Annotated in this window: 51 protein-coding genes (1 of these 51 running past the window's edge); 9 read left to right on the top strand and 42 right to left on the bottom strand. The window is 67.7% G+C overall.

The annotated features are described in order from the left end of the window. Together metH and IEY07_RS04750 are read left to right on the top strand one after the other, a co-directional pair. A protein-coding gene (gene metH / locus IEY07_RS04755; protein ID WP_188894033.1) for a methionine synthase crosses the window boundary here: on the top strand, nucleotides 1–1,730 show its end. Its footprint begins 2,077 nt before the window's first position; only the last 1,730 of its 3,807 coding nucleotides appear in the window; its start codon lies beyond the left edge, outside the window; its stop codon occupies nucleotides 1,728–1,730. Nucleotides 1,731–1,769: 39 nt separating this feature from the next. Continuing rightward, nucleotides 1,770–3,143 carry an MFS transporter gene (locus tag IEY07_RS04750; RefSeq protein ID WP_188894032.1) on the top strand — a complete coding sequence of 458 codons (1,374 nt, stop codon included), beginning with the start codon at nucleotides 1,770–1,772 and terminating at the stop codon, nucleotides 3,141–3,143. Between the two features lie 187 nt (nucleotides 3,144–3,330). Here IEY07_RS04750 and IEY07_RS04745 read toward each other — a convergent pair whose 3' ends face one another. After that, the gene (locus tag IEY07_RS04745; protein ID WP_188894031.1) at nucleotides 3,331–4,311 is read right to left on the bottom strand and encodes a 2-hydroxyacid dehydrogenase; all 981 of its coding nucleotides are present in this window, start codon (nucleotides 4,309–4,311) and stop codon (nucleotides 3,331–3,333) included. Nucleotides 4,312–4,351: 40 nt separating this feature from the next. Between IEY07_RS04745 and IEY07_RS04740 the strand changes: the two genes are divergently transcribed. Beyond that, nucleotides 4,352–5,206 (top strand): PAC2 family protein, encoded by an 855-nt coding sequence (locus tag IEY07_RS04740; protein ID WP_188894030.1) that lies wholly within the window; start codon nucleotides 4,352–4,354, stop codon nucleotides 5,204–5,206. A gap of 1 nt (nucleotide 5,207) precedes the next feature. Here IEY07_RS04740 and IEY07_RS04735 read toward each other — a convergent pair whose 3' ends face one another. The 11 genes from IEY07_RS04735 to IEY07_RS04685 form a co-directional block, all read right to left on the bottom strand. Then, complete coding sequence (locus IEY07_RS04735; RefSeq protein WP_188894029.1) at nucleotides 5,208–5,594, bottom strand: DUF1304 domain-containing protein; 387 nt, start codon at nucleotides 5,592–5,594, stop codon at nucleotides 5,208–5,210. A gap of 81 nt (nucleotides 5,595–5,675) precedes the next feature. Then, the gene (locus tag IEY07_RS04730) at nucleotides 5,676–6,794 is read right to left on the bottom strand and encodes an MFS transporter (protein WP_188894028.1); all 1,119 of its coding nucleotides are present in this window, start codon (nucleotides 6,792–6,794) and stop codon (nucleotides 5,676–5,678) included. A gap of 26 nt (nucleotides 6,795–6,820) precedes the next feature. After that, nucleotides 6,821–7,018 (bottom strand): hypothetical protein, encoded by a 198-nt coding sequence (locus IEY07_RS04725; RefSeq protein WP_188894027.1) that lies wholly within the window; start codon nucleotides 7,016–7,018, stop codon nucleotides 6,821–6,823. Then, on the bottom strand, nucleotides 7,015–8,814 hold the full coding sequence (locus IEY07_RS04720; protein ID WP_188894026.1) for a sulfatase: 1,800 nt from the start codon (nucleotides 8,812–8,814) through the stop codon (nucleotides 7,015–7,017). Before IEY07_RS04720 ends, IEY07_RS04725 begins: the two co-directional genes overlap by 4 nt. Then, nucleotides 8,811–9,104 carry a hypothetical protein gene (locus tag IEY07_RS04715; RefSeq protein WP_188894025.1) on the bottom strand — a complete coding sequence of 98 codons (294 nt, stop codon included), beginning with the start codon at nucleotides 9,102–9,104 and terminating at the stop codon, nucleotides 8,811–8,813. Before IEY07_RS04715 ends, IEY07_RS04720 begins: the two co-directional genes overlap by 4 nt. 33 nt (nucleotides 9,105–9,137) lie before the next feature. Further along, a complete protein-coding gene (locus IEY07_RS04710; RefSeq protein WP_188894024.1) occupies nucleotides 9,138–9,401 on the bottom strand; it encodes a PadR family transcriptional regulator in 264 nt (87 codons plus the stop codon). A gap of 138 nt (nucleotides 9,402–9,539) precedes the next feature. Beyond that, the gene (rpe, locus tag IEY07_RS04705; RefSeq protein ID WP_268239187.1) at nucleotides 9,540–10,214 is read right to left on the bottom strand and encodes a ribulose-phosphate 3-epimerase; all 675 of its coding nucleotides are present in this window, start codon (nucleotides 10,212–10,214) and stop codon (nucleotides 9,540–9,542) included. A 9-nt stretch (nucleotides 10,215–10,223) separates the two neighbouring features. After that, a complete protein-coding gene (locus IEY07_RS04700) occupies nucleotides 10,224–11,144 on the bottom strand; it encodes a diacylglycerol/lipid kinase family protein (protein ID WP_188894022.1) in 921 nt (306 codons plus the stop codon). 111 nt (nucleotides 11,145–11,255) lie between these two features. After that, a complete protein-coding gene (locus IEY07_RS04695) occupies nucleotides 11,256–12,614 on the bottom strand; it encodes an RsmB/NOP family class I SAM-dependent RNA methyltransferase (protein WP_188894021.1) in 1,359 nt (452 codons plus the stop codon). After that, nucleotides 12,611–13,537 carry a methionyl-tRNA formyltransferase gene (fmt, locus tag IEY07_RS04690; protein ID WP_188894020.1) on the bottom strand — a complete coding sequence of 309 codons (927 nt, stop codon included), beginning with the start codon at nucleotides 13,535–13,537 and terminating at the stop codon, nucleotides 12,611–12,613. The genes IEY07_RS04695 and fmt overlap by 4 nt, the downstream gene beginning before the upstream one ends. Nucleotides 13,538–13,591: 54 nt before the next feature. After that, nucleotides 13,592–15,604 carry a primosomal protein N' gene (locus IEY07_RS04685; RefSeq protein WP_188894019.1) on the bottom strand — a complete coding sequence of 671 codons (2,013 nt, stop codon included), beginning with the start codon at nucleotides 15,602–15,604 and terminating at the stop codon, nucleotides 13,592–13,594. Between the two features lie 94 nt (nucleotides 15,605–15,698). Between IEY07_RS04685 and IEY07_RS04680 the strand changes: the two genes are divergently transcribed. Then, nucleotides 15,699–17,015, top strand: coding sequence for a tetratricopeptide repeat protein (locus IEY07_RS04680; protein WP_188894018.1), 1,317 nt, complete (start codon nucleotides 15,699–15,701; stop codon nucleotides 17,013–17,015). A gap of 43 nt (nucleotides 17,016–17,058) precedes the next feature. On the opposite strand, the gene metK is transcribed toward IEY07_RS04680, so the two are convergent. The 6 genes from metK to IEY07_RS04650 all read right to left on the bottom strand — a co-directional run bounded on the left by metK (nucleotide 17,059) and on the right by IEY07_RS04650 (nucleotide 21,474). After that, a complete protein-coding gene (metK, locus tag IEY07_RS04675) occupies nucleotides 17,059–18,252 on the bottom strand; it encodes a methionine adenosyltransferase (RefSeq protein WP_188894017.1) in 1,194 nt (397 codons plus the stop codon). Nucleotides 18,253–18,314: 62 nt separating this feature from the next. Continuing rightward, nucleotides 18,315–19,685: a bifunctional phosphopantothenoylcysteine decarboxylase/phosphopantothenate--cysteine ligase CoaBC gene (coaBC, locus tag IEY07_RS04670; RefSeq protein ID WP_505745399.1), complete on the bottom strand. Its 1,371-nt coding sequence runs from the start codon at nucleotides 19,683–19,685 to the stop codon at nucleotides 18,315–18,317. Continuing rightward, nucleotides 19,633–19,983, bottom strand: coding sequence for a DNA-directed RNA polymerase subunit omega (gene rpoZ / locus IEY07_RS04665; protein WP_229669718.1), 351 nt, complete (start codon nucleotides 19,981–19,983; stop codon nucleotides 19,633–19,635). Before rpoZ ends, coaBC begins: the two co-directional genes overlap by 53 nt. Before the next feature lie 83 nt (nucleotides 19,984–20,066). Next, the gene (gmk, locus tag IEY07_RS04660) at nucleotides 20,067–20,627 is read right to left on the bottom strand and encodes a guanylate kinase (RefSeq protein WP_188894015.1); all 561 of its coding nucleotides are present in this window, start codon (nucleotides 20,625–20,627) and stop codon (nucleotides 20,067–20,069) included. Between the two features lie 3 nt (nucleotides 20,628–20,630). Then, a complete protein-coding gene (mihF, locus tag IEY07_RS04655; RefSeq protein WP_188894014.1) occupies nucleotides 20,631–20,954 on the bottom strand; it encodes an integration host factor, actinobacterial type in 324 nt (107 codons plus the stop codon). A gap of 136 nt (nucleotides 20,955–21,090) precedes the next feature. Then, nucleotides 21,091–21,474, bottom strand: a complete 384-nt coding sequence (locus tag IEY07_RS04650) for a VOC family protein (protein ID WP_188894013.1) — start codon at nucleotides 21,472–21,474, stop codon at nucleotides 21,091–21,093. Between the two features lie 1,317 nt (nucleotides 21,475–22,791). Here IEY07_RS04650 and IEY07_RS04645 point away from each other — a divergent pair. After that, complete coding sequence (locus IEY07_RS04645) at nucleotides 22,792–23,838, top strand: DUF4037 domain-containing protein (protein ID WP_188894012.1); 1,047 nt, start codon at nucleotides 22,792–22,794, stop codon at nucleotides 23,836–23,838. On the opposite strand, the gene pyrF is transcribed toward IEY07_RS04645, so the two are convergent. The 4 genes from pyrF to carA are packed head-to-tail and all read right to left on the bottom strand — an operon-like array spanning nucleotide 23,839 to nucleotide 30,303. Then, complete coding sequence (gene pyrF, locus IEY07_RS04640) at nucleotides 23,839–24,672, bottom strand: orotidine-5'-phosphate decarboxylase (RefSeq protein WP_188894011.1); 834 nt, start codon at nucleotides 24,670–24,672, stop codon at nucleotides 23,839–23,841. Next, nucleotides 24,669–25,727, bottom strand: coding sequence for a quinone-dependent dihydroorotate dehydrogenase (locus tag IEY07_RS04635; protein WP_188894010.1), 1,059 nt, complete (start codon nucleotides 25,725–25,727; stop codon nucleotides 24,669–24,671). The genes pyrF and IEY07_RS04635 overlap by 4 nt, the downstream gene beginning before the upstream one ends. Before the next feature lie 26 nt (nucleotides 25,728–25,753). Further along, nucleotides 25,754–29,080, bottom strand: coding sequence for a carbamoyl-phosphate synthase large subunit (gene carB, locus IEY07_RS04630; RefSeq protein ID WP_188894009.1), 3,327 nt, complete (start codon nucleotides 29,078–29,080; stop codon nucleotides 25,754–25,756). After that, nucleotides 29,080–30,303: a glutamine-hydrolyzing carbamoyl-phosphate synthase small subunit gene (carA, locus tag IEY07_RS04625; RefSeq protein WP_188894008.1), complete on the bottom strand. Its 1,224-nt coding sequence runs from the start codon at nucleotides 30,301–30,303 to the stop codon at nucleotides 29,080–29,082. Before carA ends, carB begins: the two co-directional genes overlap by 1 nt. A gap of 151 nt (nucleotides 30,304–30,454) precedes the next feature. Here carA and IEY07_RS04620 point away from each other — a divergent pair, with 151 nt between their 5' ends. The 3 genes from IEY07_RS04620 (at nucleotide 30,455) to IEY07_RS04610 (ending at nucleotide 34,153) form a co-directional block, all read left to right on the top strand. Further along, entirely contained in the window at nucleotides 30,455–30,937 is a 483-nt protein-coding gene (locus tag IEY07_RS04620) for a MarR family winged helix-turn-helix transcriptional regulator (protein WP_188894007.1), read from the top strand. A gap of 328 nt (nucleotides 30,938–31,265) precedes the next feature. Continuing rightward, the gene (locus IEY07_RS04615; protein WP_188894006.1) at nucleotides 31,266–31,832 is read left to right on the top strand and encodes a MarR family winged helix-turn-helix transcriptional regulator; all 567 of its coding nucleotides are present in this window, start codon (nucleotides 31,266–31,268) and stop codon (nucleotides 31,830–31,832) included. Further along, the gene (locus tag IEY07_RS04610; protein WP_188894005.1) at nucleotides 31,829–34,153 is read left to right on the top strand and encodes an MDR family MFS transporter; all 2,325 of its coding nucleotides are present in this window, start codon (nucleotides 31,829–31,831) and stop codon (nucleotides 34,151–34,153) included. Before IEY07_RS04615 ends, IEY07_RS04610 begins: the two co-directional genes overlap by 4 nt. A 98-nt stretch (nucleotides 34,154–34,251) precedes the next feature. Here the strand turns inward: IEY07_RS04610 and nusB are convergent, their stop codons facing one another. Beyond that, nucleotides 34,252–34,668: a transcription antitermination factor NusB gene (gene nusB / locus IEY07_RS04605; RefSeq protein WP_188894004.1), complete on the bottom strand. Its 417-nt coding sequence runs from the start codon at nucleotides 34,666–34,668 to the stop codon at nucleotides 34,252–34,254. Between the two features lie 5 nt (nucleotides 34,669–34,673). After that, nucleotides 34,674–35,237: an elongation factor P gene (gene efp / locus IEY07_RS04600; protein ID WP_188894003.1), complete on the bottom strand. Its 564-nt coding sequence runs from the start codon at nucleotides 35,235–35,237 to the stop codon at nucleotides 34,674–34,676. A gap of 202 nt (nucleotides 35,238–35,439) precedes the next feature. On the opposite strand from efp, the gene IEY07_RS04595 reads away from it, so the two are divergent. Continuing rightward, complete coding sequence (locus tag IEY07_RS04595; protein ID WP_229669717.1) at nucleotides 35,440–36,063, top strand: GNAT family N-acetyltransferase; 624 nt, start codon at nucleotides 35,440–35,442, stop codon at nucleotides 36,061–36,063. Here IEY07_RS04595 and IEY07_RS04590 read toward each other — a convergent pair. The 18 genes from IEY07_RS04590 to aspS form a co-directional block, all read right to left on the bottom strand. Next, nucleotides 36,024–37,703, bottom strand: a complete 1,680-nt coding sequence (locus IEY07_RS04590) for a hypothetical protein (protein ID WP_188894001.1) — start codon at nucleotides 37,701–37,703, stop codon at nucleotides 36,024–36,026. The two genes, IEY07_RS04595 and IEY07_RS04590, sit on opposite strands and share 40 nt — an antisense overlap. 238 nt (nucleotides 37,704–37,941) lie before the next feature. Next, complete coding sequence (gene aroB, locus IEY07_RS04585; protein WP_188894000.1) at nucleotides 37,942–39,057, bottom strand: 3-dehydroquinate synthase; 1,116 nt, start codon at nucleotides 39,055–39,057, stop codon at nucleotides 37,942–37,944. 83 nt (nucleotides 39,058–39,140) lie between these two features. Continuing rightward, nucleotides 39,141–39,716: a shikimate kinase gene (locus IEY07_RS04580; protein WP_229669716.1), complete on the bottom strand. Its 576-nt coding sequence runs from the start codon at nucleotides 39,714–39,716 to the stop codon at nucleotides 39,141–39,143. Then, nucleotides 39,709–40,905 (bottom strand): chorismate synthase, encoded by a 1,197-nt coding sequence (gene aroC / locus IEY07_RS04575; RefSeq protein WP_188893999.1) that lies wholly within the window; start codon nucleotides 40,903–40,905, stop codon nucleotides 39,709–39,711. The genes IEY07_RS04580 and aroC overlap by 8 nt, the downstream gene beginning before the upstream one ends. A gap of 4 nt (nucleotides 40,906–40,909) precedes the next feature. Then, nucleotides 40,910–41,725, bottom strand: coding sequence for a shikimate dehydrogenase (locus IEY07_RS04570; protein ID WP_229669715.1), 816 nt, complete (start codon nucleotides 41,723–41,725; stop codon nucleotides 40,910–40,912). Between the two features lie 21 nt (nucleotides 41,726–41,746). Continuing rightward, entirely contained in the window at nucleotides 41,747–42,934 is a 1,188-nt protein-coding gene (gene mltG, locus IEY07_RS04565) for an endolytic transglycosylase MltG (protein WP_188893998.1), read from the bottom strand. Next, nucleotides 42,931–43,434 carry a Holliday junction resolvase RuvX gene (ruvX, locus tag IEY07_RS04560; protein ID WP_308422908.1) on the bottom strand — a complete coding sequence of 168 codons (504 nt, stop codon included), beginning with the start codon at nucleotides 43,432–43,434 and terminating at the stop codon, nucleotides 42,931–42,933. The genes mltG and ruvX overlap by 4 nt, the downstream gene beginning before the upstream one ends. 13 nt (nucleotides 43,435–43,447) lie before the next feature. Beyond that, the gene (gene alaS, locus IEY07_RS04555) at nucleotides 43,448–46,120 is read right to left on the bottom strand and encodes an alanine--tRNA ligase (RefSeq protein WP_188893996.1); all 2,673 of its coding nucleotides are present in this window, start codon (nucleotides 46,118–46,120) and stop codon (nucleotides 43,448–43,450) included. A gap of 108 nt (nucleotides 46,121–46,228) precedes the next feature. Continuing rightward, entirely contained in the window at nucleotides 46,229–46,492 is a 264-nt protein-coding gene (locus tag IEY07_RS04550) for a hypothetical protein (RefSeq protein ID WP_188893995.1), read from the bottom strand. A gap of 4 nt (nucleotides 46,493–46,496) precedes the next feature. Continuing rightward, entirely contained in the window at nucleotides 46,497–46,895 is a 399-nt protein-coding gene (locus tag IEY07_RS04545) for a DUF948 domain-containing protein (RefSeq protein WP_188893994.1), read from the bottom strand. Nucleotides 46,896–46,997: 102 nt separating this feature from the next. Continuing rightward, a complete protein-coding gene (locus IEY07_RS04540; protein WP_188893993.1) occupies nucleotides 46,998–48,410 on the bottom strand; it encodes a PQQ-binding-like beta-propeller repeat protein in 1,413 nt (470 codons plus the stop codon). A 44-nt stretch (nucleotides 48,411–48,454) separates the two neighbouring features. After that, nucleotides 48,455–49,450: an ABC transporter ATP-binding protein gene (locus IEY07_RS04535; protein ID WP_188893992.1), complete on the bottom strand. Its 996-nt coding sequence runs from the start codon at nucleotides 49,448–49,450 to the stop codon at nucleotides 48,455–48,457. Continuing rightward, nucleotides 49,447–50,406 (bottom strand): ABC transporter ATP-binding protein, encoded by a 960-nt coding sequence (locus IEY07_RS04530; RefSeq protein WP_188893991.1) that lies wholly within the window; start codon nucleotides 50,404–50,406, stop codon nucleotides 49,447–49,449. Before IEY07_RS04530 ends, IEY07_RS04535 begins: the two co-directional genes overlap by 4 nt. Further along, nucleotides 50,403–51,323 carry an ABC transporter permease gene (locus IEY07_RS04525; protein WP_229669714.1) on the bottom strand — a complete coding sequence of 307 codons (921 nt, stop codon included), beginning with the start codon at nucleotides 51,321–51,323 and terminating at the stop codon, nucleotides 50,403–50,405. Before IEY07_RS04525 ends, IEY07_RS04530 begins: the two co-directional genes overlap by 4 nt. After that, nucleotides 51,320–52,387, bottom strand: coding sequence for an ABC transporter permease (locus IEY07_RS04520; protein WP_188893990.1), 1,068 nt, complete (start codon nucleotides 52,385–52,387; stop codon nucleotides 51,320–51,322). Before IEY07_RS04520 ends, IEY07_RS04525 begins: the two co-directional genes overlap by 4 nt. A gap of 19 nt (nucleotides 52,388–52,406) precedes the next feature. Then, nucleotides 52,407–54,242 carry an ABC transporter substrate-binding protein gene (locus IEY07_RS04515; protein WP_188893989.1) on the bottom strand — a complete coding sequence of 612 codons (1,836 nt, stop codon included), beginning with the start codon at nucleotides 54,240–54,242 and terminating at the stop codon, nucleotides 52,407–52,409. A 93-nt stretch (nucleotides 54,243–54,335) separates the two neighbouring features. Further along, nucleotides 54,336–55,715 (bottom strand): replication-associated recombination protein A, encoded by a 1,380-nt coding sequence (locus IEY07_RS04510; protein ID WP_188893988.1) that lies wholly within the window; start codon nucleotides 55,713–55,715, stop codon nucleotides 54,336–54,338. Between the two features lie 136 nt (nucleotides 55,716–55,851). Further along, a complete protein-coding gene (aspS, locus tag IEY07_RS04505; RefSeq protein WP_188893987.1) occupies nucleotides 55,852–57,621 on the bottom strand; it encodes an aspartate--tRNA ligase in 1,770 nt (589 codons plus the stop codon). Nucleotides 57,622–57,671 lie beyond the last annotated feature (50 nt).

The following is a 57,671-nucleotide window of genomic DNA, read 5'->3' as shown; positions in this document are numbered from 1 at the left end:
AACTGCGCGCCGAGATCGCCGACCGCGGCGGTCGTCCGCTCGAGGTCATCGAGGGCCCGCTGATGGACGGCATGAACGTCGTCGGCGAACTCTTCGGCTCCGGCAAGATGTTCCTGCCCCAGGTGGTGAAATCGGCACGGGTGATGAAGAAGGCGGTCGCCTACCTGATCCCCTACATCGAGGCCGAGAAGTCCGACGACGACAAGGGCACCAACGGCACCGTCGTGATGGCCACGGTGAAGGGCGATGTGCACGACATCGGCAAGAACATCGTCGGCGTGGTGCTGCAGTGCAACAACTACGAGGTCATCGACCTCGGCGTGATGGTGCCGGCACAGAAGATCCTGGACGCCGCCAAGCAGTACGACGCCGACATCATCGGCCTGTCGGGGCTGATCACGCCGTCGCTGGACGAGATGTCGAACTTCGCGGCCGAGATGGAACGTCAGGGACTTGACATCCCGTTGCTGATCGGCGGCGCGACCACGTCCCGAGCCCATACCGCGGTCAAGATCGATCCGGCCTACCACGGGCCGGTCATCTGGGTGAAGGACGCATCCCGGTCCGTCCCGGTCGTCTCCCGGCTACTCTCCGACGAACGCCGCCCCGGCCTGCTCACCGAGCTCAAGACCGACTACGACTCGCTGCGCGAGCGGCATGCCGGCCGCAACAACGAGCGGACCCTGCTCCCGCTCGAAAAGGCCCGCGCCGACCGGACGCCGATCGACTGGTCCGACTACCGTCCGCCGCGCCCGCATCTGCTGCTGCAGCAGGCCCGCGACGGGCACACCGACGACTATCACGCGCCGGAGCAGCCGACCCAGTATGTGAAGACGTTCGAGAGCTATTCGGTGGCGGAGTTGCGTGACTACATCGACTGGCAGCCGTTCTTCAATGCTTGGGAGTTGAAGGGCAAGTTCCCCGACATCCTCAACAACCCGGCCTCCGGCGAGGCCGCCCGCAAGCTCTGGGACGACGCCCAGCAGATGCTCGACAAGATCATCGAGGAACGCTGGCTGACCGCCTCGGCGGTGATCGGCCTGTTCCCGGCGAACGCGGTCGGCGACGACATCGAGGTGTACGCCGACGAGCGACGGGCGAGCGTACGGGCGACGTTGCGGCAGCTGCGCCAGCAGTCGGAGCATCGCGACGGCGTACCGCACCGGTCGTTGGCGGATTTCGTTGCTCCCAAGGAAACCGGGCTGCGCGACTATGTCGGCGGCTTCGCGGTGACGGCGGGGATCGGGATCGAGACCAAGATCGCCGAATTCAAGGCGGCGCTGGACGACTACAGCGCGATCCTGCTGGAATCCTTGGCCGACCGGCTGGCCGAGGCGTTCGCGGAGCGGATGCACCAGCGCGTTCGGATGGAGTTCTGGGGCTACGCGCCGGACGAGCAGTTGTCCAACACGGAGTTGATCAAGGAGCAGTACGCCGGCATCCGCCCCGCGCCCGGCTATCCGGCCTGCCCGGAACACACCGAGAAGCAGACCCTGTGGGGGCTACTGGACGTCGAGGCGCATGTCGGCATCAAGCTGACCGACTCGATGGCGATGTGGCCCGGCGCCTCGGTCAGCGGCCTGTATTTCAGCCATCCGCAGTCGCAGTACTTCGTGATCGGCCGGATCGGCAAGGACCAGGTCGCCGACTACGCGGATCGCAAGGGGTGGACCCTGGCGGAGGCCGAGAAGTGGCTCTCCCCTAATCTCGGGTATTCGCCGGGCAACTGACCGTCCGGCTCTTCGGGGGCAACCGAAGAGGAGACGACGATGTCTGAAGACCTGAGTGCGGGCGATTCGATCAGTGAATCGCTCACCGTGGACCGATCGACCCTGCGCCGAGCGTCACTGGCGGGCATGATCGGCACCACGCTGGAGAACTACGACTTCGTGATCTACGGCACCGCCGCCGCACTGGTGTTCAACAAGCTGTTCTTTCCCAACCTCAACCCGGCGATCGGCATCCTGGCGTCGTTCGCGACGTACGGCGTCGGTTTCGTCGCGCGGCCGTTGGGCGGGCTGTTCTTCTCCCACTTCGGTGACCGGATCGGCCGTAAGTGGGTGCTGATCGGGACGTTGTTCCTGATGGGCACCGCGACCTTCGTGATCGGGCTGCTGCCGACCTACGGGACCGTCGGCGTGCTCGCGCCGATCCTGCTGACGTTGTGCCGGCTGCTGCAGGGTTTCGGCTCCGGTGCCGAGCAGGCCGGTGGCATCGTGCTGTTGACCGAGACCGCGCCTCGAACGAAGCGCGGCCGGTACGCGTCGCTGGTCTACGTCGGCGCCGCGCTCGGATCGGTGCTCGGTGCCCTGGTCTGGATCCTCGTCCAGCTGATGCCCGACGACCGGGTCCAGTCGATCGGCTGGCGGATCGTCTTCCTGTCCTCGATCCTGGTCACGATCGCGGCGTACATCTTCCGCCGCCGACTCCGCGAATCACCGGTCTTCGAGGAGGCCAAGTCGCGCGGCAAGATCGTCGAGCGGGAGCGGACGCCGCTCGGGCTGGCCTTCCGCAACGGCTGGCGCGGGATCGTCCGGGTGTTCGGCATCAACATCGGCGCTATCGCGCATTCGTACTTCTACCAGGTGTTCGTCGGCAGCTACATCGAGAACGATCTGCACATGCCCTCCGACGTGGTGCCGCCGATGCTGTTGATCGGCGGCATCTTCGCGATGATCTCGGCCTTCACCGGTGGCGTGCTCAGTGACCGGTTCGGGCGCCGGCCGCTCTACATCGTCATCTGCGCGATGCTGATGGTGATGCCGTATCCGGCGTTCCTGCTCCTGCATACCCGCAGCGTCCTGATCGTCGGTCTCGTCGTCGTGGTCGGCTTCATTGTCGCGGTCGAGGGCACCGTCGGCGTGCAGTCGGCCTTCCTGCCCGAACTCTTCGGCAGCCGCTATCGCTACACCGGTGTCGCGATCGGCCGCGAGACCTCGGCCGCGGTCGGCGGCTTCGGCCCCTTCATCGCCCAGGGCCTGCTGGCGGCGACCGGTAGCTTCATCCCGGTGGTGGTCTACCTGATGGTCCTGGCCGCGATCGGACTCGTCACTGCCGTCTGGGCTCCCGAGACCCGCGGCCGCGATCTGCTCGCCGAGGCGGATGCGCGACACGGGGACCCGATGCCGGCCGCTGCCGATTGACCGGGACGGGTTGTCGGGTCGCGCCTCGATTCGGCGCGGCGTCGGTGGTTCTCGCTTCCCGCTGATCCCGACTGCAAGCTCCCCGCTTCAGCTCCATGCGCCCGCTTCCCGGGCAACGGAAGCGCGCGCATGATGGGGAAGCGAGGACTGTACGAAGCGAAGCGAACGTCGCCGCGTGGAGCCCGACCTAGGTCGTCAGGTTGATCAGCGGCCTCCCGGCCCGCAACGCCAGCAGGTTGGCGGCGATGTCGCTGATCCTGCCTTCGAAGGTGGCCCGAGCCACCCCGGAGATGTGCGGGGTCATGAGAATGTTGTCGAGGTCGGCGAAGGGCAGACTCGCCGGCGCTCCGGACCGGGTCCCCGGCGGCGGGTAGTTGTACCAGACATCGATCGCGGCCGCACCGAGCCGGTGGTCGCGCAAGGCCTCGTACAAGGCCCGATCGTCGACGACCGGCCCGCGGGCGACGTTGATCAGGATGCCGTCGGGACCGAGCACATCGATCTCGGCGGCACCGACCGCTCCCCTGGTCTCGGCGGTCAGCGGAGGCGAGACCAGCAGGATGTCCGATTCCGCGCAGAGCCGTAGCAACTCGTCCGGTCCGCCGGCCCACTGCAGTCCGTGCTCAGCGGCATCGACGCTGCCGCGCCCGGTCACGGCGGCCCCCAGGGAGCCGAAGGATGCGAACGCTCGCCAGGCCCGCTCGCCGACGTGACCGAAGCCGTACAGACCGACGCGAGCGCCCGCCAGGCTGAGCGGCAGCGGCAGGCCTGGATCCTGGGCCGGCGAGGTCCACCGCTGCTCTCGGAGCTGGGCGTCCGCGGTCGGCAGCCCGCGGCGCAATCCGATGGCCGCCCAGATGGCGTACTCGGCCATGGCGTCCTCGTGGTGATAGGTGTTCGCCAGCACGACATCGGGTCCGAGCGCCGTACGATCGACGCCGTCGGTCCCGGCACCGGACACCTGGACCAGCCGCAACCGGGGCGCGACACAGGCCAGTTCGGCATCGAACCGCCCGCCGACGATCGCATCGGCATCGGCCAGCGCGGCGCGCGTCTGCTCCAGCCCGGACGGCCACCGCAACTCGACCTCTTCACCGACCAGCGTCTGCAGCTCATCGGCCAGCCCGCGCAGATTGCCATCGGTGATCACGGCCACCAGCTTGTCCATCGACGCATCCTAGGGATCCGGGGACTACGCTGGAAGCACTATGGCCGACGAAAACCCTTCGCAGATCAGCGGCTTGCGGGGTCTGACCGATCCCGTGGCGTTCGTGGCGTTCGGCGGTTGGAACGATGCCGGCAGCGCCGCTTCCCAGACCGTCGAACATCTCGCCGAGACCTGCGACACCTCGCAGGCATTCTCACTCGATCCCGACGACTTCTACGACTACCAGGTCAACCGGCCCGAGGTCCGCGGCAGCGGCGAGACCCGGCGGATCGCCTGGCCGACCACCGAGATCCGGGTCGGCAAACTGCCCAACGGGAGGGACCTGGTGATCATCCAGGGCCTGGAGCCCAACTTCCGGTGGCGACAGTTCTGCCAGCTGCTCACCTCTGCGCTGCGCTCGGCAGGCGTCCAGCGCGTCTACCTGGTCGGCGCCCTGCTCGCCGACCATCCGCACACCCGGCCGATCCCGGTCTCGGCCAGTTCCGGTGATCCGACCGTCGCCGAGGAGCTCGGCCTGGAGGCCAACACCTACGAGGGTCCGACGGGGATCCTGGGCATTCTCAACGATCACCTGGACAAGGTCGGCATCGAGACGATCAGCCTCTGGGCCGCGATCCCGCACTACGTTTCATCGCCGCCCTCGCCCAAGGGCACCCTGGCGCTGCTGAACCGGTTGGAGGACCTGCTTGACCTGTCGCTGGATCTCGGCGATCTGCCGGAGCTGGCTCGGGCCTGGGAACGGGGAGTGAACGAGCTGGCCGCCGATGACACCGAGGTGGCCGAATACGTCGAGGCCCTCGAGCAGCAGCGCGACGAGAGCGAGTTGCCCGAGGCCAGTGGCGATGCGATCGCGGCCGAGTTCGAACGCTATCTGCGCCGGCGGCGCCAGCAGTAGCTCAGCCGGCCAGGTGGATCAGGAGCAGTACGACCGCGATCAGCGGAAATGCGCCTTGCACCGCGGCCGCCCGCGCCTTCGTAGGATCCGAGCCGGCCAGCACGATCGCTGCGGCCAGCATCGATCCGGTGGCCAGCAGCACCAGGCCGGAACCGACCGGTTCGGACGCCGCCGCGATGACCACGATGCCGATCACCGTGCCGATCGCCAGAAACAGGTTGTAGAAGCCCTGGTTGAAGGCCAGCGGCCTGGTCGTCACCGCCTCCTGCTCGCTGGTGCCGAAGGTCGACCGCGTCCTCGGTCGGGTCCAGGCGAACGCCTCCAGATAGAAGATGTAGACGTGCACCGCGGCGGCCAGGCCTGCCGCGATCAGCCCCGCCACGAGCACGCTGCCCCCTGAGATCGGTCTCGGCGTCCCACCTAGTCAATCCCAGCCTAGTCAATCCGAGCCTTGGGTGCCGCTGGGCGGTCAGTGCTGCCGGGCGCGCTGGGCAAGCAGGTCGCGTACCGCTGCACTGTCACGGGCGTACGGCCGGTACAACAGCGTCACAAAGGCGGCGTTGACGATCATCAGGATCACCAGGATCCACAAGAACGTGTGTTGAAGACCGATCGAGTCCCCCAGCCTGCCGCCGAGGTAGTTGAAGACCGCCCAGCCGGCTGTTTCGAAGATCGACAACATGATGGCGAACGCGGCGCCCCGCAACTCGGGAGAGACCACCGACATGACGATCGGCCTGTTGAGGCTGGGATTGATGCCCTGCAGACCGCCCATCAGGAACCAGAATCCGATGTAGATCGTGATCGTCGAGCCCCAGTCGAACTGAGTGGCGGCGAAGGCCACCACGGCGAAGCCGAACTGGGCGACCTGCAGGCTCCCGATCCGACCGAAGCGCGGGTGCCGCAGGTGGATCCGATCGGTCAGCCGGCTGACGAATACGGCGGCGCAGAAGTAGCCGAAGCCGAACGGCAGCGTCACCAGGGCAGCCGTCGCGTTGTCGAAGTGCCGCACCTGGACCAGGAAGGTGACGCCGAAGGTCTGGATCAGCAGATGCCCGGACAGCAGTCGCTGGATCATCATCAGGACGAAGCTGCGCGTCCTGGCCAGCCGCGCCACCCTGCTCCAGGTGATCTTGCCCTCGGCATCCCGCTGACTGCGGCTCAGGTGGCTCAGCTCGGGCTCGGCCGCCCCGACTCCCGGATCCCTGAAGAAGATCAGGATCGCGACACCGAAAACCATCGCCAGTCCACCGGCACCTGCCAGGCCGTACCGCCAGCCGTTCTCTACTTTGGAAAGCTGCCCGATCGCTGCCCCGACCCCGGAGCCCACGAGCGAGGTGATCCCGTAGAAGTATCCGGCGACCCGGCCGCGCCGTCGATCACCGAAGAGATCGGAGAAGAGTTCGTTGGTGATCGGTGCGGCTCCGGCATAGCCGGCCATTGCGATCAACAACATGATCAACAGCTGGGTGTAGTTCTGCGAGAGTGCCGCCAGGATCGACCAGCCGCCCCACAACCCGGAGAAGATCGCGAGTACGACCTTACGGTTGGTGCGGCGGGCGAGGTAGACGATGGACGGGCCCGACACGACACCGACGATCTTGCCCAGCGCTGTCAGATTCCCAACGCGCTCAGCTGGACGTGCAGCACGTTCTGCAGGGTCGGGAACAGCGTGGGCACGATCGAGGTATCGCCGCTGTCGATCACGGACCCGCCGGTGATCAGGCCCAGATTGCGCCACCGGTGCGGCACCCGCACTTCCGGCTCGGCAGCCGATGTCGGTGCCACGGGCGTGGCCTCGTTCATGGTCATCTGCGATCAGCCTTCTCCGCCGGCACCGTCAGTGCAGCGAGATCGTCGGACAGGGATGTCAACACTGGAATCGGCAGCAGTCCGATCGCGAACGCCGCGATCTGGATCAGTGAGAGGTCCCGGCCGATCGACGCCAATGGCTCGCCGGCTGCCTGGGGCAGGTGCCGGATCACGACAGCTCGGGCGTCGGGATCGGCGAGCAGCTGATGCAGCGGAGTGTGAGCGCTCAGCGGCCCGGACGGATACTCGGACGGATCCGGCGGTCCAGCCAGCGACGCGTCGACCTGGGGCCACTGCCGTTCGACCAACAGATGTTCGCGCCCGACAGGTCCCTCGGCTGGCAGGCCCAGGCGCTCGTACTGCTCGGCCGGTGCCTCGTTGATCCGCATCAGGCCCACCAGGTGATCGATCATCGTCAGTTCGAGTTCGTCGTCCCGCAGCGGATGTTCCTGCCCGGGATCCGACTGCAGGTCGAACAGCAGGGTGCCGAAGGCGTACGGGCTCGACATCGCCTGCCCCGGGACCTTCAGCAGCGGGACGCCTTTGGTGAATCCGAACGGCGGCACGAGTTCGGCATCGCGAAGCTCGGCCGGTGTGAAGCGGCCACGCATGTGGGTCGGCATCAGGGTGTGTTCGACCAGCGGGGTGTTGTCCGCGCGAACCGGGGCGCGCATGTAGACATAGCGACCATCGGTGACGCTGACGTGGCCGCCGAATCCGCCGAACAGGCCGGCCGCCCGCACCGGCTGGTCGGAGGCGACAACGTCTCGCAGCGGTACGCCCAGCATGTCCGGGGTGCGGTCGATGCCGAAGTACTCCAGCAGCGTCGGCGCGAAGTCGATCGTCTGCACCATGGCGGCGCGGCGTTCGCCCTGCACACGTGATCGCGGATCCCAGATGAACAGCGGCGTGTGGATCGTCTCGTCATACCAGGGCTGGACGTTCTTGCCCCACCAGCCGTGCTCGCCGAGCAGGAATCCGTGATCAGTGCAGACGATCAGCATCGTGTCCTCCCACAGGTCAAGATCATCCATCGTGTCCAGTACCCGGCCCAGCGACTCGTCGCACATCGACAACAGCGAGGCGTACTCGTAGCGCAGGTGCTCGGTCTGCTCCGGGGATTCCAGCACCTGCTTGTAATCGGGCCAGTCGAAGTCCGGACCGTCGTAGTCGTGCGGGTAATGCGACTTGTGCTGGGCGAAGCTGTAGAACGGCTCGTGCGGATCGAAGGTCTCGATCTGGCAGAACCAGTCGTCCTGATCATGATTGGTACGGATGAAGTGCAGACCGGCGTCGAAGGTCCTGGTCTGCGGATGATCATCGACCCCGGTCAGATACTGCCGGTTGATCACATCCTGCCGGAACATCGAGGGACGTATCGCCTTCAGGTTCGGGCGGATCTCCGGGTCCGCTACGTGCCCCTTCCAGGCATCGCCCTCCTGGCCGCGGAAGAATTCGTAACTGCGGAAGCGATTGTGGTAGGTCGCACCGCCGTCCTCCCAGTAGTGCTGGTGATCGGTCACCAGGTGCGTGTAGATCCCGTTGTCCTTCAGAATCTCCGGCATCGAGTCGTCATACGGCTCCAGCGGGCCCCAGCCGCGATGCAGGAAGTTGTGCCGACCCGAGTGCATCTCCCGCCGGGCCGGCATGCACGGCATGCTGCCCGCATAGCACGTGTCGAAGGTCGCCGTCCGCTCAGCCAGCCGCCGGAAGTTCGGCGCATGGACCCAGTCGTTGCCGTAGGGAGGCAGGAACCTGCGATTCAGGGTGTCGAACATGACCATGATGGCCTTCACGCGCTGTGCTCCTTGGTCCGATTCAGATGATGATCTTGCTCGAGTTCGTCCAGCACCCGTTGCAACCAGGCGATCCAGTGATCGATCGCCGAGGCACCGTGCTCATGCCCCAGGTCACTGAGCCGCTGCACCAGATGGATGTCCACGCCGTCGATCGGCCTCAGATCCTTGATGCTGCGATCCCGGGTGCGGAATCTCGCCACCTGGTTGCGACGGGTCTCCAACTCGACTCGCACCAGACTGATCAAGGCGTCCCTGTCCAACGGGCCACCGAAGTTGAACCGCACCATGAACTCCGGGTCCTGAAAGCGTGTGGAGGGCTCTTACGGGCTGCGCACCCAATCGGTCAGGGTGGCGACTCCGAGATCGGTCAGCCGGTAGATCTTGGAGTCCGGTCGACCGTCGTTGACCACGACCTCGTACTGCACCCAACCGGAATCGACCATCCGTGCCAGCAGCCGGTAGACCTGACTCAGGTGCACCTTGTTCTTCAGGAACCGGCCTTCGACCTCGAGGTGTTTGGCCAGGTCGTAGCCGCTGAAGGGCCGCCAGGACAGCAATCCCAAGATCACGTATTCGAACTTCATCGTCCCTGTTCGCAGTTCTGCATCAGTTCATATGTGAGAACTCACATATGAAGAGTGTTATATGCGACCACGGCATACGTTGTCAATAATCCCGCCCTGAGCAGCAGGGAATACCGGGCTTATTTTCAGACTTCGGTTTCAAGCTTTGTCGGCCAGCGACCGCAGTGAGCTGATCATGGAGTCCGGGTCGTCGGCGCCGAAGACCGCCGAGCCGGCGACGAACGCGTCCGCACCGGCGCCGGCGGCGCGCTCGATGGTCTCGGCCGAGACTCCCCCGTCGACCTGGAGCCAGATGTCGCCGCCGCGCCCGTTGATCAACTCCCGGGCCTTGGTGATCTTGGGCAACGTGAGGTCCAGGAACTTCTGGCCGCCGAAGCCTGGCTCGACAGTCATGATCAGGATCATGTCGATCTCGGCCAGCAGTTCGGCGTACGGCTCGACCGGGGTCGCCGGTTTCAGCGCCATCCCGACTCTGGCGCCCTTCGACCGCAGCTCACGAGCCAACCGGACCGGCGCCTTGGCTGCCTCGAGGTGGAAGGTCACCGACTCCGCTCCGGCCTCCGCATAGGCCGGTGCCCAGACATCGGGGTCCTCGATCATCAGATGGATGTCGAGGAACTTGTCGGTGATCGTGCGGATCGCCTCCACCACCGGCAGGCCGAGCGTCAGATTCGGGACGAAATGGTTGTCCATCACGTCGATGTGCAACGCGTCGGCGCCGGGCACCCGCTCGATCTCGCGTTGCAGGTTGGCGAAATCGGCCGACAGGATGCTCGGCATGATCTTGTTCCTACGATTGCTGGCTTCCGGCACGCGGTAAGTCTATCGGGCCGCCCGCCCCGACTCCGTGGCCGCGACGCAGACCTGCAGCGCTCCGGGCTCGACCTCGGCCACCAGCCGGCGGCAGCTGCCCATCGTGTCGCCGTCGAGCTCGTACTCGTCCGGCTCGTCCATCAGCACCTCGACCCGACGCCCGATCAGTTGGTCCACCCGATCTCCGGATCGCTGTCTGCGGGTGATCAGTCGGATCGCGACCCGGATCCAGTGCCGGAGCCGGGTCGGGCTGGCTACCACAACGTCGATCAGCCCGTCGTCGGGCTTGGCGTTCGGGATCAGCTCGATCTGGCCCTGGATCGCTCCGACGTTGCCGACCAGGCAGATCATCGCCCGGCGCCGCAGCACCGGGCCGTTGTCAACCCTGATCCGCATCGTCCGCGGCTCCCGGCCCAGCTCCCGGGCGGCTGCGACCACATAGGCCAGTGAACCGGTCTTGTCCTTGAGCACAGAGTCACTGCTGCTCATGATCGCGGCGTCCAGCCCGATGCCGGCCATCACCGCGAACCGGTCGGACACCCCGTCGTCGGTGGTGATCCGGACCAGGTCGAGACTGCGCGTCCGCTGGCCGAGGGCGACGTCCACTGCCTCGGGCTCGGTCAGCGGGATGCCGAGATTGCGCGCCAGCAGATTGGCGGTCCCGGCGGGAATGATGCCGAGCGACGCGTCGGAGTCGGCCAGCCCGGAGGCGACCGCCCGGACGGTGCCGTCGCCGCCCGCCGCCAGCACCCGCCGGGCCCCGTCGGAGACCGCCTGTCGGGCCACTGCACGCCCGGGGTCATCCGTACTGGTCTCGAGCCATACCGGATCGGCCCAGCCGGCCCTCCGGGCACGCTCGGTGAGCAGTTCGGCGAACCGATCGCTGATCTTGGCCGGATTGGAGATGACGGCCAGCCGCCGATCGGTCATCTGCGACCGGCCTGGGTGCAGCCGTCCTCGGGAGTCACGGGCGAAGCCGCAGTGGGGATCGTCGTGTCGGTCACCACCGCTCAGTACCCACACTGCGCCGTGGCTCGCGGATCACAGCCGGCGAACGAGCGCCAGGAACATCGCATCGGTGCCGTGGCGGTGCGGCCACAGCTGGAGGAACGCTCCCAACGCAGCGTCCGGTACCTCGGGGACCAGCGCGGGGGCGTCGAGCAACTCCAGGTCCTCGCGTCCGGCCAACGCCTCCTCGACGACGACCGCTGTCTCGTCGTGATGCGGCGAACAGGTGACATAGGCGACCACTCCACCGGGCCGCACGGACTGTAGTGCCGACCCGAGCAGTGCGCGCTGCAGCGGATGCAGCTCGGTGACCGCCTCGGGCGGCCGCCGCCAGCGGGACTCCGGTCTGCGCCGCAGCGCGCCCAGGCCGGTACAGGGGACGTCGGCCAGCACCCGGGCGAACGAGTCCGGTTTCCACGGCGGGCAGGTGCCGTCGGCGGCGAGCACGACGCGACCGCCGTCGGCGGGATAGCCCCGGAGAGCGGACTGCACCAGTGCGGCCCGGTGCCGGGCCGGCTCGCTCGCGACGAAGAGAGCGCCTTGGGCGCCGGCCAGCCCGGCGAGCAGGGCCGACTTGCCACCCGGCCCGGCACACAGGTCCAGCCACGGGCCGGGCCCGGCTGCGGCCCGCGCCAAGGCCAGGGCGACCAGCTGCGAGCCCTCGTCCTGGACGCCGGCCCGCCCTTCCCGGACAGCCGGCAGTCGACCGGGATCCCCGGTGATCGTCGCGGCGTACGGGGACCACCGCCCGGCTTCGGCACCATCGGCCTCCAACTCCTCGACCGAGGCGAGCCCGGGGCGTACGGCCAGGGTGGTGACCGGCTGGGTGTTGTTGGCCAGCAGCGCGGTCTCGACCTCCTCGGCGGGCAGCAGGTCGGCGTAGCAGTCGACGATCCACCGTGGATGCGCCGTTCGCAGCGCCAGGGCGTCCCGGTCGTCGAGACCGGCGGACAGCTCGGCCACCCAGTCGTCGTAGGAGCGCACGGTGATCCTGCGCAACACGGCGTTGACCAGCCCGGTCACCCGACGGCCCACCGTCGCCGCCGCTAGTTCCACCGTGGCCGAGACTGCGGCGCGGTCCGGCAGCCGCATCGACAGCACCTGGTGCGCGCCGAGCCGAAGCAGATCGACCACGGCCGGCTGCAGCGACGACAGTCCGCGGCCTGATGCCGCTTCGATGATCACGTCGTAGCTGCCCTGCAGCCGGCAAGTGCCGGACAGGAGTTCCGTGGCGAAGGCAGCGTCGCGTACCGACAATCTGCGTTCCCGCAGCAACCGAGCCAGCACGAGGTTGGCGTACGCGTCCTGGCTGTGCACCTCGCGCAACGCGTCGAAGGCCAGCGTGCGTGCCGGATCGCTGGCACCGGAGCGGGCCTGGTTCCGTGGACTCATTCGCCCAGTGACTCATCGGGGACGAATTGCACCCCGCGGGCCCAATCCGCCGCCTGCATGGGCTTCTTGCCTTGTGCCTGGACCCGTCCGAGCAGCAGACTCCCCCGACCGGTACCGACCCGGACCGATCGCTTCGTGACCTCGAGGACCCCCGGACCAAGATCATCACGATCATCGGGAGTAGCAGAGTTGATCTTGAAACGCTCGTTGCGGAAAGTGCTCCAGGCCCCGGGCGCCGGGTAGCAGCCGCGGATCAGCCGGTCGACCGTCAACGCGCTGTCGGCCCAGTTGATCTTGGCGTCCTCGACGGTGATCTTGGGCGCCGGACTGATCCCCTCGGTCGGCTGCGGTACCGGCTCGAGATCGCCGGCGGCGATGCCGTCCAGGGTTTCCACCAGCAGCCGCGCTCCCGAGACCGACAATCGTTGCAGCAGGTCGCCGGCGGTGTCCGTGGGGCCGATCGGTTCGGTGATCGTCCGGTAGACCGGCCCGGCGTCGAGCTCCCTGACCAGCGAGAAGGTCGCGGCCCCGGTGACCGGGTCGCCGTTGATCACCGCATGTTGCACCGGGGCGGCCCCGCGCCAGGCCGGCAACAACGAGAAGTGCAAGTTCACCCACCCGTGGGCCGGGATGTCGATCACCTGTTGCGGGATCAACGCCCCGTACGCGACCACCGGGCAGCAGTCCGGGGCCAGTTCGGTCAGCCGGGCGATGAAGTCGGGGTCCCGGGGACGTTCCGGTCTCAGGATCTCCAGTCCTTCGCGGGCGGCCCGCTCGGCGACCGGACTCGCCTGCAACCGGCGGCCGCGGCCACTGGGGGCATCCGGCCGGGTGACGACCGCGACCACCTCGTGGTCGGATTCCAGCAATGCCTGCAGCGACGGCACGGCCACGTCCGGGGTTCCGGCGAAGACAAGTCTCACGCCGGCCGAGTCTAGAGGGATCATGCTGCAAGCAGGCCGTGATCGGCGGCTCGCTCAGCCGATCTCCACCGGATCAACCTGGATCCGCAACGCTCCCTCGGCCTTCTTCGCCGAGCGTGTGGCACTGACCGCCTTCACGGCAGCCGTCAGCCGGTTCCCCACGGTCAGCGGCGAGCGCAGGGTGAGTCTGTTGATCATGACGTCGCCGGTGGCGTTCGGGCCGAGTTCGACCGGCCCGAGGATCTCGGTCGGCTCCGGTGGTTCGAGCAGCCCGGTGAAGTCGGCCAGTGACTCCGTCCTGCCGTCCACGGTGATCAGCTTCACCGCCGGCGGAAACCGCGCCTCGGCGCGCTCGGCCAGCTCCCGCGCGGCGAATCCGGCTGGATCCGTACGCACCAAAGCCTGCAGCGGGCGGGACCCGGTGTCCCCCACGGCGATCACGGTCCCGCCCTGTTCACCCGGGCGGACCAGCGCCGTGACGTTGAGCCACCGCCGCAGCCCCTCCTCCGACGCCCGCAGGTCGGCACGCAGCAGCATCAGCCCGGTGTCGAGCAGGACAGCGGCCGCATAGCCGTCGTCGGCCGGGGGTTCGGCACCCGGCGTGGCCACGACCAGGGCCGGGGTCGACGGCACCCGGTCCAGCACGCTGCCGCCCATCGACTGGCGCACCGTCGTCGACGGGAACGCGCGGCCCAGCTCCTCGGCGGTCCGGGCGGCGCCGACGACCGGCGCCCGCCAACGCCGGAATCCACAGGTCGGGCACTGCCATTGCGGCAGCATCCGCCCGCACCACCGGCAGGACAGCATGACCGTACGGCCGTAGTCGTCCGCACCGTGGTCGGCGCGGCCCGCCCGGACCGGGCCGTGACAGTGGCCACAGCGCACCGGCTCCCGGCAGTCCTGACAGACCAGGCTGGTCAGGTAGCCCGCCCGGGGCACTTGCACCAGGACCGGCCCGGCCGCCAGCCCGACCCGGATGGTCTCGAAGACATCGTGCGGCAGCCGCGCTGCCCGAGCCGCGGGGTCCCGCGCCAGCGCCTGGTCGGTGTCGGCGGCGATCCGGGTCCGCGGCGCGGTCCGGCGCAGCTGACCGCGCTCCGCGACCAGCGGGATCAACCACTGCCGGTTGACCATTCGCTGCACCTCGCAGCTGCGGCTGTAGCCGGCGATCAGGACCGCAGCCCCGACGTCGGCGGCCCGGATCGCCAGCACCTCCCGGGCATGCGGATACGGCGCCCGCTGCTCGGCCAGCAGGTCGTCGCCGTCGTCGTACAGGGCCACCAGGCTGAGATCGCGGACCGGTGCGAAGGCGGCCGCACGCGTCCCGATCACCACCCGGACATCGCCGCGGACTGCTGCCAGGAAGGCCCGGTAGCGGGCCGCGGGTCCCAGATCCGCGGTGAGCGCGACGAATCCCTGCTCGCCGAGCAACTCCCGGCATGCGACCCGGAGCCGGTCGAGATCACGCAGGTCCGGGACGATCAGCAGACTCCCCCGGCCTGCTTCCAGGGTCGCGGCCGCTGCGGTAGCGAGTCCGGCGGCCCAGTCGCCGACCGGGTCGGCCGCCGGCATCAGCTGCCAGGCAGCCCGCGGACTGTCGCCCCGGCGCAGTGCCGCCAGGAACGCCGGTCCGGTCGGGTACCCGGCGAACGGCCCGTCGCCCGGCTGCGGCGCCACCGGGGGCCGCTGCGGCCTGGTCGCCTTCTCAGTTGCCGCGTGGCGAGGTGGCACCGCAAGCCGCAGCACATCGGCGTACGAGCCGGCGTAGTGATCGGCCACCGAACGGACCAGGCGGTCGACCTCGGGAGTCAGCACCGGTTCGGCGGACACGACCTTGTACAGCGGCGCCAGGGTGCCGGCATGGTCGGTGTCGGCCGCCCGTTCGAGGATGAAACCGTCCCGCAACTTGCCGGCGAACCGCACCCGGACCCGGGCACCGGGCACCGCGTCGAGATCCTGGGCGGCCGTCACCGCGTAATCGAAGGGCCGGTCCAGGTGCGGCAGCGATACATCGACCACGACCCGCGCGACCGGATTCTCCGGCGGCTCGACGGGAGTAGGCGACACAGCGGACAGGCTCTCATATCTCGCCCACGTTTCAGTCCGGTGCCGACGGAGCCGGTTTCCCGGCGCAACGGTAGGGATGTCGTACCCTACGAGGATGATGCGCGACCTGTACGGCCTCCGGCTCACCACCGGTGAGCAGGCCGGCCGCGCCTACAACGAGGCGATCGCGGCCGTGCTGCGGCTGCACCCGGGAGCCATCGGCGGCGCTTCCCGCGCGATCGCTCTCGATCCGACCTTCGCCCTCGGTCATGCGGCTGTGGCCCTGCTCGGCTACGAGTTCGGTGAGCGGGTCGACATCTCGGCCCGGCTGGCCGCAGCGCGCCGCCACGCAGTGGGAGCCACCGAGCGTGAACGCAGTCACGTGCACGCCGTCGAGCGCCATGTCGGCGGTGACTCCGGCCCGCTGCTGCGGCACCTGGAGCAGTGGCCGGCCGACTCCCTGTTGCTGTCCGTTGCCGTTCCGACCATCGCCTTCACCGGTGCACCGATCCTGCCCGGTCAGGCCTGGGACCTGGTCGAGAGCTGCCGGCCGGCCTACGGCGACGACTGGTGGTTCACCGGATTGCTGGCCTTCATGCGGCAGGAACAGCACCGGTTCGACGAGGCCATGGACCTCGCCTGCCGATCGCTGGACGCCGAGCCTGCCGGCGGCCACGCGGCTCACGCCCGCGCGCACGCCCATTACGAGACCGGCGACCACGTCAGCGGGTTGGCCTGGATGGACGACTGGATCACCCACGACGGCCGGACCGTTGAACGGCTGGCGCACTTCTCCTGGCATGCCGCGATGCACGAGCTGTCCCTGGGCGACCTCGACGCGGTTGCCCGGCGCTACGACGACCAGCTGCAGCCCACCCCCGCGCTGGGCTGCCGGGCCCTGGTCGATTCCGGCTCGCTGCTGTGGCGCTGGTCGATCACACCGGGTGCCGACGGCGTGCCACCGATCGACGACGTGCTGGCGATCGCGCCGGACGTGGTGGCCGCACCCCCGACGGCGTTCATGGCGATGCATGTGGCCGTGGCGCACTGCGCGGCCGGTGACACCGCTGCGCTCGTCTCGCTCGAATCATGGTGTGCCCGCAGCGACAACCGCTGCATCCGCGAGGTCTGTACGCCGCTGACCCAGGCGCTGCGCCGGCTGGCGTCCGGCGATCCCGGCAAGGCGGCCGATGACCTGGCCGCGATCGAGTCCCAGCTGTGGCGGGTCGGTGGCAGCGAGGCGCAGCGGGAGATCGTCGAGGAGACCCGGATCGCCGCACTGCTCCGCGCCGGGCGCTACCTCGAGGCCCGGGACGTACTGGATACACGGCTCGACCGTCGGCATTCGCCGCGGGACCGCCGCTGGCGGGATGAGGCCGCCAGTTCGCTGCCTGCGTCCTCGGCACCACGGATCCGCAAGCTCAGACTTTGATCTTGCGGAAGCCCCGGAGGCGGGCGTACGGAACTGAGGTCGGTCAGCCCTTGACGGCGGCGGCCAGCGCATTAGCGCGGTCGGTCGCCTCCCAGGTGAATTCCGGCAGCTCGCGACCGAAGTGCCCGTATGCCGCGGTCGCGGCGAAGATCGGACGCTTCAGCTGCAGATCGTGCACGATGGCACCCGGACGCAGGTCGAAGACCTCGAGGACCGCGGCCTGGATCTGCTCGACCGGTACCTTCTCGGTGCCGAAGGTGTCGACGTAGAAGCCGACCGGGTGGGCCTTGCCGATCGCGTACGCGACCTGGCACTCGCATCTCTCGGCCAGACCCGCCTTGACGACGTTCTTGGCGACCCAGCGCATCGCGTACGCCGCTGACCGGTCGACCTTGGACGGATCCTTGCCGGAGAATGCGCCGCCCCCGTGCCGGGCGTAGCCGCCGTAGGTGTCGACGATGATCTTGCGACCGGTCAGACCGGCATCACCCATCGGGCCGCCGATCTCGAACCGGCCGGTCGGGTTGACCAGCAGCTTGTAGTCGCTGGCGTCGATCTCGTACTTCTCGAGCACCGGCGCAACGACGTGCTTGCGGACGTCGGGGCTCAGCACCGCGTCGAGGTCGATGTCGGCGGCATGCTGGCTGGAGACGACGACGGTGTCCAGCCGGACCGGCGTGTCGCCCTCGTACTCGATGGTGACCTGGGTCTTGCCGTCGGGCCGCAGGTAGGCCATCTCACCGTTCTTGCGCACCGCGCTCAGCTGCTCGGCCAGCCGGTGGGCCAGATCGATCGGCAGCGGCATCAGGGTCGGCGTCTCGCTGCAGGCGAAGCCGAACATCAGGCCCTGGTCGCCGGCGCCCTGGAAGTCGAAGTCATCGGCCGTCTCGCCGGACCGGCCCTCGAAGGACTTGTCCACGCCCTGGGCGATATCCGGAGACTGCTGACCGATGGCGACCTGGACACCGCAGGAGGCACCGTCGAAGCCCTTGGTCGAGGAGTCGTAGCCGATCTTGAGGATCCGGTCCCGGACAATCCGCGGGATCTCGACGTAGGCCTTGGTCGACACCTCGCCGGCCACCACCACCAGCCCGGTCGTGTTCAGGGTCTCGACCGCGACACGGCTCTCGGGGTCCTGCTCCAGGAGCGCGTCCAGCACGGAGTCGCTGATCTGGTCGGAAATCTTGTCGGGGTGCCCCTCCGTCACAGACTCCGAGGTGAAAAGTCGAGTCGCCATCCGCGATTGCCTCTCCTAGATACGCCGCAGAACCGCCGCGGTCACTACATGTCCGCGCCAGCTTAACGGCGCGACCGGATTTTTCCGGCTGCATCCCAGATGTGGTGGGCCAACAAGTCCTTGGATCCGGCGACCGCGTGCGGCTGGCTGGCAGCTCCATCGTCGGGTGCGTCGTCAGCACCGCTGTCGGTGTCGGCGACCAGCAGCCGGATCTCGGAGTCGGACCGTCCGAAGACCCGCCCGCCGCCGACCGCGTTGAGCACCAGCAGGTCGCAGCCCTTGCGAGCGAGCTTGGCTCGTCCCAGCTCGATCAGCTGCTCGGGATCGGGCGCCGTCTCCGCCGCGAATCCGACGATGACCTGATCTGGATCGGTGCGCTCGGTGACCAGCCGCAGGAGGATGTCGGGATTCTGCACCAGGTGCAGATCAAGTTCCTGTTCGGCGGAGGTCTTCTTGATCTTCTGGCCGGCGGCAGTCTCCGGGCGGAAGTCGGCGGGCGCGGCGCTCATCACGATGATGTCCGCCTCGGCTGCGTACTTGAGCATCTGCTCCTGCAGCTCGGCCGTCGTCCCGACAACGGACACAGCGGCTGCGGCGGGGTCTGGCAGCTCGACATTCGCTGCAACCAGCTGGACCTTGGCACCGCGCAGCACGGCAGCGCGTGCGAGGGCGTACCCCATCAGTCCGGAGGACGCGTTGCCGATGAACCGCACCGGGTCGATCGGCTCCCGGGTCCCCCCGGCGCTGATCAGGACCCGCAGCCCGGCGAGATCGCGGGCCGACGCGGGTGCCGCGAGTTCGGGTCGGTCCAGCAGCACCTGGGCGATGGCGGCCAGCTCGGCGGCTTCGGGGAGCCGGCCGGGGCCGCTGTCGGCCCCGGTCAGCCGGCCGGAGGCCGGATCGACGACGATTGCGCCGCGCTGCCGCAACGTGGCGACATTGGCCTGGGTCGCCGGGTGGCGCCACATCTCGGTGTGCATGGCCGGCGCGTACAGCACCGGGCAGGTGGCGGTCAGTAGGCAGTTGGTGAGCAGGTCATCGGCCCGGCCGGCTGCCGCACGGGCCAGCAGGTCGGCCGTCGCCGGGGCGACCACGACCAGATCGGCCTGCCGCCCGAGCCTCACGTGCGGGACCGACGCCGGGTCGTCGAAGACCTGGGTCGTGACCGGGTTTCCGGACAGTGCCGCCCAGGTTGCCGCGCCGACGAATTTCAGTGCAGCCTCGGTGGGCACGACCGTGACCTCGTGGCCGGACTCCTTGAGCCTGCGCAGCAGCTCCGCAGCCTTGTACGCCGCGATGCCACCGGCGACGCCCAACAGGATCCGGCTCATCGTGTCGGCGTGCTTTTCTGCAGTCGGATGCCTGGCCCGATGCGGCGGGTCAGGCGCTCGGCTCGGTGTCGTCGAAGCCGGCCGGGATGTCCTCGACAGCACTCAGCCCGAGATTCTCCTCGCCGGGCACGTTGCCCTCGTCGTCGGTCTCGGTGCACTGCAGGACTCCGGCGTTCACCTCGCGCAGCGCGATGGACAGCGGCTTCTCCTGGACGCCGGTCTCGACCAGCGGGCCGACGTGCTCCAACAGCCCTTCACCGAGCTGGCTGTAGTAGGAGTTGATCTGCCGGGCGCGCTTGGCGGCGAACAGCACCAGCCGATACTTCGAGTCGGTCTTGGTCAGCAGTTCGTCGATCGGCGGGTTGTTGATGCCCTGGAACGCGGTCTGGTTGTCGGTCAAGATGCCCCTTAAAAGCGGGATGGAGTGTGGCTCTGGGACCCGATCACGGAGGTGATCTGATGGCACGCCAAAGACGCACGGAGTCACAGGTGTAGCAAGTCTACCAACTCCTGGACCGCCTGCTCGACATCACGATTGACGATCGTGTGGTCGAATTCGCCCTGCGCTGCCATCTCCTGCTGGGCGGTCTGCATCCGTCGCTGCTGTTCGGCCACGTCCTCGGTGCCGCGGACCTGCTGGCGCCGGAGCAACTCCTCCCAGGTCGGCGGTGCCAGGAAGACGAAGCGTGCCTCCGGCCAACTGGCGCGGACCTGCCGCGCGCCCTGCAGGTCCACCTCGAGGATCGCGGGCCGCCCGGCCTCCAACGCGTCCAGCAGCGGTTGCCGCGGGGTGCCGTACCGATGTGCGCCGTGCACGATGGCCCACTCCAGCAGGGCGCCGGAGGCGATCAACTCGTCGAATTCGGCCTCAGAGACGAAGAGATAGTGCACACCGTCCTGCTCGCCGGGCCGTGGCCGGCGCGTCGTGGCGGAGACCGAGATGAAGACCTCCGGATGGACCTCGCGCAACCGGTTCATCACCGTGCCCTTGCCGACCGCCGAGGGACCGGAGAGAACGACCAGACGGCTGGTGTCGATGCCCACGCCCTAGGCCTCGTCGGTGCCGAATTCGGCGATCAGGCCATCGATCTGGTGTTTACCCAGTCCACGCAACCGGCGGTTGGAGGCAATCTTCAACCGCTCCATCACCTTGGTGGCACGGACCTCGCCGACCCGCGGTTGCGACTTGAGGACATCCACAACCTTGGTGTGCGCGATCACCTCGTCCGTACCTGCCAGGCGCAACACGTCCTGGATCGTCAGCTCGCCGGTACGCAGCCGGTCTTTGACCTCTGCCCGGCGCCGACGCGCTTGCGTCGCAGCGTCGCGTGCCTGCTGGCGCTGTTCCTCGCTCAGGTGTGGGATCGGCACAAGAACAACTCCATCAACTGATCACGGCTACTCGGGTGAAAACCTACCGTGACCTGCGCCGATGGTCGATCCCGGCCCGGTCGCACGATCCCGCCGTCAATCCCACCGTCAATCCCACCGTCGATCCCGCCGGCGATCAGTCGGTTGCTTGCACGATCCAGATCCAGTTCCCGTCGGGATCGGTGACCGAGAACATCTTCGGCACCGGGCCCTCACCGCCCAGCGGTTGGCCGACCTCGATGCCGGCGGTGGCCGTGAGACGCTCGTACTCCGCGTTCACATCGGACGCGACGACGCCGATGGAGCCGCCACCCGGCGCACCGCCCATCGGCAGGTTCAGTGCGAGCACGGCTTCCGAGCCCGGTGGGGCGACCTCGACCCAGCGGCCGGCGTCGTCGCCTTCGGTGAACCTGGTCTCCGATCGAAGCTCCCAGCCCAGCCTCTGGGTGTAGAACGCGATCGCGACGTCCTGGTCCGCGACGGCGAACATCGCGGTGCTGATGCCGGTGACAGTGGTCATGCCATGAGCCTCCCACCGGGTGCCGATGTCAACAAGGCCTGCCCGGAAGCGCCGTCAGGGAGGGACCGTGCTGTTCGATTGGTGTCGGTTCCGCTGGTCCAGCATCGAGCGCAGCCAATTTCCTCCAGGCAAGGGATCCTGGATTGCTGATGGTGAATCGCAGGTCACTCCGCGCGCGGTCGATCCATCTATGCCTCCACGACAAGCCGGATGATCAGACCATGATCAACTCAACTTCCGGGACAGCTTCAGCCCCGTGACCTTGCGAGGGCGGGGTAAGCCTGCCTCGCCGCCGTTTCCGGCGTCGATTCGTAACCGGCATCCCGGTAACGGTCGTTTCCGTTACGACGAACCTGTTGCGTATGACACACCCTTGCAGACATCGGAGCCGGACGGGTCTCGCGGCATCGGTAACTCCGCTGGTCACCGGGCGCGGCCCCCGGGTAGAACGTCTTGCAGAGCCGCTGGTTTTGTGACCGAGGATGGTCTGCCCCCGGGGCGACACGCCGTGGCGGCTCGATCGTCGGCGACAGAATCAGCGAAGATAGAAACAGCGATCTTGTCCGGCCAAGGATCGTTGCCGGCACCCGATCGTTTTGGGACGGTGCGCCCGCCCCTGTGGATTCCTAGCCTGATGGGCGTGGCTGCGAATTACCGCGTGAAGATTGCCCTGCCGCCGGCGGTCCGCAATCGGGTCAACGTCAACATGTCCAAGGAGCTGGCTGTCGGCGTGGGCAGCGGTCCGCGGGGCGCGAATGGGCCGAGCACGAAGTCGCCGGGTGGGAGAACCTCGACCCCGATGTCGCGGCTCACCTCGACGTGGCGACGACGGCGGTCGAACGCATCGGCGCGACGATTCCGGAGGGCGCGACCCGGGCAGTGCTGTACCAGCCGCCCTACGACAACCCGAGCGTGATCGACTTCAGCTGCTCCGCCGTCGATGAGCCGACGCCGGCGAGTGCGCCGCTACGGGAGCAGCGCGCGGACGGCGGCTGGGTGTTGCGCAGCCCTGGGCCGCATCACGAGCTGCAGGCGACTCCGTCGGGGGCCACCGCGCCTGCGAAGGAAGCTCGGCGTTCTGTTCAGGCGTGCTGTGCTGACCGAGCAGGTGTTCGGGTTCTTCCGGCAGCTGTTGGACTTCATCGACTTCTGGTCAGTAGACGGCCGAGTCTGGAGATCGTTATCGGGAAAGGGACCTTCGGCTCGACGTCTGGCGAACCAGCTGCATGCCGCGCGGGGCTCCGAAACCAGCGACAACCTGTTCCGACCGATCCAAACCGGTTGCGGCCGGTCCGCACAAGTCTCCACCATGGCGGGGTGCCGACCCCGCCGTTCGTTCCCGCGCTCGACCTCAGCCGCGACTTCTACCGCGAGGTGGTCGCCCGGCTTCTTCGCGATCACCGGCACAGCGCCGCATTGTTCGGCACCGGCTCCGAAGTACTCGGTTACGACACAGACCGGTCGACCGACCACGACTGGGGTCCGCGGTTGCAGATCTTCGTCGAACCGGACGCCGTCGAGACAGCCAGGGCGGCGCTGGCGGGCCGGCTGCCGGATCGCTTCCGTGATCGGCCGACGCGCATCGGTTCGGACGAGCGGGCACCCGCCCACCGGGTCGACGTGCAGCCGTTGGGGTCGTGGCTGGTAGGACAGCTCGGTGTCGATCCCAGAGGTGGTCTGGACAATCTGGACTGGCTGGCGATCCCGCAACAGCAACTGCTCGGGGTGACGCGTGGCGCCGTCTACGCCGATCCCGATCGCGAACTCCAGTCCGTACGCGATCGGCTGGCCTGGTATCCGCACGACGTCTGGCTCTGGCTGCTGGCCTGCCAGTGGACCCGGATCTTCCAGGAGATCGCCTTCGTCGGACGAGCCGCCGAGGTCGGTGACGATCTCGGGTCGAAGATCATCGCCGCCCGGTTGGCGCGCGAGGTGATGCGGCTACGCCTCTTGCAGCACCGGAACTACTGGCCCTACACCAAATGGTTCGGATCGGCCTTCGCCGGGCTGCCGGACAGCGACGGGCTGGCAGCCGCACTCGGGCAAGCGGTCGATGCTGTCGACTACCCCACCCGGGAAGCCGGCCTGGTCCGGGCGTACAAGATCATCGCGACCGCGCACGATGATCTTGGGATCACCGATCGGATCGACTGGTCGATCGGATGCTATTTCACCCGGCCGTATGCGGTATTGCACGGAGAATTCGCCACGGCCTGTCGTGCCGCGATCGCCGATGATCAACTTCGCCGGCTGCCCCTGGTCGGCTCGGTCGACCAGTTCGTTGACTCCACCGACGTGCTGTCCTCAGCAGCCCGGTCCCGACTGCTGCGCGACTACTGGGACCGGCTTGGGCGCTCGGAATGATCAGCCGAGAGACTGCTGGGTCTCCTCGACAGCGGCGCGGATCCCCGCGACCCCGGGACCGGCATTGAGGATGCCGCGACTGTTGGAAGGGATGACCAGTGGGTAGGCGTCACCGAAGATCTTCCGCAGGTCGTCCGCGGTCCCGCCCTGGGTGCCCAGACCGGGTGCCAGGATGCTGCCGTTGAGTGCGGCGAAGTCCAACCCGGTACCGGGATCGATGGTGGCGCCGACGACGACGCCGACGCTCCCCCACTCGCCTCTCACCGCGGCGTCGGCATTGTGACCGGCGGCGAAGTCGATCATGGCCTGGCTGATCGTGCCGCCCTCGGGGCTGGCCGCCTGCTGGACCGTCACACCTTCGGGATTGCTGGTGGCCGCCAGCACGTAGACGCCCCGCCCGGACCGCTCAGCCTGTGCGATCGCCCCGTCCAGCGACCCCGGACCGAGGAACGGACTGGCCGTCATCGCATCAACAGCCAGCGACGAGCCGTCGGTCAGATAGGCGGCAGTGTAGGCGTCCATCGTCGACCCGATGTCGCCACGCTTGACGTCCAGCAGCACCAGGACGCCGGCCTCGCGGGCATCGGAGATCAGCAGCTCGAGCACCGCGATCCCCGCCGAACCGTACGCCTCGAAGAACGCCGACTGCGGCTTGACGATCGCGACCCGGCCGGCGACGGCTTCGATCATGGTCCGTGCGCAGCGCTCCAGGCCGTAGGCATCCCGCGGGAGGTCCCAGCGATCGAGGACGCCCGGATGCGGGTCGATGCCGACACACAGCGGGCCGTAGCGGGCAACAGCCGTACGCAGCCGTTCGCCGTAGGAGCCAGTCATAGCGAGACCTCCTGATTGATGCGGTCGATCAGACCGGGACCGTGATAGATGAAGCCGGTCAGCACTTGCAGCAGCCGGGCACCGGCGTCGAGCATCGCCCGGGCGTCGGCCGCCGACTCGATCCCGCCGACGCCGATGATCGGCAGGTCGGTCCGGGCCGCGAGATGGGCGACAACCTGCCGAGCCCGCCGGGTCAGCGGTGCACCGGACAGCCCACCCGCCTCGGCCGCGAGCTCAAGATCAGCAGGGCCGATGCCGTCACGCGACAGCGTGGTGTTCGTCGCAATCAGTCCTTGGACGCCGGTGCTACCGCACACCTCGAGCACCTCGTCCAGCGCCGACTCGCTCAGGTCCGGGGCGATCTTGACGAAGATCGGCACCGGGCCCGATTTGTCGATTGTGATCGCCTCCGCTGTCAGGGCCGTCAGCAGATCGGTCAGGGATTCCTTGTCCTGCAGGGATCGCAGGCCGGGCGTGTTCGGGCTGGAGACGTTGACCGCGACGTAATCGGCGCGGTCGGCCAGCAGTCGGAAGGACGTCAGGTAGTCATCGACGGCGTGCTCCAGCGGCGTGATCTTGGTCTTGCCGATCGAGACCCCGACCGGAATGCCGAGCGCGTTGTTGCCCCGTCGTACGCCGGCGGCGGCCAGCGTGCGTGCCAGAGCCGCTGCTCCGAGGTTGTTGAAGCCCATTCTGTTGATCACCGCCCGGCTCTGGGCGAGCCGCCACAGTCTGGGCTGCGGGTTGCCCGGTTGTGCCTGGGAGGTGACGGTGCCGAGCTCGGCGAAACCGAATCCGAGACTTCCCCACATCCGCGCCGCAACGCCGTTCTTGTCCAGACCCCCCGCCAGGCCGACGATCCCCGGGAACTCGATGCCGGCAACCCGGACCGGACGCCGGTGCCGGTTGAACAACCCGGCAGCTGCTACCCGCGCCGGCCCGAGCCGTCCCGCGACTGCGAGTGCACGGAGCGTCACCTCATGGGCCCGCTCGGCGTCCATCCGGAAGATCAACGGCCGGGCAATGCCGCGGTAGGCCCGCTCGATGCCGCTCATCAGCTCAACTCCGCCGCCGGTCCCGTTCACTGCGCGTCGCCGACCGCCTGCTCCCAGTCCTGCAAGGATCTGACCCCGACCTTGGCCGACCGGATCGCCTCGATTCCCTGCACAGCGGCGGTCAACCCCTGCACGGTGGTCATGCACGGGATGTTGCGCGCGACCGCCGCGGTCCGGATCTCGTAGCCGTCGAAGCGTGGCCGCCCGTCGGTGCTCTGGCCCTGCGGGGTGTTGAAGATCAGATCGACCTCACCGTCGGTGATCGCCTGGACGATCGTCTTCTCGCCGTTGGGTCCGGGGCCCTGGCTGTGTTTGCGCATCCGCTTGACCGGGATGCCGTTGCGCTCCAGCACCGACGCGGTGCCGGCGGTGGCCAACACCTCGAAACCAAGATCAGACAGCAGCTTCACCGGCAGGATGATGTGTCGTTTGTCCCGGTTGGCTGCCGAGACGAAGATCCGGCCCCGCTCCGGCAGCGGTCCGGAGGCCCCGGCCTGGCTCTTGGCGAAGGCGGTGCCGAAGCTGGTGTCCAGGCCCATCACCTCGCCGGTGGACTTCATCTCCGGTCCGAGGATTGTATCGACGCTGGCGCCCTCGATGGTCCGGAACCGGTTGAACGGCATCACCGCTTCCTTCACCGCCACCGGCGTTCCGAGCGGCTCGTCGGCCCCGTCGCCCTCGGCTTTCAGGATGCCTTCGGCGCGCAGCTGCGGAATCGTCGCGCCCAGCATCACCCGAGCCGCAGCTTTGGCCAGCGGCGTCCAGGTTGCCTTGGAAACAAAGGGAACCGTACGCGACGCCCGAGGGTTGGCCTCCAGCACGTAGAGCACGTCGCCGGCCAGGGCGTACTGGATGTTGATCAGGCCTCGCACTCCGACGCCGCGGGCGATGGCCTCGGTCGAGACCCGGATGCGGCTGATCACCTCGGCACCGAGGGTGATCGGCGGCAGCGCACAGGCGGAGTCGCCGGAATGCACGCCGGCCTCCTCGATGTGCTCCATCACGCCGCCGAGATACAGGTCGGTGCCGTCGTAGAGAGCGTCGACGTCGATCTCGATCGCATCGTCGAGGAACCGGTCGACCAGCACCGGATGCTCCGGCGAGACCTCGGTCGCCCGACGGATGTAGGAGGACAGGGTGCTGTCGTCGTACACGATCTCCATGCCGCGACCGCCGAGCACGTACGAGGGACGCACCAGCACCGGATAGCCGATCTCCTCGGCGATGTCCCGGGCTTCCTCGAAGGAGCTGGCCATCCCGTGCTTGGGTGACAGCAGTCCGGCCTCGTCCAGCACCCGGGCGAACGCCCCGCGTTCCTCGGCCAGGTTGATCGCCTCCGGGCTGGTGCCGACAATCGGCACCCCGGCGGCCTTGAGCGATTGGGCCAGCCGCAACGGCGTTTGACCGCCGAGTTGCACGATCACCCCGGCGACCGGACCGGCGGCCTGTTCGGCGTGCACGACCTCCAGGACGTCCTCGAGTGTCAGCGGCTCGAAATACAACCGGTCGGAGGTGTCGTAGTCGGTGGACACCGTCTCCGGGTTGCAGTTGATCATGATCGTCTCGTAACCGGTGGCGCTGAGCTCCATCGCCGCATGCACGCAGGAGTAGTCGAATTCGATCCCCTGCCCGATCCGATTCGGGCCGCTGCCGAGGATGATCACCGCCGGCTTGGTTCTCGGCTCGACCTCGCTCTCCAGATCGTAGGAGCTGTAGTGGTACGGCGTGCTGGCGGCGAATTCGGCCGCGCAGGTGTCAACGGTCTTGTAGACCGGCCGCAGTCCGAGTGCCCACCGCACGCCTCGTACGACCCGTTCGTCCAGATGCCGCAGGGCGCCGATCTGGGAGTCGGACAGCCCGTGCATCTTGCCCAGCTTGATCAACTCGGCGGTCAGCTCCGGGGCGGTCCTGATCTCTGTGACCACCTCGTTGACCAGCACCAGTTGATCGACGAACCAGGGGTCGATGCCGGTTGCCTCATGCACCTGCTCGACCGTGGCGCCCTGCCGGATCGCCTTGTAGACAACGCCGAGCCGACCGTCGTGCGGGCGGGACGCCTGGTCGAGGAGTTCCTGCACCGTCTCGGTGATCTCGCCGGCGACGTCGAACGGCGCCTTCGGATCCTCAAGGCTGCGCAGCGCCTTCCCGAGGGCCTCGGTGAAGTTGCGACCGATCGCCATCGCCTCACCGACGCTCTTCATGTGGGTCGTCAGCGTGCTGTCGGCGGCCGGGAACTTCTCGAACGCGAACCGGGGCACCTTGACCACGACATAGTCCAGGGTCGGCTCGAAGCTGGCCGGAGTCTGCCGGGTGATGTCGTTGGGAATCTCGTCCAGGGTGTAGCCGACGGCCAGCTTGGCGGCGATCTTGGCGATCGGGAAGCCGGTCGCCTTGCTTGCCAGCGCACTGGACCGGGACACCCGCGGATTCATCTCGATCACGATCATCCGCCCGTCCTCGGGGTTGATCGCGAACTGGATGTTGCAGCCGCCCGTCTCCACACCGACCGAGCGGATGATGCCGATCGCGACGTCACGCATCCGCTGGTACTCGCGGTCGGTCAGCGTCATCGCCGGAGCGACGGTGATCGAGTCGCCGGTGTGCACGCCCATCGGATCGAGATTCTCGATCGAGCAAACGATCACGACGTTGTCAGCCTTGTCGCGCATCACCTCCAGTTCGTACTCCTTCCAGCCGAGGATCGATTCCTCGATCAGCACCTCGGTGGTGGGGCTGGCGGCAAGTCCTGCGCCCGCGATCCGGCGCAGGTCGGATTCGTTGTGGGCGAAGCCGGAACCGACGCCGCCCATGGTGAAGCTGGGGCGCACGACCAAGGGGTAGCCGAGAACCCCGGCGGCGGCCAGCACATCGTCCATCGAATGGCAGATCTGGCTGCGCGCGACCTCGGCCTGGACCTCACCGTCGCGGCCCGGCGGGAGTTCGGTGACGATCCGCTTGAAGGACTCGCGATCCTCGCCGCGCTGGATCGCGTCCACCGACGCGCCGATCAGCTCGACACCGTACTTGGCCAGGATTCCCTGGTCCCACAGGGAAACAGCCGTGTTCAACGCGGTCTGGCCACCCAACGTCGCCAGCAGCGCGTCTGGCCGCTCCTTCTCGATCACCTTGGCGACCGTCTCCGGATTGATCGGCTCGATGTAGGTCGCGTCGGCCATCTCCGGGTCGGTCATGATCGTCGCGGGGTTGGAGTTGACGAGCACCACTCGGTAGCCCTCGGCGCGCAGCACCCGGCAGGCCTGGGTCCCGGAGTAGTCGAATTCACAGGCCTGGCCGATCACGATCGGCCCGGAGCCGATCACCAGGATCGTGCTGATGTCGTCCCGGCGTGCCATCAGTTGCCACCCTTTGCATCAGAGAGCAGTTGCACGAACCGATCGAAGAGATAAGCCGCATCGTGCGGACCGGCCGCTGCCTCCGGGTGGTACTGCACCGAGAATGCCTTCAACTTTCCTTGATCATCCTTCAGCTCCAGGCCCTCGACCACGTTGTCGTTGAGGTCGACGTGGCTGACCCGTGCGGTGCCGTACGGCGTGTCGATGTCCTCACCGATCGGCGCGTCGACCGCGAACCCGTGGTTGTGTGCGGTGATCTCCACCTTGCGGGTGCCGAGATCCATCACCGGCTGGTTGATGCCGTGGTGGCCGTAGGTGAGCTTGTAGGTCCCCAGGCCCAGCGCGCGGCCGAAGACCTGGTTGCCGAAACAGATCCCGAAGAACGGAAGATCATCGGCCAACGCCTCCCGCAGCAGATCGACCTGGATCTCGGCGGCGGCGGGATCACCGGGACCATTGGAGAAGAAGACACCGTCCGCGCCGATCGCGCGCAGGTCGTCGTATGACGCTGTGGACGGCAGCACGTGCGTCTCGATCCCCCGCTCGGCCATCCGGTGCGGGGTCATCGTCTTGATGCCGAGGTCGATCGCGGCGACGGTGAACCGCTTCTCCCCGACCGCCGGAACGACCGCGGTGTCGGTGACGGTGACGTCGTCGGCCAGGTGGGCGCCGATCATCGACGGCTGCTGCCGGACGCGTACGAGCAGTTTCTGTGGATCCAACTCGGTGGTCGAGATGCCGACCTGCATGGCCCCCTGCTCGCGCAGGTGCCGGGTCAGTGCCCGGGTGTCGACTCCGGCGATGCCGACGATGCCCTGGGCCTTGAGTTCGGCGTCCAGGCTGCGGCGGGAACGCCAACTGCTCGGGATCCGCGCGGCGTCGCGGATCACGTAACCGGCGACCCAGATCCGCTTCGACTCGTCGTCCTCGTCGTTCCACCCGGTGTTGCCGATGTGGGGCGCGGTCGCGACCACCACCTGGCGGTGGTAGCTCGGATCGGTGAGGGTTTCCTGGTATCCCGACATCCCGGTCTGAAAGACCGCCTCGCCGAAAGTCTCGCCGGTCGCCCCGTAGGAATACCCCGGGAAACTGCGACCGTCCTCCAGGACCAGGATCGCTGGAATTCGTTGGTGGCCCGTCCCCGGATTCGCCGCCAGAGGGGGAATCGCCGTCGAGAGCGGCGTCGAGAGGGCATGGTCAGGCAGAGACGCAGAATGCGACATTACCGTCCTTTCCTGCCTCACAGGACAGGTCTTAAAGGTTGGCGTTGTATCCAGGCGAGGATATCAGCACTGGTGGCGGTCGCACGCATCCGGGCACGCGAGCCGCAGCCATCGGATCCGGCGCACATCGCCGCCGACTACGCTGCGGGACGTGACAACCGATGGGCCCGGTATTGCGGACGACCGCGCGGCCGCGATGGCCGACCTCGAACGCGAGATCAGTCTCTTCTTCCGCAGCGCTCGCAGCCTCTCCGAACGGATCGCCGGCCACATCCACCCCGATCTCGATTCTCCCGGCTATGCGCTGCTGGCAACGATCCTCGAATTGGACCCCGATGATCAAGGCGTCCGCGCAGTCGACGTCGCCAGCCGCACCAATCTGCACAAGTCGACGCTGAGCCGTTCGATCGCCGATCTCGAGCGGCTCGGGCTGATCGCTCGGGTCCGCGATCCGCAGGATGCCCGTGCCCGGCTAGTCACCTTGACCGGACGCGGCCGGACCGCCGTCGAGAACTCCCGGGTCGGACGTCGCGAGCTGATGCTCAGCCGGCTCGAGTCCTGGGAGCCCGACGATCTCGCCCAGCTCGCCACCCTGCTGCAGCGGTTCAGCCGCGCACTGAGCCCCGAACTCTGAGCCCGCCAGCCGGACGGACAACCCATCAACCCTGCGAAGTCGCGTTTGTCACGACTCTGCGCGCCCCGAGGCGGCTCGTAGACCGCAAGGTCGAGTTGTCGCGAGTCCGGTGCCAGATCCGACGACGCCGTCTGGCCGCGAAACTCGCGTTGTCACGACGTCGCGACTGGTGGGCCGCCGACAACACCCGGCAGGAACCCGCATCCGGTTCGTACGATCGCCGGCCTGAGTTGTAGCTGAGAAAACTGTCAGTGGTCGGCGGTTAGTTTCGTTAAGCAACAACACAGGTCTATAGTTGCTTACAGCAACCAAAGGAGTTCCTCTACCGATGACCATCGAACGTAACCAGGCGGCAAGCGTCCTGGAAGCGCTGGTGTCGCTGGTCCGGGTGACGAGAACGTTCGCCCACCGGGACTCGGCGCACAGCGTGACGGCAACGCCGATCGCGTTGCTTCGATTGGTCTCCGAGACCGATCCCCGCCTCGGCGACCTCGCCGAACAGCTGCGGGTCAAGCCGTCGGTGGCCTCTCGGGCCGTCGCGGCCCTCGAGACCGAGGGCTATGTCAGTCGCGATCCCGATCCCGACGACGCACGGGCGTGCCGGATCCGGATCACCCCGACCGGGCGCGAATACCTGAGGGCGCGTGAGGATTGGGCCCTCGACCTGGTCGCTCGTACTCTGTCCGACTGGTCGCCGGAGGACGCGGATCAATCGATCCGGATCCTGCAGCGGCTCGAGCACAGCGTCGACGAACTGGTGGACCAGTTCGCGAGTGCCGCTGGGGCAGGGACCGACCCGCTGAGGACAACCGCGGTTGCCACGGAACGAACCACCACACCGACCGAAACACAAGAGAGCCAGCCAATGACCGAGTGGGAGAGGACTGCCGTATGAGCGCAGCTGTAGCCGAGCGCAGCCCCGCCATCGCTGCCGAGCACAACCGCGACGGGGGACCGCTGTCGCACGCTGAGATCCTCGAGGTGATGATCGGCCTGTTGGCCGCTCTGTTCACCGCCCTGATCTCCTCGACGATCGTGTCGACGGCGCTGCCGACCATCATGTCCGATCTGCACGGCACCCAGCGCCAGTACACCTGGGTGATCACCGCGTCGCTGCTGGCCATGACTATCTCCACGCCGATCATGGGCAAGCTGGCCGACCTGTTGAACCAGAAGCTGCTGATCCAGCTCTCGATCATCCTGTTCGTGCTGGGATCCGTCGGTGCCGGCCTGTCGCAGGAGATCTGGCAGATGATGATCGCCCGCGCCGCCCAGGGTGTCGCGATGGGCGGTCTGATGGCCATGACGCAGGCGATCATGGGCAGCATCATCGCCCCGCGCGAGCGGGGACGGTACTCCGGCTACATGGGGGCGGTGATGGCGGTTGCCACTGTGTCCGGCCCGCTGGTCGGCGGCTGGATCACCCAGACCTGGAACTGGCGGTGGGTCTTCTTCGTCTGCGTGCCGCTGGCGGTGATCTCGCTGATCCTGTTGCAGGCCAAGATGCACCTTCCGTCCCGCCCGAAGCGCAAGGTCAGGATCGACTACTTCGGTGCCTTCTTCCTGGCGTGCGCCGCAGCGGCCCCGATGATGTGGGTCACCTTCGCCGGCAGTGACTACGACTGGATCTCCTGGCAGTCCGGCCTCTTCCTCGCTGCGTTCGTCGTGGCGGCGGGCGTCGCGATCATCGTCGAGCTCAAGCATCCGGAGCCGATCGTCCCGATCCGGGTGATCGCCAACAGCACCACGGCGTTGATGATCATCGCCGGTCTTGCAGTCGGCGTCGGCATGTTCGGCGCAGGCACCTTCCTGACCCAGTACTTCCAGCTCGGCGCCGGCTACAGCCCGACCAAGGCCGGTCTGATGACCCTGCCGATGATCGTCGCGCAGTTGCTCAGTTCGGTGATCGGCGGCCAGATCGTCAGCCGCACCGGCCGGTGGAAGCCCGTCATGGTCCTGGGCGCGACCTTGTTCCTGATCGGCTTCGGTGGTCTCGGCCACTTCCTCGACCACAGCACCCCGTACTGGCAGATCGCCATGTGGGTCGCGATCGGCGGTATCGGCATCGGCGCGATGTTGCAGAACATCGTGCTGGCCGTCCAGAACACGGTCGACGTCAAGGACATCGGCGCTTCGTCAGCGACAGTCTCGTTCTTCCGTTCGCTGGGCGGCGCGGTCGGCGTGACCGTCCTCGGCGCGGTGCTGGCCACCAAGGTTCCGGAGAAGATCACCGCGGCGTTCTCGTCGCTGTCCCCCGCTGACCAGGCCAAGGCCGGGGTCGAGGCGGCAGCGATGAAGAAGGCCGGGATGAACCTGGACATCAACAGTCTGCAGCAGCCGCTGCGTACGATCGTGCACCACGCGTACGGCGACACCTTCGGACTGTTGTTCCTGATCGCCGCGATCATCGGGATCGCCGCATTCATCGCGGTCATCCTGGTCCACGAGGTTCCGCTGCGGACCACGGTCGAGATGCACAAGCCCGCCGAGGGGGGTGCGGCCGCGGTCGCGGTCCCGGCAGCGGCCGAGCTGGAGAAGCTGGCCACCGAGCCCAATGTCGCCCGGGTCGTCGACCAGACCGATGGCGCCGGACAGCCGGCGGGCACCAATGGCGTGAACAAGCCGCTCCCGGTCCAGGCAGGCGCTCCGGCCGCCGGCCGCATCGACTCCCGAGTGGATGCCCGGGTTGACGCAGAGGACGAAGCCCCGGCCACGTCGGCTGACTGGGATCCATCGGCCCTCGACGACCCTGCGGAGCGGGTCTCGGTTGCCGCACTGGACGTACTGACCGCAGCCCAGGACCGGGCGCGGGCGCAGGAGTCGCTCGGCCACGAAAAGGTCTCCGAGCTGGTCGCCAGGCTCAACACCCTGTCCCATGACGTGGACGCAGCCATCGGCGGCTTCCATCGCCAGGTCCAGGAGATCCGCGAGCAGCTGCTGTCGGCCGAGCCCGAGCGGCACGCTCCTGCTCCCGACGGGGCCGGTGGCGACGAGTTGCGCCAGTACGAGTACAACCTGCTGCTGGACAGCCAGCAGACGGCCGACCGGGTCACCCGGCTGGCCCGTGCCGAAGCCGAGCGGACGCTGGCCCAGGCCGAGCACGAGCGTGCCGAACTGGAGAAGCGCATCGAGCAGCTGCGTGGCGTGGAGCGCGAGCTGAGCGGCCGGGTCACCGAGCAGCTGCGGACGCCGAGCGGCGACCATCAGCAGAGCTGATCGCCTCCCCGGTCCACCAACAGCACTAGTTCGCCAACGGCTCGGGCCGGATCCCATTCGTGGGGTCCGGCCCGAGCCGTTCGTGCATGGTGGTGCGGCTACTGCTTGGCAGCCGCCTTGTCCTCGACGACACTGCCGAGCAGGCCGTTGACGTAGGCGGGCGACTCGTCGGTGGACAACTCCCCCACCAGCTCGACCGCCTCGGCGACCGCGACCGCATCCGGTACGTCGTCGATATAGTCGATCTCGTACGTCGCGATCCGGATGGCCGCCCGGTCGACGCGTGGCATCCTGGCCAGCGACCAGCCTTTGGCCAGGTGGGCACTGATCCGGCGGTCGATGGACTCCTGGTGGGCCTCGACTCCGCGCACCAACTCGACCGTGTAGTCGCGCAGCGGCGGATCGGCGTCAAGGCTCCGCTCGGCCAGCGTCTCCGACAGCGTACGACCACGCAGTTCAGCCTCGAAGAGGATGTCCAGGGCCCGTTTGCGGGCCTTCGTACGGGCTGACGGCACCTGGGTCAGCCGCCGATCCGGCCGAGGTACTCGCCGGTCCGGGTATCGACCTTGACCTTCTCGCCCGTGGTGATGAACAGCGGGACCTGGATCTGCAACCCGGTCTGGACCGTGGCCGGCTTGGTGCCGCCGGTGCTTCGGTCGCCCTGCAGACCGGGCTCGGTGTAGGTGACCTCGAGTTCGACCGAGGCCGGCAGGTCGATGTAGAGCGGGTTCTCGTCGTGCAGCGCGACCGTCACGACCTGCTCCTCGAGCAGATAGTTCTTGGCGTCGCCGACCACGCTCTCGTCCAGGCTCAGCTGGTCGTAGGTGTTGGTGTCCATGAAGACCCAGTTGCTGCCGTCGAAGTAGAGGTACTGCATGTCCCGGCGATCGACCTGGGCGTCGGCGATCTTGGTGTCGGAGTTGAAGGTGCGGTCGACCACCTTGCCGGAGAGCACGTGCTTCAGCTTGGTCCGGACGACGGTGTTGCCCTTACCGGGCTTGTGGTGCTGGAACCAGGTCACGGTCCACAGCTGGCCGTCGAGGTCGAGAACCGTGCCGTTCTTGAGATCGTTGGTGGAGATCACAGCGATTGTCCTTCGTGTTGCGGCTTCCGGACGGTGTCACGCACCGTCGTCGAGCACCGTCGTCATGCACTTGTCTGCTATCCAGCCCGGTCGTACGGGCAGCGTCCAAGTCTACTGCCGGTCCCCCGGCCCGGGCGAGTTGATCAATCCGGTGCCGACCGGTCCGAGAACGCACAGGCGAGGCTGCCGATATCGTCGCAGCGTGATTCGTACGGAGTTCCTGGCCAAGCAACCCACCCTGAAGACGGCACGGACCCAGTTGGTGCCGATGGGACCCCGGTTCTTCCCCCAGGTCTGGCGATCACTGCAGGATCGCGAGGTGGCGCGGCTGACGGGTACCCATGCGAGCTTCACCGAGGAACAGGTGCGCGGCCATCTGGACAGCCTTTCCCGCCGGGGCGACCGAGCCGACTGGGCGATCGTCCGCACCGAGGACGGCAGCTATCTGGGTGAGGTCGTGCTCAACGACCTGGATCGCGGCAACGAGTCGATGAACTACCGGATCGCCCTGCGCGGACTCGATGTGGTCGGACAGGGCTACGGCACCGAGGCCGGGCTCGCTGTGATCAACTTCGGGCTCGGACTGGTCGGACTGCACCGGATCAGCCTCGGCGTGTACGCCTTCAATGAGCGGGCGATCAAGTCCTACCAGAAGATCGGATTCGAGTTCGAGGGCCGACTCCGACACGCGCTGCAATGGGATCGCGGCTGGTACGACGAGATCGTGATGGCGATCCTGGCCCCGGGCGCCCTCGACGAGTCGCCGGACGCCGTGGGATCAGCGGATCACTCGCCCATGCAGCCGTCGAACGACACATCGGTGTAGGGCTGGTCGGTCTGCAGATCGGCCGCGTCGCCAGCCGAGACCGCGGCCGCGACGTCGGCCGTCGGGCAGGCGTTGCCCTGCTTGCCCGGGACACCGGAGTGGATCCAGTCCGCCGGATTCACGCCGAGCCGGACCGCCGAGATGCCGCTGATCGCGATCCCGATCCGGACCCTGGCGCCGACCCCGCCGGTGGTGTTGCCGGTGACCGTCAGCCCGTGGCCGCTGTTGGCACCGATCATCGCGGTGCCGGCGTACCAGGCGCGGGATCCGGCACTGATGCCGATCACCAGGTGAGTGCTCGGCCCGGACCACACGGTGTTGTCGACGATCCGGGCGCCGCTGAAGTCGTAGCGCGACTGGCTGCCCGTTCCCGGCACGTAGAACAACGGATCGGCGACGATCCCGGCGTACATCGAGACGCCCGCGGACAGGATCGAGTTGCCGCTGACGACGGACTTCTGCACGACGCCGACGTCGGGCAGCCGGCTGCCACGGGTGAGCGAAATGCCGACCCCGCCGGTGTCGACGATCTGGTTGTCGGTGATCGCCGTGTCGGCACAGCCCGAGGCGATACCGTCGCTCCAGGCCCCCGCGGTCGTACCGTCGGACAGCTGCCGGGTCAGGTAGTGATCATTGCTGTACGCGGTGATGACGTTCTTGCTGACCCTCACCTCGGAGCAGGCGTAGCCGCCGCCCTGGCCGAGCACCTGGATGCTGGCCGAACCGGCGGTATTGGAGATCTTGTCGTTGCTGACCGTGGTCTGGTGACCGCCGAGGACCCGTACGTCGTACCGGTTCGGGCTGAAGTTGCCCGGGCTGTTCCGCGCTCCATCCACCCAGACCGAGGTGAGCTTCGCGCCGTTGGTCACGTCGACCATCGGCTGGTCGAACGAACCGCCCCGGACCAGCCGGCCCATCTGGGCGTAGTGCTCCGGATCGGGATTGTCGGCGGTGGTCAGCGTGACTCCGTTGGGAATCGTCAGCGGACTGGTCAACACCACGAGCGCCCGCTGGGCCAGCATCACGCTGCCACCGGGAGCGGTGTCGTCCAGGAGCGCCTGCAGTTCCTGCTGGCTGCCGTCGAAGCCCGCAGTCGCGGTCTGCAGCGGCAACGGGCTCTTACCCGCCAGGGCGTAGGAGGTGGCGCTGGAGTCGCGCGCACCGGAGCAGATCTTCGGCACCAGATCGGTGAACTGCGGATCGGCGAAGAACCGGGCCACCACGGTCGACCAGGCCTCGCCGTGGTCAAGGGCCTGCCGCCAGCTCGACAGGGTGTCGTCGGCCTCGCTGTTCCAGACACCGCGATAGAGCGTGATCAGCCGTGAGGTGTTGTCGTAGCCCAGCTGCGCGTAGTCGGCCGAGGTGTAAACCTGCTGCCCGACGTCGGCGAGCGTCTGGAGGCTGCACCCGGCCTGGCTGAAGGTCTGAGCGTCGCTGGTCCATTCCGACTGGTACGGCAGCCGTCCCAGCGCCTCGGTGTAGATCTTGGCGATGAACTGGGAGGGCACCTGGACCGAAGAGTCGCTGGCAGCCGGCGCTGCGGCTGCGGACAGAACCGGGCCGACGGCGAACCCCAGCAGCGCCAGTGCGAACGCGGCAACAGCCGTCATCGCACGGCGAACCGCGGTACGCACCGACATCCGCTTCACCCCTCTGGTTCGGACCGGTTAAGTCAAGCCCGCATCGAGATAACCAGATCGGCGGACCCGGCGCCAACCGCACGGAGCAATCTTTATCGGTCCTTTACCGACCCGATACACAACCACCGTGCTGTAACGCTCCTTTCAGTCGCGACGACCCCCTCCGACGACCCGTCCGACCGCACCGGAACCGCCCGCGCAAAACCCAGCGGGAATCGCGCGGACATTCGAGGTTCTGTCAGGGATTGACGGCACTGTAGCTGTCCCGCAACAGCTGCTCGTCCGGGCCCTGAAGGATCCGCGCCCTGGACAGGTCCTCGAGCACCACGAACCGCAGCGTCGAGCCGCGGGTCTTCTTGTCCAGGGCCATGTTCGCCAGCAGCTCGTCGAACGCGTTTCGGGCATAGCTGACCGGCAGTCCGACCAGCATCAACGTGCGCGCATGCCGGGCGGCGACGGCGTCGGAAAGGATTCCGGCGCGTCGGGCCAGCTCGGCGACGAAGACCATTCCGATGCTGACGGCGTTGCCGTGCCGCCACTGGTAGCGCTCGCGCCGCTCGATCGCGTGACCCAGGGTGTGACCGTAGTTCAGCAGCTCCCGGCCGACCCGGGTGCCGATAGAGGTCGTCTCCCGAAGGTCCTTGGCGACCACGACAGCCTTCACCGCGATCGAGCGTCGGACGAGTTCGGCCAGCTCCGCCGAGGCGGGGTCGACCGCCCGCTCAGGGCGTCCTTCGACCAGGTCCAGGATGGCCGGGTCGGCGATGAATCCGCACTTGATCACCTCGGCCAGGCCGGGGACCAGTTCGTCGGTCGGCAGCGTGCGCAGTGCGTCGAGATCGCAGACCACGCCCGCCGGCTCGTAGAAGGCGCCGACGAGATTCTTGCCCTCGACCGTGTTGATGCCGGTCTTGCCGCCGACCGCGGCATCGACCATGCCCAGCAGGCTGGTCGGCACGGTGATCAACCGGACGCCGCGCAGCCAGGTCGCGGCCACGAAGCCGGCCAGATCGGTCGCCGCGCCACCGCCGACGCCGATGATCGTGTCGGACCGAGTGAAGTTGGCCTTGCCCAACGACGTCCAGCAGTAAGCGAGCACCTCGGCGCTCTTGGCCGCCTCGGCGTCGGGAACCGGCACCCGCAGCACGGAGAAGCCGCTCTTGATCAACCGTCTTTCCAGCCCGGACACCAGATCGATGGTGGTCTGCTGGTGGATGATCGCCACCCGCAGGCTGCCCTCGGCCAGCCCGAGCACGGTGTCGAGGATGCCGTGGCCGACGGACACCCGGTACGGCTGTTCGGACTCCACGTCGATGATCACCGTCGCCGGCTCGGTCCCCGTCGGATCAGTCAAGATCACACCACTTCCGGTTCCTGGTCTCCTCGGCCGGTTCCGGCCGACTTGTCACGTGGCTTGCCACGTAGGCGAACGATCGGTCAGGACTGCGATCCCTGCAACCCCGGCAATTGCTCGATGATCAATTTCACCAGCTCGGCGGGCTCATGATGATCAGTCGCCAGTCCGATGGTCGCCACCTCGCGATACAGCGGTTCCCGCTCGCGCATCAGCTTGATCAACTGTCCGCGTACGTTACCGAGCAGCAGCGGACGAGCGGTGTTCAGGCCGATCCGGTCGGCGGCTGCGGCGATCCCGACCTGCAGCCAGACCACCCGGTAAGGGGCCAGCGCCGTCCGGATCGGCTCCGAGGTGACTGCTCCCCCGCCCAGCGACACGATCGCTCCGCTCGCCGCCGGCGCTGCCGACAGCTCGCCCAGCGTACGGATCGTGGTCGCCGTCTCCAGGTCGCGGAAGACCGGTTCACCATCGCTGGCGAAGATCTCGGCGATCGGCTTGCCGGCCCGTTCCTCAATCAGCGCGTCGATATCGACGAAGTCGACGCCCAGCCGTGCCGCGAGCGCCCGGCCGACGGTCGACTTGCCCGAGCTCGGCGCGCCGACCAGCACGATCGGCCCCATCGCCCCCTGACCGCGGTCGCCGGTGGCATCACTCATGGAGTTGCAGCCCGCGTTCGGCCACGTCGTCGAGATAGCCGCGATAGTTACGTGCCGCCTCGGCGACCGAGTCGCCGCCGAACTTCTCCACCGCCGCATCGGCGAGGACCAGCGCCACCATCGCCTCGGCCACCACGCCTGCCGCGGGCACCGCGCAGACGTCCGACCGCTGGTTGTGGGCGACCGCCGGCTCGAGCGTGCTGGTGTCGATGGTCCGCAGCGCGCGCGGCACCGTCGAGATCGGTTTCATGGCGGCCCGGACCCGCAGCACCTCGCCGGTGCTCATCCCGCCCTCGGTGCCACCGGCCCGATGCGAAGCGCGGGCGATGCCGCCGCCTTCGAGCAGGATCTCGTCATGGGCGCGGCTGCCGCGGACGCGGGCCAGCTCGAAGCCGTCGCCGACCTCGACCCCCTTGATCGCCTGGATCCCCATCAGGGCTCCGGCGAGCCGGGCGTCCAGCCGCTTGTCGCCCTGGATGTGGGAGCCCAGGCCCGGCGGCAGTCCCCAGGCGAGCACCTCGACCACACCACCGATGGTGTCACCCTCCTTCTGCGCCGCCTTGACCTCGGTGAGCATCTTGTCGCCCGCCTCGGCGTCGAAACAGCGCAGCTCGTGGTCGTCGATCGCGGGCAGGTCGTCGATGGTCGGCATCAGGCCGTACGGCGCCCGGATCGGCCCGATCTCGACGACGTGGCTGAGGATCGTGATCCCGTACGCCTGCCGCAGATAGGCCATCGCGATCCGTCCCAATGCCACTCGGCTGGCGGTCTCGCGGGCGCTGGCCCGCTCCAGGATCGGGCGTGCCTCGTCGACCCGGTATTTCTGCATGCCGACCAGGTCGGCATGGCCCGGGCGCGGGCGGGTCAGCGGCGCGTTGCGGGCCTGACTGGCCAGCGTTTGCGCGTCCACCGGGTCCGGGGACATCACGGTCTCCCATTTCGGCCACTCGGTGTTGGCGATCTCGATCGCCACCGGCGAACCGAGCGTGACGCCGTGCCGCAGGCCGCCGATCATCGTGACCTTGTCGGCCTCGAATTTCATCCGGGCGCCGCGGCCGAAGCCGAGCCGGCGCCGCGCCAGGGCTTCCGAGATGTCCTGTGAGGTCACCTCGACACCGGACGGGAGTCCTTCCAGAATCGCCACGAGACCCTGGCCATGGGACTCGCCGGCGGTCAACCAACGCAGCATGAAGCTATCCTTTCACGCCGCCGAGCGCGGCCCGACCGGCGTCCAGCAGCACCGCGTACGGCACCGTACGGCCGGTCATCAACTCCAGTTGCCCGACGGCCTGGTGCACCAGCAGGTCCAGGCCGTTGATCACCGTCCGGCCGGCGGCGCCGGCCGCCACCGCCAGTGCGGTCGGCCACGGATCGTAGATGACGTCGAAGATCACCGGCGCGGCAGCGGCCGCCTGCTCGGCGACCGGATCGGTGGCGCCCTTGGTCACCGTCGAGATCAGCACATCGGACTCCGGGACCCGCGGCCCCCACCCAACGACCTCCACGGCGATCTCGAGACGATCAGCCAGACCGGCGAACACGTCGCGGGCGTGCTCAGGACGACGCGCCATCAGCCGTACGACACCGGCGCCCATCTGCGCGACGGAGATCACCGATGATCGCGCCGTGGCACCCGATCCGAGCACCGTCGCGGAATCGACCTTGTCGACGCCGGCCGCCGCGAAGGCTGAGACCAGACCGCCGACATCGGTGTTGTAGACCCTCGGCGTCGTGCCGGCCTCGAAGATCATCGTGTTGCCCGCTTCGGCGAGCACGGCCAGCTCGTCGGGCTCGCCGAGCTCCAGGGCGACCACCTTGAGCGGCATGGTCAGACTCAGCCCGCGCCAGGAATCGTCAAGACCGGCAACGAAGCCGCCGAGTTGATCAGCGTCGACCTCGTGACGCTGATACTCCCAGTCGGCCAGACCCAAATGGCGGTAGGCGGCCCGGTGCAGCGCTGGCGACAACGAATGCTCGATCGGCGATCCGAGCACGGCGCACCTGATCATGATCCGATGTTCATGGTCGGTTCAGCACTTGCCCTTGTGTGCCGTGCACCACTGCTGGAACTTGATGACGGCGGCATCGTGCTGTGTCTTGGTGGTGCTGAACACCGTCTCGCCGGTGTTCGGATTGACGACCACCCAATACATCCACGGCCCGCTCGCCGGATTCGCCGCGGCCTTCAAGGCCGCCTCGCCCGGTGCCGAGATCGGGCCGGGCGGAAGCCCGGCATGCACATAGGTGTTGTACGGCGACTTGCTGGCCCGTTCGGCATCGCTGGTGGTCAGCTCGCCGTCCTTTCCGACGGCGTACAGCACGGTGGAGTCGAGCTGCAGCTTCATCCCCTTGGCCAACCGGTTGTAGATCACCCGCGCCACCTTCGGCCGATCGGCAGGCCGGTTGACCTCCTTCTCGATGATGCTGGCGACGATGACCACCTGGTACGGCGTGACGTGCAGCGCCTGGGCCCGCTGGGTCAGGTCGATCGAATCGGAGACCTGGGTGAACCGGCCGGTCATCTGCTGCAGGACCGAGGTTGCGGTGGCACCGTCGGTCAGCTCGTAGGTGTCGGGGAAGAGGAATCCCTCGGGCTTGTTCTTGGCCCAGGGCGGCAGGCCGAGATCCTGCGGCTTCCGCAGCGCCGCATCGTAGGACTTGACGCTGATCTTGGTCCCCTTGGCCAGGGCGGCGATCTGGTCGCTGAGCCGCAGCCCCTCGAGCACCTGGACGGTGTTGCGGATCCGGTAGGTGGCCGGATGGGTCAGGTGCGACAGCGCGGTGGCGGCCGGCACCTGGGTCCGCAACCGGTAGGTGCCCGCCTGCACCGTCGGGGTCCCGTCGTAGGCCGCGATCGCCTTCTTCCACGCCTTCGTGGACTTGATCACGTCGTCCTTCTGCAGGTCCTCGCCGATCGTGGTCAGCGGCGCACCGCTGGGAACCGTGAAGTGGATGTCCTTGGTGCCCTTGGCGTTGGTGTAGTCGGGCGTGGACAGGGTCTCCGCGGCGAAGCTGGAGAACTTGTGCCAGGCGAAGAAGCCGCCACCGACGATCACCGCGAGCGCGATGAGGACGGACAGACAGCTCTTGCCCCACCGGGCAGCGGTCCTGCTGCGCGGCTGCGGCGCCTGGTCGAGCAGATCTGTCACGTCGTCGGGTGTCCTTGTCCCCTGGTCGATCTCTTGGTCGTCGCGCTCGTCGATGCGCTGCTCGCTCATGATCGGCTCCCATCCACCCGATCGGTGGACGATAGTAACTCCCCTGGCGCCGTACCCGTGGATCTCTCGGTGTCCAACGCCCGATCGAGGATCTCGCGCGCAGCTTCGGAGTCGATCAATCCCCGCTGTTTCTTCGCCGATTTTCCGCCTGCACGCAGCCGTCCGGCCGCCGCCACGGTGCTCAGCCGTTCGTCGACCAGGCGGATCGACGGCGTGTCGTCCGCGAACCGCTGCCGCAGGACCGTGCGCAATCGCTCTGCCTTGCCCCGCACTTTCACAGCAGCCGGTCCCTCGCCACCGTTCATCGACCGCGGCAGGCCGACGACAACCTCCAGCGGCTGGTATTCCCCGACGAGCTCGGCGATCCGGCCGAACTCACCGTCGCCGCCCGGCACGAAGTCGAGCGCGACCGCGAGCAGCCCATCGGGGTCGCTGACCGCGACACCGATCCGGGCGTCTCCCCAGTCGATGCCGAGTCGGCGACCCCTCCGGATGCTCATCGGACGAGCCTGCTCAGCTGGTCTGCAGGGTGTGGCCGATGGCGTACTCGACATCGCGGAGCGCTTCGACGACCTTGCCCGGTTCGCTGCCGCCGCCCTGGGCGATGTCGTCGCGGCCACCGCCACGTCCACCCAGCGTCTGGGTCGCGACCCGCACCAGCTCGCCGGCCTTGAGCTGACGGTGCCGGGCACCCTCGGTGGTCGCGATCACCACGCTCGGCTTGTCCAGCTCCCCGCCGATCAGCGCGATCACGGCGGCCTGGCCCTGGACCCGGTCCCGGACCTGGGTGACCAGCGTGCGGAGATCGCCGCCGCTGACACCCGGGACGTGCTCGGCGATGTAGGAGACGCCCCACATCTCGTGCGCCTTGGCCAGGATCGGGTCGATCGCGGTCGAGAGATTCTGGCTCTTCAGATCGGCGATCTGCCGCTCCGCGTCCTTCAACTGGGAGACCATCCGGTTGATCCGGTCCACCAACTGATCGGGCTGCACGTTGAGCGTCTCTGTCAGGCCGTGCACGAGCGCCCGCTCTCGCGCCAGCTGCTGGAAGGCCTCCATGCCCACGAACGCCTCGACCCGGCGGATCCCCGAACCGACCGACGACTCGGCGTTGACCGCGATCAGGCCGACCTGGGCCGATTGCTGGACATGGGTACCCGCGCACATCTCCCGGGACCAGCCCTCGCCCATGTCGACCACCCGGACGACATCGCCGTACACCTCGCCGAAGAGGCCGATCGCGCCGGACGCCCGCGCCTCGCCGATCGGCATCTCGCGCGCGACCACACCCAGATCGTCACGGATCGCCAGGTTGGCGATGCTCTCGATCTTCTCCCGCTCCGAATCCGACACCTGGTTGCCCCAGGCGAAGTCCAGCCGCATATAGCCGGGCCGGTTGAACGAGCCACGCTGCAACGCGGTCGGGCCGAGAATCTCGTGCAGCGCCTGGTGGATGACATGGGTCGCCGAGTGCGCCTGGCAGGCGCCGAGCCGCCACTGCGGGTCGACTTCGGTGCTGACCACCTGGCCACGTCGCAGCTCACCCTCGACGACCTTCGCGTGGTGCACCAGCAGTCCCTTGATCGGACGCTGCACGTCGACGATCTCCAACACCGTGCCGTCGGCGGTGGTGATCCGGCCGTGGTCGCCGGACTGGCCGCCGGACTCCGGGTAGAACGGAGTCTCCTCCAGCACGATCTCGACGCTGTCGCCCGGCCGGGCACCCTCGGTCAGCTCGCCGTCGGCGATGATGCCGCGCACCTGGGACTCGCCGGTGAGCGTACGGAAGCCGAGGAACGGGGTCTCGCCCAGATCGCGGAGTTCGGCGTACGCCTGGACGGCCTGCGCGCTGCCCTTCTTGGCCTTCGCGTCCGCCTTGGCCCGTTGCCGCTGCTCGTCCATCAGCCGGCGGAATCCGGCCTCGTCGACCTGCAGCCCCTGCTCGCCCGCCATCTCCAGGGTCAGGTCGATCGGGAAGCCGTACGTGTCGTGCAACTGGAAAGCCCGCTCGCCGGTCAGGGTGCTCTGCTGCTGCCGCTTGGCATCGGAGACCGCCAGGTCGAAGATCCTGGTCCCGTCGGTCAGCGTCCGGGTGAACGCCTCCTCCTCGCCGTAGGCGACCTCGCTGATCCGGCCCCAGTCAGTCTCCAGCTCGGGATAGGACGCCTTCATGGCATCCCGACTGGTGGTGAAGAGCTCCGCGAAGCTGCTGTCGGTGACCCCAAGTAGTCGCATCGAGCGGATCACCCGGCGCAGCAACCGGCGCAGCACGTAGCCGCGGCCCTCGTTGCCCGGGGTGACGCCGTCGCTCATCAGCATCAGGCCGGACCGGACGTGGTCGGCGATCACCCGCAGGCGTACGTCGTCCTCGTGATCGGCGCCATAGCGCTTGCCGGACAGCTCGGAGGCCCGGTCGAGGACGGGATAGACCTCGTCGATCTCGTAGAAGTTGTCGACACCCTGCAGGAGGAGCGCTACACGCTCAGCGCCCATGCCGGTGTCGATATTCTTCCGCGGTAGCGGGCGCAGGACATCGAAGTCGTCCTTGGCCCGGACGGCAGAGAGCTCCTCCTGCATGAAGACTAGATTCCAGACCTCCAAATACCGGTCCTCGTCGACCTCCGGACCGCCGTACGGCCCGTATTCGGGGCCCCGGTCGATGAAGATCTCGCTGGTCGGCCCTCCCGGGCCAGCCACGCCCATGTTCCAGTAGTTGTCCTTCAGCCCGCGGTTCTGGATCCGCCCGTCCGGCAGGCCGGCGATCGCACGCCACAACCCGCGAGTCTCCTCGTCACCCTTGAGCACCGAGACCCAGATTGTTTCAGGGTCGAAGCCGAGGCCGCCGGCCTCCTGGGACTTGGTCAGCAGCTCCCAGGCGTAGCGGATCGCGCCGTCCTTGAAGTAGTCGCCGAAGGAGAAGTTGCCGTTCATCTGGAAGAACGTGCCGTGCCGGGTGGTCTTGCCGACCTCTTCGATGTCGCCGGTCCGGATGCACTTCTGAACGCTGGTGGCCCGCGGCCACGGATTGGGTTCGGCACCGGTGAAGTACGGCTTGAAGGGCACCATGCCGGCGTTGACGAAGAGCAGCGTCGGGTCGTTGTAGACCAGCGGGGCGCTGGGCACCTCGTGGTGGTCGCGTTCGATGAAGTAGTCCAGGAAGCGGCGTCGGATCTCCGCGGTTTTCATGATTGTTCGTTTCCTCCTTGCCGCGAGGGGTCACTCATTCCTCAATATCTGCGGCGTGTCGTGCGGCAGGTGTTGGCCTCGACCCCTCGTCGGGCACTTGCTGAGCGCTCAGCGCTCCGGGTTGTCGTCAGCGGGCTGGTTGCGGCCGAGCGCGTCGAGGATCTCCTCTTCGCGTTCGGCCATGGCAGCTCGTGCCCGATCGACGAAATCCGTTGCAGCCGCGCCGATGCCCCCGGCCCGCTCACCCAGTCCCTGCCTGACCCGGCCCGCGATCGCTTCCGGGCGCGACTTCGCCAGGTAGCCGCGGATCTTCCGGATCAGGAAGATGCCGACGGCCGCCCCGAGGACGAACCAGATCAGACGCCTGAGCACGCGATCACTTCTTCCGGCGGGCCGGCTTGCCGGACTTGCCGTCGCCGCGGATCGCCTTGCGGATGCCGTAGGTGAAGGCGGCTGTCTTGACCAGCGGGCCGCCGATGGTCGCCGAGAACAGCGTCGCCATGTTGGCCGCGTTCTCACTCACCACGGTCGCGTGCTGGCTGACCTTGGACAGGTCCTCGGTGACGACAGACAGGCGTGCCAGCTCCTCGTTGGTCGCCCGGACCGTACCCTGCATCTCGGTCAGGATCGGGACGCTCTCGTGGCCGATATCGCGGACCGCCAGCCGGACCTCTTCCAGGACCCGGCCGAGCTTGAGCAGCGGAATCGCGAAGAGGATCACCAGAATCGCGAACGCGATCGCCGCGATCAGGCCGGCAATCTCCCCTATGGTCATCGGTTCCTCTCCCGGTGATAGCTGTGTGCCTCGCCCACGAACCCTACCGTGCCGACCCTCGTGGGTGTGCCATCCATATCCCCGGCGGCCCGCCCCAGCGATTCAGGAGACCTTGTAGACCGTCGCGGACTCGTCGCCGAGCACGACCAAGTGGTCGGTGCCTGCTCCGCAAGCCTGGCCAGGAACGGGATCGCAGAGTTGCCGTCCCCACAGGTCGAGGGCGGCGACCCGGTTGGCGTTCGTCGCGCCCGCGTAGTCGGAGTGGGTCGCCCAGATCCGGCCGCCGGCGACCAAAGTGCCGCTCAGGGTCGGGGAATCGGACAGCTTCTGCGTCCCGGTGCGCAACGGGCCTCCACCCGCCCAACTCCGAAGGTGATCGTCCGAACCGGCGAAAATGCCACTATCCGGGCTGAACCACACCGCCATCAGTGCCCCGCCCGGACCGATCCCAGCTGCGGCGGCCATCATGACGCGCTTCTCGGTGTAGCGCGTCGCGCCGGTCCGCGGGTCGAGCAGCAGATCCGCGCGGTATCCGCCATCGGACTTCTGGGTCTCCAGCCCCGCCAGACCAGATGCGCCGAAGATCCACCGGCCGCGCTGCGAGTCGGTTCCGCGGGTCGACCAGAGTTGCCGTCCGGTGCCGGCATCCAGGGCGGCGACCGGGCCGTGGTCGTTCTCCGCGCCATCGCCCTGGCCCTCATGGACCAGATCAACCAGCACCACGTCGCCCGCCAGATACTTGCCCTTAGTGTCATCGACCCGCCAGAGTTCCTTGCCGGTCGCGGCATCCAACAGCCCGGTCCAGATCCGCTGGCCCGATCGGGGCGCCTCTCCGCCGACGACCACGTCGAGCGCGCCGGCGATGTAGAGGACGCGGGTAGCGTCGCCCGCGATCACCTGCACAGATTCGTCGTCCCGTTGCCGGGCCCGCGGGTCGCTCCGCGGCACCGCCGGCAGCAGCAGGTTGTGCCACAGCAACCGACCGTCCGCCGCGCGGATCGCTGTCAGCCCCTTGCCGTCGGTACGCGTCGTCTCCGCTGTGCTGCACGAGCCTTTCCCACCAGGACAGGGATTCTGATACGTCGGCACGGTGACGATCGCGTTGCTGTCGGTTTCGCACACCACCTGCCCGTCGGAGACCGACAGCGTCGGATCGATCGTCGCCAGTTGCCGGTTGACCGTCTGCGAGGTCCAGATCCGCTTGCGGTCGGTCAGGCCGAAGGCAGCGATGTCGGCGAGGAAGGGAATCTTCTGACCGCCCTTCAGTCCGCCGGACACGACGACCACATCGCCGGCCGGCGCGGCGTCGTCGACAGTGCCGATCCCGCCGGTGTCCCACAGCTTGTCCAGCCTCACCCGCGCCGGCGGCGCGGTCGGGTCCGGCTTCGTGCCCTGGGACTGCGGCAGCCCCGGCAACCGGGGCACCCCACACCCCGCGAGCAGCGCTGCCGCACCGCCGGCCAGCAACGTACGACGCCCGATCGCGTACGGCTCCGGCGGGGATGGTCGGGACACTCGTACAGGCTGACATCCAGCCGGGTCAGCTCACCTGCCCCCGATCAAGCCAAGTGGCAGGCGACCTGGCGCTGGCCGGTGTCGGCCGCCAGGATCGGCAGCGGGGTGCTGACGCAGATGTCGCCGCGTTCGCCGGCCTCGGCGCGCAGCGGACAGCGTGGATGGAAGCGGCAGCCGCTCGGGATCCGGGTCGGATCCGGCGGCTCGCCGGTCAGCAGCGGGTGCGGGGCCCGACCGGCCGAGGCCACTGCTGCGATCAAGGACTTGGTGTAGGGATGCTTGGGCGACAGCAGCACTTCCTCGACAGTCCCGACCTCCACGATCCGGCCGAGATACATCACCGCGACCCGGTCGGCGATGTTCCAGGCCAGCCCCAGGTCGTGGCTGACCACCAGTGCCGACAGCCCGAGCTGATCCCGCAGGTCGAGGATCAGCTTCAGGATCTCCCCGCGCACTGAGGCGTCCAAGGATGAGACCGGCTCGTCGGCGACGATCACGCCGGGATCGAGGGCCAGCGCGCCGGCGATCACCACGCGCTGCTGCTGCCCGCCGGAGAGCTCGTGCGGGTAGCGAGCCAGATAGTTCTCCACCGGACGCAGCCCGGCCTGCTCCATCGCCGTGTGGACGCGGCCGGTCAGGTTCTGCCGCTCACCGTGCAGTCGCAGGCCCTCGGCCACCGCATCGAAGACGTTCTGCCGCGGGTTCAACGCCGCAGCAGGATCCTGCAACACCAACTGGACGTGGCGCCGGTACTCCTTGAGTGCCGCTGCCCGGTAACCCAGCGGTTCGGAGCGGTACGAGACCGCGCCGGCCGTCGGCTTGATCAGTCCGACCAGTACCCGGGCCAGCGTGCTCTTGCCGCACCCCGACTCGCCGATCAGCGCCACGATCTCGCCGGAGCCGACGGTCAGGTTCACTCCGTCGACTGCCCGGGCTGGGCGTCGCCCGCGACGACCGGGGAAGGTGACACTGACGTCGTGCACCTCGAGCACCGGGCGGTTCGTTGCCTCGTCGGTGACCACTCGCTCGGTGGACGTCATGGGAGCACCCGCAGACATGCCGACTCGCGTTCCGGTCCCGCCGGCCACAGCGTCACCTCCGTTGTCCTGCACTGCTCCATGGAGACCGGGCACCGCGGTTCGAACGGGCAACCGACAAGATCGCCGCGCAGATCCGGCGGATCACCGGCCAGACCGCTGGGTGCCAGTCGCGACGCCGGGTCGCCGATCGTCGGGAAAGCCCCGGCAAGCGCCTTGGTGTACGGGTGCTGTGGTTCGGTGATCAGCTGCTTCGACGGCCCGATCTCGATGATCTTGCCCGCATACATCACCGCCAGCCGGTCGCAGACCGAGCTCAACACCGACAGATCGTGGCTGATCATGATCATTCCGATACTGCTCTCGGCCACCAGATCGGTCAGCAGGCCGAGGATCTGCGCCTGCACGATCACGTCAAGTGCCGTCGTCGGCTCGTCGGCGATGATCAACTCCGGCTTGCAGGCCAGCGCCATCGCGATCATCACCCGTTGCCGCTGCCCACCGGACAACTCGTGCGGGTAGGCCGCAGCCCGCTGTGCCGAGACACCGACACTGTCCAGCAGTTCGGCGGTCCGGGCCCGGGCCTCACGCTTACCCACCTTCTCGTGCAGCAGGATCGGTTCGCGGATCTGCTCGCCGATCGTACGGACCGGATTCAGTGCGCTCATCGCGCCCTGGAACACCACCGACGCCTCGGCCCAGCGGACGGCCCGGATCCGCGACCACTTGGCCTGTGCCAGATCCTCGCCCTTGAACCGTACGGTGCCGGCCACCGAGGCGCTGGCCGGCAGCAGTCGCAGCAGACTCAGCACCGTGGTCGACTTGCCCGACCCGGACTCCCCCGCGATACCGAGGGTCTGACCCGGTTCGAGGTTGAAATCGACCCCGCGGACCGCACGGACTTCATCGCCGCCGGTCTGGTAGGTCACTGCGAGATCCTCGACATCCAGCAGGCTCATCGGTTCACCATCCTCGGATTCAGGATCGCCTCGACTGCCCGTCCGACCAGCGTGAATCCGAGTACCACAACGACGATCGCCAGACCGGGCGGCAACACGTACCACCACGCGCCGGCCGTGATCGCGCCTTGGGTGAAGGCCTGGTTGATCATGGAACCCCAGCTGACATCGGTCGGGTTGCCCAGGCCGAGGAAGGTCAGCGTCGTCTCCGACAGGATCGCACCTGCCACAGTCAGTGTGCTGGAGACCAGGATCAGCGGCATCACGTTGGGCAGCACGTGCCGGATCATGATCTGGGTGTTGCCGGCCCCCAGGGCCCGTGCCCTCTCGATGTAGGGCCTGGCCTCGACGGCCAGTGTCTGGGCCCGGACGAGCCGCGCGGCACCGGTCCAGGAGGTGATCGCGATGGCGATCGTGATCGACACCGGTCCCTGACCCAGCACCACCGACAGCGAGATCGCCAGCGGCAGCCCGGGCAAGGCGATGAACCAGTCGGTGACCCGCATCAGGAGGTTGCTGACGATGCCTTGGTAGTGGCCGGCGATCAGTCCGATCGCTGCCCCGATCACCACGGTTGCCACTGTCGCGATCACACCGATCGCCAGCGACGGCCGGGATCCGTAGATCAACAACAACAGCACCGAACGCCCCGGCTGGTCGGTTCCCAGTGGATAGCCGTGTTGCGGCGGTGCCAGCAAGGGTCCGGTGGCTGCCGCGGCGCTGAGATCACTGTCGTGGATCCACACGGGCGCGGTCAGGGCCATGATCGTGAATGCCAGCAGCACGACCAGTCCGATCATGCCCCAGGTGTTGCGGACGTAGGCCGAGCCGAAGTTGCGCAGCGCCTGGGTGCGCGGTGGCGTACCCCTGTTGATCACCGACTGATTGGGGGACGGGACCTGGGTTGCGGCGGTCACTGGGCACGCACCCTGGGGTCGATGACCCGGTAGAGCAGGTCGGCCACCAGATTCATGGCGATGATCGAGGCCGAGAACATCACGAAGGTCCCCTGCAACAGTTCAAGATCAGGAATCTTCAGCGCGTTGTAGGTCAGCAGTCCCAACCCAGGCCAGCTGAACACCGTCTCGACCGTGATCGCTCCGGAGATCAGTCCGCCGATCTGCAGGAAGATCACCGTCACGGTCGGCAGCAGTGCGTTGGGCAGCGCGTGTTTGCGGAGTACGTCGTCGTCGCGCAGTCCCTTGGCCCGCGCGGTCAGCAGATAGGGATTGCCGAGCTCGTCGATCAACGACGATCTCATGATCGTCACATACTGGGCGAAGACCACCAGCACCAGCGTCACGCACGGCAAGGCGAGATGCCAGGCAACATCGAGCACTGTGCCCACCGGCCCGCCGTTGAACCCCGGAGTCGTCATCCCGCCGGACGGGAACAACGTGGGGATCGGTCCGACCCCGGTTCCGAGCACGATCAACAGGATGATGCCGAGCCAGAAGGTCGGCACCGACCAGAAGACCAGCGACGTACCGGAGGCGATCCGGTCCAGCCATCGGCCCGGCCGCCAGCCGGCCTTCGAGCCCAACCACAGCCCCAGGACGATGGAGATCAGGGTCGACAAGCCGGTCAGCAGCAGGGTCGGGCCGATCCGTGGCAACACCAGGGATGCCACCGACTGGTTGTAGCCGTACGAATAGCCCAGATGCAGCGTGATGCTGTGCCAGACGTAGATCCCGAAGCGCTGCCAGATCGGCTCGTCGAGCCCGAGGGACTTGCGCAGCGCGGCCAACTGGGCGGCGTCCATCGGCTTGCCACTGGCGCGCGCGATCGACTCCACCGGGTTCTGCGGCATGATCGTGAACAGCACGAAGCCGATCACCAACACGACCAACAGGCTGATCAGAGCGGTAATGATCTTGCGCGCCAAGTACCACCAGAACGCGCTGCGCTCGGAGCTGTCGGCACGGCCGGAGCTCTGTTCGGAATCGACGAGCTCCGGCCCCAGAACATTCGCAGACGCCATCAGTCAGACAGGCCCGTGATCATTCGCGGTCCCCGGCGGTCCGCCGGCGCCGCAGACCGAAGATCACGCCGAGCACAATCAGGATGACGACGACCCCGACCACGATCCCGATCACGGTGCCCTTGTTGGACGAGCTCGAGGCGGCTTTCGCGGTGACCGGTGAGGCGTGGGTCCAGTTGTAGAAGGCGCTCTGCAACGGGTACACACCCTGGGCATCGGCCTTGCCGGTGATGTAGTTGGTCTTGTCGGTCCGCACCGCAACCAGACCGTCGCCGTAGTACAGGATGATGTCGGCGTTGGCGTTGTAGAGGATGTCCTGCATCTTGCGCATCGTCGCCGCGCGGGCATTCTGGTCGATCTGGGTCTGCTGCTGGGCGTACAGCTTGTCGTAGGCCGGGTTGCAGTAGAAGGCATCGGTGTTGCCGCCCTGACCTTTGTCGTCGGGCAGCACGCCGCAGGTCTGGATGCTGAAGAGGTACGTCGGATCGGGGCCGGTCGACCAACCGTCCATCAGCAGGTCCCAGTCGCCCTTGGCCAGGTTGGCGTTGAGCTGGGCGAAGCTCATCGGCTGCACCGTCATCTTGATCCCGATCGCCTTCATCCACGGCACGAAGTACTGCGCAATGGAGGCGTCGTCGCTCTCGTCGGAATGGATGCCGAAGCGGAACGAGAGCGGCTTGCCGGTCTTTGGATCGGTGCGGTAACCGTCCGAACCCTTCTTGTAACCGGCCTGGTCCAGCAGCTGGTTGGCCTTGGCCGGGTCGAAGCCGATCTTCTCCGAGGCGGTCGGCTGCCAGGCCCACTGCGGATAGCCCGACGGCACGTAGCCCGCACCCGGAGCGCCCAGGCCGTCGAGGATCTTGGTGACCAGGGTCTGGCGATCGATGCCCAGCGCGATCGCCTTGCGGATGGTCGGATCGGCCAGCAGCGGGTTGCCGGTACCGATCGACTTGCCGGACTTGGTCTTGGCCCCCGAGTTGACCTCGATCGCCTCCCACCCGGACGGCTCCTCCCGATAGGTGGTGATGCCGGGCGTGTTCGCCAGCGCCTTGTACTGGGTGGCGGTCAGCAGGCCGTCCTCCTGGATCTGGCCGGTCTTCAGCGCGTTCACGGCGGCGTCGGTGCTGGAGAAGTACTGACTGATCAAGGTGTCGTACTTCGGCGCGCCGAGCACGAAGTTCTTGTTCGCCTTCAGGGTCGCATAGGTCGTCTTGAAGGATTCGAAGGTGTACGGCCCGTAGCTCACGACCGGCTCGCTGGCGGTCGGGATGGCGTTGTACGCCTTCAGATTGGAGACCTTGGACTTCCAGACGTGCTCGGGCACGACCGGGATCGACTCGTACAGCAGATTGGCCTGCTTGGTCTTGGTCTTGACGATGAAGGTGGTGTCATTCGGCGCCGACACCGAGGCGATGTTCTCGACATAGGTGCCGTTGGCGGTCGCGGCCTGGGTGTTGGTCATCACCAGGTTGTAGGTCCAGGCGATGTCCTTGGCGGTCAGCGGCTGGCCGTCGGACCACTTCAGGCCCTTACGGATGTCGAAAGTCCAGGTCAGACCGTCCGGCGAGGTCGTCCACTTGGTCGCCAGGTACGGCGCCGGCTCGTTGTTCTTGTCGTTGTAGGTCAGCGCGGGATAGAGCATCGACTCGACGTACAGCTCTCCGTCGGCGTAGGAGAAGAACGGATTGAAGGCCGACATCTGGGTGGCCGCAACCACCGTGAGCGTCGAGCTCTTCGGTGTGTCGGCGGCCGCTTTGGTGCCCGCGCCGACCATCGCCAGGGCGCAACAGACCAGGGCTGCCAGCAGAGCGAGACCGGCCCGCAAGTGTGCTGGTCGGGATGCCTTGACGATCATCGTTCATGACTCCTTCATCAGTGTGCGAGCCAGACGCTACCGGAGCTGGAATGCGGTTATGTTACGGGGATCTCAAGGATCTGAGGTGGATTCTCAGGCGCGACCGAGCAACTCGTTGATCTTCTTCAGTCGCTCCGAGACCGACGCCTCGTTGCCGTGGGTCGTCGGCTGGTAGTAGTCGGCACCCTCCAGCTCGTCCGGCAGATATTGCTGGGCCGCGATGCCGTGCGGCTCGTCGTGGGCGTAGAGATAACCGACCCCGTGGCCGTAGTTCTTCGCGGTCGCGTAGTGGGCGTCGCGCAGGTGCGGCGGCACGACGCCGATCTTGCCCGCCTGGACGTCGGCCCGGGCTTCGCCGATCGCGGTCACCACAGCATTCGACTTCGGCGCCAGGGCACAGTGGATCACCGCATGGGCCAGCGTGATGGCACCCTCCGGCATGCCAATCAGCTGGACGGTCTGGGCCGCGGCGACCGCGACCTGGATCGCGGTCGGGTCGGCCATCCCGATGTCCTCGCTGGCCAGGATCATCACCCGCCTGGCGATGAACCGGGGATCCTCTCCGGCCTCGATCATCCGGGCCAGATAGTGCAGCGAGGCGTTGACGTCCGAGCCGCGCATCGACTTGATGAAGGCGCTGATCACGTCGTAGTGCTGATCGCCGTCGCGGTCGTACTGCACGGCCGCCCGGTCGACAGCCCGTTCCACGACCGGCGGGTCGATGATCATGGAGTCGACGGCCTTCGCCCCGGCGGCCGATTCCTCCAAGTAGGTCAGCGCGCGCCGCGCGTCACCGCCTGCCATCCGCAGCAGCGCGTCCCGGGCGTCGTCGGTGAGTTCGAAGGTGCTGCCGTCGGCCTGCCTGAGTCCGCGCTCGTCGGTGATCGCCCGGTCCAGCAGGCCCGAGATGTCCTCGTCGGTGAGCGGTCTCAAGGTCAGCAACAACGACCGGGACAGCAACGGAGAGATCACCGAGAAGCTCGGATTCTCCGTGGTGGCAGCGATCAGCGTCACCAGTCGGTTCTCCACCGCGGGCAGCAGGACGTCCTGCTGGGCCTTGGAGAAGCGATGCACCTCGTCGACGAAGAGCACCGTCTGCTGGCCACGACCAAGATCACGTTTGGCCTGGTCGAGCACCGCCCGTACGTCCTTGACCCCGGCGGTCACCGCCGACACCTCCACGAAGCGCCGGTCGGTCTGCCGGGACACCACCGAGGCGATGGTCGTCTTGCCGACCCCCGGCGGCCCCCAGAGGAAGACCGACATGGGCTCGCCCGCCGCGAGTCTGCGCAGCGGCGAGCCGGGAGCCAGCAGGTGCTGCTGGCCTACGATCTCGTCCAGGGTTCGCGGCCGCATCCGGACGGCCAGCGGCGTACCGGCGTGTTGATCACTGCCGAGGCTGCCGCCTGCAGGCGCAACCGAACCCGCGGCGCTGCGGTCGGCGACGGGCTCGCCGAACAGATCCTCACTCATCGCTGCCTCACTCTCCCACCCGCCGAGGGGTCAGTAAATCCCTGATATCTGCGGCGCGTCGGCCGAGCATCCAGACCGTCCGAATTCGAGCCGCGCGACACGCCGCGAATATCGAGGAATTAGTGACCCCTCGCGGTTATTCGGGTTTGGCGTCGATCCCGGCTTCCTTGCGCTGCTGCGGGGTGATCGGCGCCGGGGCGTCAGTCAGCGGGTCGACGCCGCCGCCGGACTTCGGGAAGGCGATCACCTCGCGGATCGAATCCGTACCGGCCAGCAGGGCCACGATCCGGTCCCAGCCGAACGCGATACCGCCGTGCGGCGGGGCGCCGAAGGCGAACGCGTCCAGCAGGAAGCCGAACTTCTCCTGCGCCTCCTCCTGCGAGAGCCCCATCACCGCGAACACCCGCTCCTGGATGTCCCGGCGATGGATACGGATCGACCCGCCGCCGATCTCGTTGCCGTTGCAGACGATGTCGTAGGCGTACGCCAGGGCGTTGCCGGGGTCGGTGTCGAAGTTGTCCAGATTCTCCGGCTTCGGCGAGGTGAAGGCGTGGTGCACCGCCGTCCACGCGCCGGAGCCGACCGCAACGTCACCCGCCGCGACGGCATCGGAGGCCGGCTCGAACAGCGGTGCGTCGACGACCCAGACGAAGGACCAGGCGGAGTCGTCGATGGCGCCGATCCGGTGGCCGATCTCCAGCCGGGTCGCGCCCAGCAGCGCCTGCGCCTTGGAGCGCTCGCCGGCGGCGAAGAAGACGCAGTCGCCAGGCTTGGCGCCGGTCGCGGCGACCAAGCCGTCGCGTTCGGTCTCGCTGAGATTCTTGGCCACCGGGCCGCCGAGCTCACCGTCCTCGCCGACCAGGACGTACGCCAGTCCGCGGTGCCCACGCTGCTTGGCGAATTCCTGCCACGCATCCAGCGTGCGACGCGGCTGGTCGGCACCGCCGGCCATCACCACACTGCCGACGTACGGCGCCTGGAAGACCCGGAACGGGGTGTCTTTGAAGTAGTCGGTGAGCTCGGTGATCTCCAGCTCGAAGCGCAGGTCCGGCTTGTCGGAGCCGTACTTGTCCATCGCGTCGGCGTAGGTGATCCGCGGGATCGGTGCGCTCACCTGGTGACCGATCAGCTTCCAGATGTTGATCAACAGCTCTTCGGCCAGGGCGATCACGTCATCCTGCTCGACGAAGCTCATCTCGATGTCGAGCTGGGTGAATTCCGGCTGCCGGTCGGCGCGGAAGTCCTCGTCGCGGTAGCAGCGGGCGATCTGGTAGTAGCGCTCCATGCCGCCGACCATCAGCAACTGCTTGAACAACTGGGGGCTCTGCGGCAGGGCGTACCAGGATCCCGGACGCAACCGCGCCGGCACCAGGAAGTCGCGGGCACCCTCGGGCGTGGACCGGGTCAGCGTCGGCGTCTCGATCTCGACGAAATCATGCTCGGCCAGGGTGTTCCGGGCGATCCGGTTGACCTCGCTGCGCAACCGGATCGCCTGGCCCGGCGCCGGCCGGCGGAGATCGAGATAGCGGTACTTGAGCCGCGTGTCCTCACCGACGTTGACCCGCTCGTCGATCTGGAACGGCAGCGGTGCAGCCGGATTGAGCACTTCCAGCTCGGCGGTGACGACCTCGATCTCACCGGTCGGCAGATCGGGGTTCGCGTTGCCTTCCGGCCGCGGCTCGACGACACCGGTGACCTTGATGCAGTACTCGTTGCGCAGGTCGTGAGCGCCGGAGGCTTCAAGGATCTCGTCGCGCACCACGACCTGGGCGATGCCGGAGGCGTCCCGCAGGTCCAGGAACGCGACCCCACCATGATCACGACGCCGGCCGACCCAGCCGGCGAGCGTGACGGTCTGGCCTGCGTGCTCGGCGCGCAGCGTGCCGGCCTGATGGGTGCGAATCACTGATCTCCTCCGTAAGACATGGTCTCTCTGTCTGACATGGTCCGGCGTAA

The sequence above is a fragment of the Microlunatus endophyticus genome, assembly GCF_014646195.1.
GTDB lineage: Bacteria > Actinomycetota > Actinomycetes > Propionibacteriales > Propionibacteriaceae > Microlunatus > Microlunatus endophyticus.
This window is presented reverse-complemented; position numbering and strand designations above follow the sequence as displayed.

Bases quoted from the DNA above. Each gene is read 5' to 3' on its own strand.
- IEY07_RS04750 (WP_188894032.1), top strand. From the start codon at position 1,770: ATGTCTGAAGACCTGAGTGCGGGCGATTCGATCAGTGAATCGCTCACC.
- IEY07_RS04745 (WP_188894031.1), bottom strand. From the start codon at position 4,311: ATGGACAAGCTGGTGGCCGTGATCACCGATGGCAATCTGCGCGGGCTG.
- IEY07_RS04740 (WP_188894030.1), top strand. From the start codon at position 4,352: ATGGCCGACGAAAACCCTTCGCAGATCAGCGGCTTGCGGGGTCTGACC.
- IEY07_RS04725 (WP_188894027.1), bottom strand. From the start codon at position 7,018: ATGACCATGAACGAGGCCACGCCCGTGGCACCGACATCGGCTGCCGAG.
- IEY07_RS04715 (WP_188894025.1), bottom strand. From the start codon at position 9,104: ATGGTGCGGTTCAACTTCGGTGGCCCGTTGGACAGGGACGCCTTGATC.
- IEY07_RS04710 (WP_188894024.1), bottom strand. From the start codon at position 9,401: ATGAAGTTCGAATACGTGATCTTGGGATTGCTGTCCTGGCGGCCCTTC.
- IEY07_RS04700 (WP_188894022.1), bottom strand. From the start codon at position 11,144: ATGACCGATCGGCGGCTGGCCGTCATCTCCAATCCGGCCAAGATCAGC.
- IEY07_RS04695 (WP_188894021.1), bottom strand. From the start codon at position 12,614: ATGAGTCCACGGAACCAGGCCCGCTCCGGTGCCAGCGATCCGGCACGC.
- IEY07_RS04680 (WP_188894018.1), top strand. From the start codon at position 15,699: ATGATGCGCGACCTGTACGGCCTCCGGCTCACCACCGGTGAGCAGGCC.
- metK (WP_188894017.1), bottom strand. From the start codon at position 18,252: ATGGCGACTCGACTTTTCACCTCGGAGTCTGTGACGGAGGGGCACCCC.
- IEY07_RS04650 (WP_188894013.1), bottom strand. From the start codon at position 21,474: ATGACCACTGTCACCGGCATCAGCACCGCGATGTTCGCCGTCGCGGAC.
- pyrF (WP_188894011.1), bottom strand. From the start codon at position 24,672: ATGACTGGCTCCTACGGCGAACGGCTGCGTACGGCTGTTGCCCGCTAC.
- IEY07_RS04635 (WP_188894010.1), bottom strand. From the start codon at position 25,727: ATGAGCGGCATCGAGCGGGCCTACCGCGGCATTGCCCGGCCGTTGATC.
- carB (WP_188894009.1), bottom strand. From the start codon at position 29,080: ATGGCACGCCGGGACGACATCAGCACGATCCTGGTGATCGGCTCCGGG.
- carA (WP_188894008.1), bottom strand. From the start codon at position 30,303: ATGTCGCATTCTGCGTCTCTGCCTGACCATGCCCTCTCGACGCCGCTC.
- IEY07_RS04615 (WP_188894006.1), top strand. From the start codon at position 31,266: ATGACCATCGAACGTAACCAGGCGGCAAGCGTCCTGGAAGCGCTGGTG.
- IEY07_RS04610 (WP_188894005.1), top strand. From the start codon at position 31,829: ATGAGCGCAGCTGTAGCCGAGCGCAGCCCCGCCATCGCTGCCGAGCAC.
- IEY07_RS04590 (WP_188894001.1), bottom strand. From the start codon at position 37,703: ATGTCGGTGCGTACCGCGGTTCGCCGTGCGATGACGGCTGTTGCCGCG.
- IEY07_RS04580 (WP_229669716.1), bottom strand. From the start codon at position 39,716: ATGAGTGATGCCACCGGCGACCGCGGTCAGGGGGCGATGGGGCCGATC.
- aroC (WP_188893999.1), bottom strand. From the start codon at position 40,905: ATGCTGCGTTGGTTGACCGCCGGCGAGTCCCATGGCCAGGGTCTCGTG.
- IEY07_RS04570 (WP_229669715.1), bottom strand. From the start codon at position 41,725: ATGATCAGGTGCGCCGTGCTCGGATCGCCGATCGAGCATTCGTTGTCG.
- mltG (WP_188893998.1), bottom strand. From the start codon at position 42,934: ATGAGCGAGCAGCGCATCGACGAGCGCGACGACCAAGAGATCGACCAG.
- ruvX (WP_308422908.1), bottom strand. From the start codon at position 43,434: ATGAGCATCCGGAGGGGTCGCCGACTCGGCATCGACTGGGGAGACGCC.
- alaS (WP_188893996.1), bottom strand. From the start codon at position 46,120: ATGAAAACCGCGGAGATCCGACGCCGCTTCCTGGACTACTTCATCGAA.
- IEY07_RS04545 (WP_188893994.1), bottom strand. From the start codon at position 46,895: ATGACCATAGGGGAGATTGCCGGCCTGATCGCGGCGATCGCGTTCGCG.
- IEY07_RS04535 (WP_188893992.1), bottom strand. From the start codon at position 49,450: ATGACGTCCACCGAGCGAGTGGTCACCGACGAGGCAACGAACCGCCCG.
- IEY07_RS04530 (WP_188893991.1), bottom strand. From the start codon at position 50,406: ATGAGCCTGCTGGATGTCGAGGATCTCGCAGTGACCTACCAGACCGGC.
- IEY07_RS04520 (WP_188893990.1), bottom strand. From the start codon at position 52,387: ATGGCGTCTGCGAATGTTCTGGGGCCGGAGCTCGTCGATTCCGAACAG.
- IEY07_RS04515 (WP_188893989.1), bottom strand. From the start codon at position 54,242: ATGATCGTCAAGGCATCCCGACCAGCACACTTGCGGGCCGGTCTCGCT.
- IEY07_RS04510 (WP_188893988.1), bottom strand. From the start codon at position 55,715: ATGAGTGAGGATCTGTTCGGCGAGCCCGTCGCCGACCGCAGCGCCGCG.